52 protein-coding genes (1 of these 52 only partly in view) are annotated in these 57,671 nt (G+C 39.7%); 19 read left to right on the top strand and 33 right to left on the bottom strand.

Going from position 1 to position 57,671, the window contains the following annotated elements; all coding sequences use genetic code 11:
• Positions 1–179 precede the first annotated feature (179 nt).
• Positions 180–1,187, top strand: a complete 1,008-nt coding sequence (locus WDB87_RS12880) for an isocitrate dehydrogenase (RefSeq protein ID WP_055013662.1) — start codon at positions 180–182, stop codon at positions 1,185–1,187.
• Between the two features lie 202 nt (positions 1,188–1,389).
• Here the strand turns inward: WDB87_RS12880 and WDB87_RS12875 are convergent, their stop codons facing one another.
• On the bottom strand, positions 1,390–4,389 hold the full coding sequence (locus tag WDB87_RS12875; RefSeq protein ID WP_337850060.1) for an immune inhibitor A domain-containing protein: 3,000 nt from the start codon (positions 4,387–4,389) through the stop codon (positions 1,390–1,392).
• Between the two features lie 444 nt (positions 4,390–4,833).
• Between WDB87_RS12875 and WDB87_RS12870 the strand changes: the two genes are divergently transcribed.
• Together WDB87_RS12870 and ilvN are read left to right on the top strand one after the other, a co-directional pair.
• Positions 4,834–6,558, top strand: coding sequence for an acetolactate synthase 3 large subunit (locus WDB87_RS12870; RefSeq protein WP_286248073.1), 1,725 nt, complete (start codon positions 4,834–4,836; stop codon positions 6,556–6,558).
• Positions 6,558–7,055 (top strand): acetolactate synthase small subunit, encoded by a 498-nt coding sequence (ilvN, locus tag WDB87_RS12865; protein ID WP_004586403.1) that lies wholly within the window; start codon positions 6,558–6,560, stop codon positions 7,053–7,055. Before WDB87_RS12870 ends, ilvN begins: the two co-directional genes overlap by 1 nt.
• A gap of 206 nt (positions 7,056–7,261) precedes the next feature.
• On the opposite strand, the gene WDB87_RS12860 is transcribed toward ilvN, so the two are convergent.
• The 16 genes from WDB87_RS12860 to WDB87_RS12785 form a co-directional block, all read right to left on the bottom strand.
• Positions 7,262–7,537, bottom strand: a complete 276-nt coding sequence (locus tag WDB87_RS12860; RefSeq protein ID WP_004586404.1) for an HU family DNA-binding protein — start codon at positions 7,535–7,537, stop codon at positions 7,262–7,264.
• 206 nt (positions 7,538–7,743) lie between these two features.
• Complete coding sequence (locus tag WDB87_RS12855) at positions 7,744–8,283, bottom strand: DUF3833 domain-containing protein (RefSeq protein ID WP_337850059.1); 540 nt, start codon at positions 8,281–8,283, stop codon at positions 7,744–7,746.
• Between the two features lies 1 nt (position 8,284).
• A complete protein-coding gene (locus WDB87_RS12850) occupies positions 8,285–8,758 on the bottom strand; it encodes a chalcone isomerase family protein (protein ID WP_286249266.1) in 474 nt (157 codons plus the stop codon).
• A 50-nt stretch (positions 8,759–8,808) separates the two neighbouring features.
• On the bottom strand, positions 8,809–9,321 hold the full coding sequence (locus tag WDB87_RS12845; RefSeq protein WP_286248060.1) for a DUF2878 domain-containing protein: 513 nt from the start codon (positions 9,319–9,321) through the stop codon (positions 8,809–8,811).
• On the bottom strand, positions 9,296–10,558 hold the full coding sequence (locus tag WDB87_RS12840; RefSeq protein WP_286248058.1) for an SAM-dependent methyltransferase: 1,263 nt from the start codon (positions 10,556–10,558) through the stop codon (positions 9,296–9,298). The genes WDB87_RS12845 and WDB87_RS12840 overlap by 26 nt, the downstream gene beginning before the upstream one ends.
• A 53-nt stretch (positions 10,559–10,611) precedes the next feature.
• On the bottom strand, positions 10,612–11,349 hold the full coding sequence (locus WDB87_RS12835; RefSeq protein ID WP_286248056.1) for a DUF1365 domain-containing protein: 738 nt from the start codon (positions 11,347–11,349) through the stop codon (positions 10,612–10,614).
• Complete coding sequence (locus WDB87_RS12830) at positions 11,342–12,598, bottom strand: NAD(P)/FAD-dependent oxidoreductase (protein WP_337850058.1); 1,257 nt, start codon at positions 12,596–12,598, stop codon at positions 11,342–11,344. The genes WDB87_RS12835 and WDB87_RS12830 overlap by 8 nt, the downstream gene beginning before the upstream one ends.
• Positions 12,595–13,305 carry an SDR family NAD(P)-dependent oxidoreductase gene (locus WDB87_RS12825; protein ID WP_337850057.1) on the bottom strand — a complete coding sequence of 237 codons (711 nt, stop codon included), beginning with the start codon at positions 13,303–13,305 and terminating at the stop codon, positions 12,595–12,597. Before WDB87_RS12825 ends, WDB87_RS12830 begins: the two co-directional genes overlap by 4 nt.
• Positions 13,306–13,307: 2 nt before the next feature.
• Positions 13,308–13,736, bottom strand: coding sequence for a nuclear transport factor 2 family protein (locus tag WDB87_RS12820; RefSeq protein ID WP_337850056.1), 429 nt, complete (start codon positions 13,734–13,736; stop codon positions 13,308–13,310).
• Position 13,737: 1 nt separating this feature from the next.
• Positions 13,738–15,132, bottom strand: a complete 1,395-nt coding sequence (phrB, locus tag WDB87_RS12815; protein WP_337850055.1) for a deoxyribodipyrimidine photo-lyase — start codon at positions 15,130–15,132, stop codon at positions 13,738–13,740.
• Entirely contained in the window at positions 15,132–16,085 is a 954-nt protein-coding gene (locus tag WDB87_RS12810) for a YbgA family protein (RefSeq protein ID WP_337850054.1), read from the bottom strand. Before WDB87_RS12810 ends, phrB begins: the two co-directional genes overlap by 1 nt.
• 8 nt (positions 16,086–16,093) lie before the next feature.
• The gene (locus WDB87_RS12805) at positions 16,094–16,774 is read right to left on the bottom strand and encodes a ChrR family anti-sigma-E factor (RefSeq protein ID WP_337850053.1); all 681 of its coding nucleotides are present in this window, start codon (positions 16,772–16,774) and stop codon (positions 16,094–16,096) included.
• Positions 16,767–17,390, bottom strand: a complete 624-nt coding sequence (locus tag WDB87_RS12800) for a sigma-70 family RNA polymerase sigma factor (RefSeq protein WP_286248042.1) — start codon at positions 17,388–17,390, stop codon at positions 16,767–16,769. Before WDB87_RS12800 ends, WDB87_RS12805 begins: the two co-directional genes overlap by 8 nt.
• A 69-nt stretch (positions 17,391–17,459) precedes the next feature.
• Positions 17,460–18,041, bottom strand: a complete 582-nt coding sequence (locus tag WDB87_RS12795) for an LON peptidase substrate-binding domain-containing protein (RefSeq protein ID WP_337850052.1) — start codon at positions 18,039–18,041, stop codon at positions 17,460–17,462.
• 223 nt (positions 18,042–18,264) lie between these two features.
• Positions 18,265–18,543, bottom strand: coding sequence for a hypothetical protein (locus WDB87_RS12790; RefSeq protein ID WP_286248038.1), 279 nt, complete (start codon positions 18,541–18,543; stop codon positions 18,265–18,267).
• A gap of 225 nt (positions 18,544–18,768) precedes the next feature.
• Positions 18,769–19,128, bottom strand: coding sequence for a hypothetical protein (locus WDB87_RS12785; RefSeq protein WP_337850051.1), 360 nt, complete (start codon positions 19,126–19,128; stop codon positions 18,769–18,771).
• Between the two features lie 167 nt (positions 19,129–19,295).
• Here WDB87_RS12785 and trhA point away from each other — a divergent pair, with 167 nt between their 5' ends.
• Complete coding sequence (trhA, locus tag WDB87_RS12780; RefSeq protein ID WP_286248035.1) at positions 19,296–19,925, top strand: PAQR family membrane homeostasis protein TrhA; 630 nt, start codon at positions 19,296–19,298, stop codon at positions 19,923–19,925.
• Positions 19,926–20,420: 495 nt separating this feature from the next.
• Here the strand turns inward: trhA and WDB87_RS12775 are convergent, their stop codons facing one another.
• A complete protein-coding gene (locus tag WDB87_RS12775) occupies positions 20,421–21,368 on the bottom strand; it encodes a LysR family transcriptional regulator (protein WP_286248032.1) in 948 nt (315 codons plus the stop codon).
• 253 nt (positions 21,369–21,621) lie between these two features.
• Here WDB87_RS12775 and WDB87_RS12770 point away from each other — a divergent pair, with 253 nt between their 5' ends.
• The 5 genes from WDB87_RS12770 (at position 21,622) to WDB87_RS12750 (ending at position 26,045) form a co-directional block, all read left to right on the top strand.
• Entirely contained in the window at positions 21,622–22,281 is a 660-nt protein-coding gene (locus WDB87_RS12770) for a DsbA family oxidoreductase (protein ID WP_286248030.1), read from the top strand.
• Positions 22,282–22,332: 51 nt separating this feature from the next.
• Positions 22,333–22,887: a carboxymuconolactone decarboxylase family protein gene (locus WDB87_RS12765; protein ID WP_286248028.1), complete on the top strand. Its 555-nt coding sequence runs from the start codon at positions 22,333–22,335 to the stop codon at positions 22,885–22,887.
• A 31-nt stretch (positions 22,888–22,918) separates the two neighbouring features.
• Entirely contained in the window at positions 22,919–23,881 is a 963-nt protein-coding gene (locus WDB87_RS12760; RefSeq protein ID WP_337850050.1) for a hypothetical protein, read from the top strand.
• 78 nt (positions 23,882–23,959) lie between these two features.
• On the top strand, positions 23,960–24,976 hold the full coding sequence (locus WDB87_RS12755; protein ID WP_160178369.1) for a haloalkane dehalogenase: 1,017 nt from the start codon (positions 23,960–23,962) through the stop codon (positions 24,974–24,976).
• 88 nt (positions 24,977–25,064) lie between these two features.
• On the top strand, positions 25,065–26,045 hold the full coding sequence (locus tag WDB87_RS12750; RefSeq protein WP_337850049.1) for an alpha/beta hydrolase: 981 nt from the start codon (positions 25,065–25,067) through the stop codon (positions 26,043–26,045).
• 300 nt (positions 26,046–26,345) lie between these two features.
• Here the strand turns inward: WDB87_RS12750 and WDB87_RS12745 are convergent, their stop codons facing one another.
• The gene (locus WDB87_RS12745) at positions 26,346–26,657 is read right to left on the bottom strand and encodes an MGMT family protein (protein WP_286248019.1); all 312 of its coding nucleotides are present in this window, start codon (positions 26,655–26,657) and stop codon (positions 26,346–26,348) included.
• Positions 26,647–27,543 carry a LysR family transcriptional regulator gene (locus tag WDB87_RS12740; RefSeq protein ID WP_337850048.1) on the bottom strand — a complete coding sequence of 299 codons (897 nt, stop codon included), beginning with the start codon at positions 27,541–27,543 and terminating at the stop codon, positions 26,647–26,649. The genes WDB87_RS12745 and WDB87_RS12740 overlap by 11 nt, the downstream gene beginning before the upstream one ends.
• A 123-nt stretch (positions 27,544–27,666) precedes the next feature.
• On the opposite strand from WDB87_RS12740, the gene WDB87_RS12735 reads away from it, so the two are divergent.
• From WDB87_RS12735 to WDB87_RS12720, 4 genes are all read left to right on the top strand, one after another.
• Entirely contained in the window at positions 27,667–28,749 is a 1,083-nt protein-coding gene (locus WDB87_RS12735; RefSeq protein WP_286248014.1) for an efflux RND transporter periplasmic adaptor subunit, read from the top strand.
• Positions 28,750–28,751: 2 nt separating this feature from the next.
• Positions 28,752–31,832 carry an efflux RND transporter permease subunit gene (locus WDB87_RS12730; RefSeq protein WP_337850047.1) on the top strand — a complete coding sequence of 1,027 codons (3,081 nt, stop codon included), beginning with the start codon at positions 28,752–28,754 and terminating at the stop codon, positions 31,830–31,832.
• Between the two features lie 80 nt (positions 31,833–31,912).
• Positions 31,913–32,173 carry a MetJ regulator of methionine regulon gene (locus WDB87_RS12725; protein ID WP_286248007.1) on the top strand — a complete coding sequence of 87 codons (261 nt, stop codon included), beginning with the start codon at positions 31,913–31,915 and terminating at the stop codon, positions 32,171–32,173.
• Positions 32,174–32,181: 8 nt separating this feature from the next.
• Positions 32,182–32,766 (top strand): hypothetical protein, encoded by a 585-nt coding sequence (locus WDB87_RS12720; protein WP_337850046.1) that lies wholly within the window; start codon positions 32,182–32,184, stop codon positions 32,764–32,766.
• A gap of 9 nt (positions 32,767–32,775) precedes the next feature.
• Here the strand turns inward: WDB87_RS12720 and rluF are convergent, their stop codons facing one another.
• From rluF to WDB87_RS12670, 10 genes are all read right to left on the bottom strand, one after another.
• Positions 32,776–33,762, bottom strand: coding sequence for a 23S rRNA pseudouridine(2604) synthase RluF (gene rluF, locus WDB87_RS12715; protein ID WP_337850045.1), 987 nt, complete (start codon positions 33,760–33,762; stop codon positions 32,776–32,778).
• A 76-nt stretch (positions 33,763–33,838) separates the two neighbouring features.
• On the bottom strand, positions 33,839–34,918 hold the full coding sequence (locus WDB87_RS12710) for a DUF418 domain-containing protein (RefSeq protein ID WP_337850246.1): 1,080 nt from the start codon (positions 34,916–34,918) through the stop codon (positions 33,839–33,841).
• Positions 34,919–34,952: 34 nt separating this feature from the next.
• Entirely contained in the window at positions 34,953–36,167 is a 1,215-nt protein-coding gene (locus tag WDB87_RS12705) for an EAL and HDOD domain-containing protein (RefSeq protein WP_337850044.1), read from the bottom strand.
• Between the two features lie 91 nt (positions 36,168–36,258).
• A complete protein-coding gene (locus WDB87_RS12700; protein WP_337850043.1) occupies positions 36,259–37,794 on the bottom strand; it encodes a glycogen synthase in 1,536 nt (511 codons plus the stop codon).
• A gap of 41 nt (positions 37,795–37,835) precedes the next feature.
• A complete protein-coding gene (glgC, locus tag WDB87_RS12695; RefSeq protein WP_286247994.1) occupies positions 37,836–39,137 on the bottom strand; it encodes a glucose-1-phosphate adenylyltransferase in 1,302 nt (433 codons plus the stop codon).
• 14 nt (positions 39,138–39,151) lie between these two features.
• The gene (locus tag WDB87_RS12690; protein ID WP_337850042.1) at positions 39,152–41,689 is read right to left on the bottom strand and encodes a glycogen/starch/alpha-glucan phosphorylase; all 2,538 of its coding nucleotides are present in this window, start codon (positions 41,687–41,689) and stop codon (positions 39,152–39,154) included.
• Positions 41,682–43,745: a glycogen debranching protein GlgX gene (glgX, locus tag WDB87_RS12685; RefSeq protein ID WP_337850041.1), complete on the bottom strand. Its 2,064-nt coding sequence runs from the start codon at positions 43,743–43,745 to the stop codon at positions 41,682–41,684. Before glgX ends, WDB87_RS12690 begins: the two co-directional genes overlap by 8 nt.
• The gene (gene glgB, locus WDB87_RS12680; RefSeq protein WP_337850040.1) at positions 43,738–45,957 is read right to left on the bottom strand and encodes a 1,4-alpha-glucan branching protein GlgB; all 2,220 of its coding nucleotides are present in this window, start codon (positions 45,955–45,957) and stop codon (positions 43,738–43,740) included. Before glgB ends, glgX begins: the two co-directional genes overlap by 8 nt.
• Positions 45,950–47,947, bottom strand: a complete 1,998-nt coding sequence (gene malQ / locus WDB87_RS12675) for a 4-alpha-glucanotransferase (RefSeq protein ID WP_337850039.1) — start codon at positions 47,945–47,947, stop codon at positions 45,950–45,952. The genes glgB and malQ overlap by 8 nt, the downstream gene beginning before the upstream one ends.
• Before the next feature lie 9 nt (positions 47,948–47,956).
• Positions 47,957–48,259 (bottom strand): isoamylase early set domain-containing protein, encoded by a 303-nt coding sequence (locus WDB87_RS12670; protein ID WP_286247984.1) that lies wholly within the window; start codon positions 48,257–48,259, stop codon positions 47,957–47,959.
• 373 nt (positions 48,260–48,632) lie between these two features.
• Here WDB87_RS12670 and WDB87_RS12665 point away from each other — a divergent pair, with 373 nt between their 5' ends.
• The gene (locus WDB87_RS12665; RefSeq protein ID WP_286247983.1) at positions 48,633–49,571 is read left to right on the top strand and encodes a hypothetical protein; all 939 of its coding nucleotides are present in this window, start codon (positions 48,633–48,635) and stop codon (positions 49,569–49,571) included.
• 51 nt (positions 49,572–49,622) lie between these two features.
• Here the strand turns inward: WDB87_RS12665 and WDB87_RS12660 are convergent, their stop codons facing one another.
• The 3 genes from WDB87_RS12660 to WDB87_RS12650 all read right to left on the bottom strand — a co-directional run bounded on the left by WDB87_RS12660 (position 49,623) and on the right by WDB87_RS12650 (position 52,001).
• Positions 49,623–50,795, bottom strand: coding sequence for a cellulose-binding family II protein (locus WDB87_RS12660; protein ID WP_337850038.1), 1,173 nt, complete (start codon positions 50,793–50,795; stop codon positions 49,623–49,625).
• 84 nt (positions 50,796–50,879) lie between these two features.
• On the bottom strand, positions 50,880–51,251 hold the full coding sequence (locus WDB87_RS12655; RefSeq protein WP_337850037.1) for a hypothetical protein: 372 nt from the start codon (positions 51,249–51,251) through the stop codon (positions 50,880–50,882).
• Positions 51,252–51,572: 321 nt separating this feature from the next.
• Positions 51,573–52,001 carry an Lrp/AsnC family transcriptional regulator gene (locus WDB87_RS12650; RefSeq protein WP_058550238.1) on the bottom strand — a complete coding sequence of 143 codons (429 nt, stop codon included), beginning with the start codon at positions 51,999–52,001 and terminating at the stop codon, positions 51,573–51,575.
• 182 nt (positions 52,002–52,183) lie between these two features.
• On the opposite strand from WDB87_RS12650, the gene WDB87_RS12645 reads away from it, so the two are divergent.
• The 5 genes in view from WDB87_RS12645 to WDB87_RS12625 are tightly spaced (at most 56 nt apart) and all read left to right on the top strand, a layout consistent with a single transcriptional unit that may run on beyond the window.
• Complete coding sequence (locus tag WDB87_RS12645; protein ID WP_337850036.1) at positions 52,184–53,389, top strand: aspartate aminotransferase family protein; 1,206 nt, start codon at positions 52,184–52,186, stop codon at positions 53,387–53,389.
• A 45-nt stretch (positions 53,390–53,434) separates the two neighbouring features.
• On the top strand, positions 53,435–54,469 hold the full coding sequence (gene astA / locus WDB87_RS12640; RefSeq protein ID WP_337850035.1) for an arginine N-succinyltransferase: 1,035 nt from the start codon (positions 53,435–53,437) through the stop codon (positions 54,467–54,469).
• A 7-nt stretch (positions 54,470–54,476) separates the two neighbouring features.
• Positions 54,477–55,943 carry a succinylglutamate-semialdehyde dehydrogenase gene (astD, locus tag WDB87_RS12635; protein ID WP_286247969.1) on the top strand — a complete coding sequence of 489 codons (1,467 nt, stop codon included), beginning with the start codon at positions 54,477–54,479 and terminating at the stop codon, positions 55,941–55,943.
• A 22-nt stretch (positions 55,944–55,965) separates the two neighbouring features.
• On the top strand, positions 55,966–56,769 hold the full coding sequence (locus WDB87_RS12630) for a DUF1338 domain-containing protein (RefSeq protein WP_337850034.1): 804 nt from the start codon (positions 55,966–55,968) through the stop codon (positions 56,767–56,769).
• Between the two features lie 56 nt (positions 56,770–56,825).
• Positions 56,826–57,671: the 5' portion of a hypothetical protein gene (locus WDB87_RS12625; RefSeq protein ID WP_337850033.1), read on the top strand. 9 nt of this gene lie beyond the right edge of the window; 846 of the gene's 855 nt are visible here — the first part of the coding sequence; the start codon lies at positions 56,826–56,828; its stop codon lies off the right edge, out of view.

The following is a 57,671-nucleotide window of genomic DNA, read 5'->3' as shown; positions in this document are numbered from 1 at the left end:
CTGACTATAAACACAGGTTATACCCTGTATTTATAGTATAAACTGGCAAAATGGGCGATAAGTTGGTATAAATGCGCCCTCAAAATTTATCCACATACGTCACATAAATGACCTAACAAGCAGTTACTATTATCAGTAATAATTTATGTGCGTTTTTTATTCTTTTAAAGGAAAAGTCAATGGCCAAACAAACCATCACAGTGATCAAAGGCGACGGCATCGGTCCGAGCATTATCGACTCAGCACTTGAAATATTAAAAGCCGCAGGTTGCGATTTTGATTATGAATTTGTTGATGCAGGCCTTGCTGCACTAGAAAAAACTGGCGAGCTACTTCCTCAAGAAACAATTGATACCATCGCTAAAAACAAAATCACGCTTAAAGGTCCATTAACGACTCCAGTAGGTGAAGGTTTTACGTCTATTAACGTAACATTACGTAAGCAGTTTGGTTTATACGCAAACGTACGCCCTGTTAAATCATTTGTTGGTACTAAAGCACGTTACGATGATATCGATATCATTACTATTCGTGAAAATACCCAAGGTATGTACTCTGGTTTAGGCCAAGTAGTAAGCGAAGACGGTAACGAAGCAGAAGCTAAATCTGTAATTACTCGCGAAGGCGCTGAGAAAATCATCACGTTTGCTTACGAGTTAGCAGTACGTGAAGGCCGTAAAAAAGTAACCGCAGTACATAAAGCAAATATCTTAAAATCAACTTCTGGCTTATTTTTAAAAGTTGCACGTGAAGTTGCTGAGCGTTACCCACAAATTGAATCTACTGAAATGATTGTTGACGCAACATGTATGAAGCTAGTAATGACACCAGAAGAGTTTGACGTTGTAGTAACAACTAACTTATTTGGCGACATTTTATCTGACCTTTGTGCTGGCTTAGTTGGCGGTTTAGGAATGGCACCAGGTGCAAACATTGGTGAAGATGCAGCTATTTTTGAAGCAGTACACGGTAGTGCACCAGACATTGCTGGCAAAAACCTAGCAAACCCGACTTCTGTAATTTTAGCGTCTATCCAAATGCTTGAGCACCTAAATATGGGCGACACGGCTGAGCGTATTCGCAGCGCAGTAGCTGATGTAATTAAATCTGGCGATCGCACAACACGTGACTTAGGCGGCAGCCACGGTACAACTGATTTCACTCAATCAGTAATCGACCGTTTATAATTTAACAAGGTTAATCTTGTTTTAAGCCTAAAAAGCCAGCATCTTGCTGGCTTTTTTGTATTTTTACCTTTGCTAATTACATCACTTGGCATAACTAAATTTTTAATTATAAATGATTTTTTAATTGCGCAAGCATCACCTTTTATACCACTGGTGTTAAGTTATTAGACATTTAAATCGAATCGTTTTACTGCAAAAATAATTAAACATTTTTGCTAATACGCCTATAAAAACCACCTATCACTAATAGCGCGATTAAATAACCTATTGCCCCACCACTTGATGAAGATTCACTTTGCGCTGCTTGTACCAAGACTGTTAGATCACTATTTATAACGTCATTAGTTTGACTGTCTGTGAGTGTAAGTTTTACTGTATAACTCCCTGCACCTTGATAATGATGACTTGGGTTTTGCGTTGTACCTAGTGGGCTACTATCACCATAATCCCAGCTATACGTATAACTACCAGATCCACCCAATGGTGAACTATTAAATTGTACCGCTAAATTATTTGCCGTATAGCGCGTACTTAATTGCAGCGGTGCGTTAACACTCAAAGCTTGTTGTTGGCTAACACTTACCTCTTGCGTATCGGTTACCATCAATGCCAGGGTGTAATCGCCAGAGTAGCTAAATTGGTAATCTAGGTTTTCAGTTTGCGATACAAGCTCACCATCTATAAGCCAACTCATAGTGTAAGGTGGTTCCCCGCCACTTACGATTGCTTGAGCAGATAACGTTGCACCGTTTAACTGATACGCTAAATTTTCAATTTCTAGCGGCTTTGTAATGGTAATTTGTTTAGATTGTGTTTGCGTAGCCGTCTCACCCGTTGCCGAAAATGTAACGCTATAGGTGCCGTAATCGGCATAGGTATGAGTAGGGCTTAGCTCAGTGCTCGATTGCCCATCGCCAAAGTCCCATAAAAAAGTGTCTGTTGGGGTTAACTTTAAACCTGCTACATTAAAGCTAATAGTTGCCTCGTTTATTGTAGTGATTATTTGCTGTAGCGCATCATAGCTGAGTAAAAGCTCTGCAGTTTCACTTTCAGGATGTTGGCTAACTATCTCAAAGTTAAATCCTTGGGGTGTTAACACCACACCTGATTCAGCCTGCTGCATGAAGCTGTAATCAAAATGGTCATTAAACTTACTAATTGCCGCTAAGTCTTGATCGCCTAAACCGGCACTTTGCTGATATAAACTAAATGCAGCGTCGCGCACTTGTATAGGTGTATCTGCCAATGTGCTGCTACTTGTACCGCGATAAATTGGCTTTTGATCTGCATCAACCACTAAATTAAAACCGCTCCCAGGTTGCTCAGTCGTGTTGTTGTTATCATAAGCACTATTGCTATACCACAATAAAATACCTGGTGAATATTGCTCTGTTTGTAAGCCAGCATCCATCCCTCTATATGCGCGTAGCTGCAGATAGTAGTGGGCTGCTTTAGCATAAATATAACTACTCACGCGGCTAAAACCATTTAACGCTAAGGTAGTACTTGGCTGCTCTGCGTTATTTTTCCAAACCACAGTATTGTTGTGTGTTATTTTTAAATCATCGGCTACAAAGCCATAATAATGTGTGTTTGTATCGGTAACATACTCAATACTTAATGTAATGGTTTGTCCTGCATATTGTGTTAAATCAAACTCATGCTTTAAAAAGCCATTAGGTTGCTGCGCATCTGCATGTAAAAACGAATCACCACTTATATACGGGCCTATATCGCCATAATAGGGGTTGATCTCGGTTGTATAATTACCAACTAAAGGGGTTTGATTTACCTTTACTTGCACAAGGTCATAATCACGCTCAATACTGTAGTAAGCTAAAAAACTAAGAGTCAGTGGTGTAGCCACCTCAGGTAAAGTCACAGTTTGAGAAAGTGTCTGTGTTAGATTATTACCCGTACCAGAGTAAAATTGAAAATCACCTTCAACCGGGGTTTTAAATTTTTCGAGCTGCTGCGCAAGGCTCACTTTAATTTGGCTTTGCTGCTGAGAAAGTGAGCTAGTATAAACAAGCGACTGCAGAGGCTGGCTGTTCACTTCCTCCATGGTTAAATTAAGCTGGTTCACCCAATTGCCTTGGTATCTGTTTTGTAAATACTCAAGCGCCTGCGCACTAAACATAACCGGCTGTGAGCCCCTAGGCCCACCAGCCCAGCTACCCGTAGACATTATTGACCAAGACGATACAGGCTCACCCACCGTATTTGATTGTAAGTCGTACTCATCTGCTAATCCTAAGTCGTGACCAAATTCATGCGCAACCACACCTATGCTGGCATCGATTGGATTTATTGTATAACCCGATAACTTAACGCTACTACCGGCAATACTGACAGGTTCACTGTTTTCATCAAATACGTAGTAGCGGTGAGACCATATTGCATCAACGCCTAAATAGCCTCCACCAGATTCTTCACCAATACTTGAATGAAAAACCATAACATGATCGATAATGCCATTTGGCTCGTTGATTATGCCATCGCCGTCAATATCATCTAAATCTGTTAAATCATATTGCGTTAAATCAATATCGAATTGCGCTGTGGCTTTTTCTACCGCTTCTTTTATCAGTGCGGGGGCATTTATATCGCGTGTGTTGCCTACGCGTTCACCATAGGTTTTTGCATTATTATCTGCCCTAACCCACCCGTAAACTTGCCCATTAAAAGTTAGGCTAGCACCCGATGCGTCGTAGTAATAATCGTGTACGCTGCTAAGCGTTTCATTATTTGGGCCAACAAACCCACCCTTATTAAAAAGTAACTGTTGGTAATGCTCCTTTGTATAATTTTCGTAATACATGTCGGTATCATCATCAACTAGATGATTGTCGTCGTGTTTTAAATCAGGAAAATCAATTAAAATAGCCAGTACTTTAACCTCATTCAGCGCGTTGCTAGGGCTAGCCGTACTGGCATATTGCAGCTGCTTATTGGCTTGCTTAGCTGTGAAGCGATCTTTCATGGCCGAAACAGGTTTTAGCAGTAAAGGGCTAAGCCGCGCAGTATTCGCTAAGTAGCTTTCAACCGTTGGCTTGTTAGTGGTCTGTTGAGTATCAGCGCGTTTATTTAACCAGTACTCTATTCTTTGTTTGTTAATAATACCTGGGTCATGCGCACTGGTATTTGCTGCGTTAAGATTTAGGCTGCAAAGGAATAAGCCAAGCCCTATTATTTTTTTCACTGTATCTTCCCCAGATAAATTATTGCTCTATCATACCTAATATATGCATGGAGCACAGTGCTCAAATCACCTATTTACCCATTATGATTACTCGGTAAAATTAGCATAATTTCTTCATATTTTTTATATAACTACAAATAGCGTGCAATTTTTTAGTATTAAAATAAATTAATTTGAAATTTTAATCCAAAACAGCTCTTTCAAGGTTGACATAAGCACGTAAAACCCTTAAAAATAACCCCATATAGAATTTTTAATCTAAAGCAGCATTTTGCTTTTTATAAAGTGACAATTATGAAAAAACAACTTCACCTTTTAATCGTACTCGTAGTGGTCTTAGTGATAAGCCCAGCGGGGATGTATTAAAAAGTGAAATTGCTTTTTAAAAACCCTCGCACTACGCGGGGGTTTTTTTATGCATAAACAGCGCACAGAGGAATGAGGATGAGCAAACAAGAGTATAATGGTTCTGAACTAGTTGTTCGGGCATTAAAAGAGTTAAAGGTTAAGTATATTTTTGGCTACCCTGGTGGCTCGGTTTTAGATTTATACGATGCACTTTTTCAACAAGAAGACATTGAACATATTTTAGTACGTCACGAACAAGCCGCAACCCATATGGCTGACGGTTATGCCCGTGCCACTGGCGAAGTTGGTGTTGTACTTGCTACCTCAGGCCCTGGCGCAACTAACTGTATTACAGGTATTGCTACCGCTTATATGGACTCAATTCCAATGGTAGTATTATCGGGGCAAGTACCTACTAGCTTAATTGGTGATGATGCATTCCAAGAAACTGACATTGTTGGTTGTTCTCGCCCGGTTGTAAAGCATAGCTTTAACTGCAGAAGCGCTGAAGAAATTCCGGCTATTTTGGCAAAAGCGTTTTACATTGCCAGTACTGGCCGCCCAGGCCCCGTTGTTGTTGAGCTACCAAAAGATATGCTTAACCCAGCAATTAAGTTTGAGTACAACTTTCCTAAAACAACAGAGCTTAGAACCTACAGCCCAAATACAAAAGGCCACTCTAAACAAATTCGCAAAGCGGTTAGTGCTATTTTAGAAGCTAAAAAACTGGTTATATACTCAGGCGGCGGTATTATTTTATCTAACACCTCAGAGCAATTAACTCGCTTAGTTGAATCGCTAAATGCACCTATCACTAATACATTGATGGGCTTAGGCGGTATTTCAGGTATTCACCCAAATTACGTGGGTATGCTGGGCATGCACGGTACCCTAGAAGCTAATAAAGCTATGGCAAATGCCGATGTAATTTTAGCACTCGGAGCGCGTTTTGATGATCGTGTAACCAATAATGTTAAAAAGTTTTGTCCTAATGCAACCATCGTTCACGTAGATGTAGATCCAACCTCTATTTCTAAAACAATTAAAGCACACATTCCAGTTGTGGGCTGTTTAGCCACTGTGATGGAGCAACTGCAAGCCGGCATAGATAAAAGCAGTATTCAAATTGATCGCAGTGCACAAGAAGATTGGTGGCGACAAATTATTAGCTGGCGCGAACAAAAGTGCCTAAGCTACAACACCGATGGCGATAAAATTAAGCCTCAAGCGGTTATAGAAGCAGTGTATAAAGCGACCAATGGCGACGCGTATGTAAGCTCAGATGTAGGGCAACACCAAATGTTTGCAGCGCAGTATTATCCATTTAAAAACCCTCGTCAGTGGATTAATTCTGGCGGTTTAGGCACCATGGGCTTTGGCTTACCAGCTGCTATGGGTGTTAAGCTTGCCTTTCCTGATAAAGAGTCAGTGTGTGTAACCGGCGATGGTTCTATTCAAATGAATATTCAAGAGCTATCTACATGCTTACAGTACAACTTGGCTGTAAAAGTGGTTTCGCTAAATAACCGCTCATTAGGCATGGTACGCCAATGGCAAGATATGATTTACGGCGGTCGCCATTCATCATCTTATATGGACTCATTACCTGACTTTGTAAAACTTGTTGAAAGCTATGGCCATGTAGGCATAAAGGTAGATACGTTAGATGAGCTACAACCTGCTATAGATAAAGCCATGAGCATTAACGATCGTTTAGTATTTTTAGATATTAACGTTGATGAAAAAGAACATGTATACCCAATGCAAATTAAACTAGGTGGCATTGATGAGATGTGGTTACGTAAAGGAGTAAAAGCATAATGCGTCGTATATTATCTATTTTATTAGAAAACGAACCGGGAGCCTTATCTCGCATTGTTGGGCTTTTTTCACAGCGCGCCTATAACATAGATAGCTTAACAGTGGGCACTACTGATGATGAGTCACTGTCACGTATCACAATTACCACTATGGGTGATGATAGAATCGTTGAGCAAATTACTAAACAAGTTAATAAATTAGTTGATGTACTTAAAATTATTGATTTGACCGAAATGAGTCACATCGAACGTGAATTATTACTTGTTAAAGTATTTGCCCAAGACGAAACCACACGTGCAGCAGTTACACGCGTTGTAGATGTGTTCCAAGGTGCTATTTTAGATATGGGTCGCCAAAGCTACAGTTTACAACTGGTAAGCAGCACAGACAAAATAGAATCGTTTTTAGACACCCTACGCCATGAAACCGACATTATTGAAGTGGTGCGCTCTGGTGCTGTGGGTATTGGCCGTGGTGACAAAGCATTAAAAGCGTAATTAATTAAAGCTTAAGCGTTTTATATTAAATCCCTGCTAAGCAATTAGCAGGGATTTTTTGTGTTAAGCCCTGCTTTATATTCCTTTGCATAAATACCTAATTAGGCATGTGGAAATAAACTTAACCAAGTTAAGCTCACTACTTTAATGTAGGCAAAAAAAAAGAGCTAAATAGCTCTTTTTTAAAAAATTCTGTAAAGCGCCAATTAAGGGTTTACTTGGTCTTTAAGACCTTTACCTGCTTTAAAGCTTGGGATAGTTGCCGCTGCGATTTGGATCTCAGCACCCGTTTGTGGGTTACGGCCAGTACGTGCTGCACGTTCTTTAACTGAGAAAGTACCAAAACCTACTAATGCAACTGAATTACCTTCTTTTAAAGAAGAAGTTACAGCGCCAGTAAACGCGTCAAGTGCACGTGTAGCAGCGGCTTTAGAGATTTCTGCATCAGTAGCGATTTTTTCAACTAATTGAGCTTTATTCATTGTTAGATTCCTATTCGTTATTATTTTGCCTTCGCAAAACCTATCTTTATGCATTTTTAAAGAGTTAGCAACAGCAAATTGCATTTTTTGCTTAAATACTTCGAAAATGCGTAAAATTTTAATAATTCTCGGTAAAATACAGCGTGTTGGGTTAACTAAAACTTAATTTAAGTACACAAAAGGCACACTTTAAATAACACACTGCTCTATATTTTTTCGATAACTAAGGTCACTTCCCCAACCTCGACACCAAACTTAACAATAGACGTTCGGTTTATCAAGCGCGATTGTGTAACCAGGTACATCCAATCATCAAAATTAACCTCAAGCGTACTGCCGTCATAGGGTAAGGCCACATTGTAGTTCCAATGAAACACACTGCCTGCGCTTTTACCGGTTGCTATGCCAAGCACATCATCAGCACGTCCCACTAAGCTATTATCGGCATTAAGCGTGACATACCAAATACGCTTTTGTGTTTCACCATCATCATACACAAAGTCTTCCTCTATAACGCCCTCGTGACCTTCCCAGCGCGCATTCATAGTGACAACAAGTTTACGTGTCAGTTCGCCTTTATAATCTTGCACAACGCCGTATGCTTTCAAATCGCCGCTAAAAAACGCTTTAAAATCAAATTCTGGGTTGCTGCTATTGTAGTGTTCTACTTTTGGCGCGGAGCAGCTCACTAAAAATAATGCGACCATTAAAATACATAGCTGTTTAAATTTATTTATATTTCGCATGTTAATTCCCTAATAACTGTTTTCTAAGTGCTGGCTCTGAGGTGTTTGGGCTTAGCCAAATAGCTAAAAACTGGTTGGCAAATTGTGAGTCTGTAATTTCACCTAACTTTTTTTCATTATGATAAAAAGTAGTCTGACCGCTTGGTGACGTTTGTAAGCTTAACGACTCGCCTTTTTTAATGTCTGGCCAAAGAGCGAGCAATTTATCAGCATACTTAGCTGATAAATCACTTTTACCTAAATGTTGCCATTGCTCTTCAGTGGCTTTAACAATGTCTTTTGCTGCAAAATCTCGTAAATAGGTGAGCTTAAATTTTACTGGGTGATCCTGTTGTTTATAACTTCCTGAGCGGGTGTATAAGGTTGCATCGTAAACATCCCAAAATAAATATTCCATGCGCGCCTCGCCCACTTTTTTAAAGTCAGTCTGCTCTTCACTAAAACTCAACGGGGTAAAAAAAGTAGCCATAATCATTGTGGCCGTTACTGCACATATTTTTGCGGTAATATTCATACAAGCTCCTGTTATTGCTTGCTAAAATTTAAAAGCGCTTTAATTTTTTGGTTAATAATAAGAATTAATGTAAAGGCTGCAGCCCAAAGTGAGCCGTACAGAAGCCAAAATGCCCAGACAGGTGAATAAATACTAAGCACGCCAAATTGAGCACCTGAATAATAACTAATTGGCGCAAAGGCTAAGCACACTAAATAGGCTTGCCAAAGTTTGAGGTTAGTAATAAACGCCATTGATGTGTTTAAGCAAAGCAATAATGCAGCCCATAGCAAGGCTAACCAAAGCGGGAAAGGTGATACTTTAAACTCCAGAAGGTTTAGCTGCACAGCAAGGTATTCACATAACAGCGCAATAGGTAAAGCTTTGGCTAATAGCAGCCCATCGAGCTTATGCTGCTTTGATAAAACAAACATAAGCACAACAATAATTGATGTGTATAAAACAGATTGAGCTTCTAAAAACAGTGATAAAAACCACACTGTTTGAAAAAGCACAAAATTAATAATTAAGGGCAATTTCGTCATTTTGACTAGTAAAACGTGGTTTACGAGCCGTTAAATGAACAGTACTAGTTGCTCGCGTTCTAAAAGCACCTTCACAGTAAGCAAAGTAAAATAACCATAACCTGTAAAAACGCTCATCAAACTTGTCACTGTCTAAGGTGTGCCAGTTATCGATAAAGCGTGTGCGCCAATCGGCTAGTGTTCTAGCATAATGCGCACCTATGTCGTTTACAGTATGAATAACCATATCGGTATTGTTTTTAATTTGCTCGCTCATCTCATTAATTGAAGGCAAACAACCACCGGGGAAAATATACTGCTGAATAAAGTCAGAGTTTTTTAAATAATGTTGATAACGTTGATCGCCAATAGTAATTGCTTGAATAAGCATTGCACCGTCTTCTTTAAGCAAGCTATTACATTGCTTAAAAAAGCTTGGTAGATATTCATGCCCTACTGCTTCTATCATCTCTATTGATACGAGCTTGTCGTATTGACCTTCTAATAAACGATAATCGAGCTTGAGCAAAGTTATATTATTTTCAAGCCCTAGCTGTTTAACCTTGTTTGCAACATAGGCATATTGTTCATCAGAAATCGTTGTTGTGGTTACATGGCAGTTGTAATGTGTGGCTGCGTAAATAGCAAACGCCCCCCAGCCTGTGCCAATTTCAATAACTGAATCCCCTTCGTTTATCTCTACCTGCTCACAAATTTGTTTTAGCTTATTTTGCTGAGCGTCCTCAAGTGAGGCGTCTTTTTCAGGATAAACAGCGCAAGAATAAAGCATTTCATCACTTAAAAATGACTCGTATAAATCGTTACCTAAATCGTAGTGTGCAACAATATTCTTTTTCGAACCAGATTCTGAGTTGCTGTTTTTGAGATGGTTGAACCGGTGAGCTAAGCCACTAAAAAACGAGAATTTTTTTTCAAACGCATCTAGTTGTTTTTGGTTTATAGCAAAAATTTCGATTAGTTTGGTCAAGTTGTCACACGACCATTGCCCAAGAATGTAAGACTCACCCGCCCCCACACTGCCAGATAGCGCAAATGCTTTATACATGGCGGTGTCGTTAACGGTAATAGTGGTTTTTAAGTCTGAATGTTGTTGACCAAATACTGCTGAGCAACTGTTCTCAACTAACACTATTTGGCCTGTTTCAATACTTGCAAAGGCTTTGGTGACTAGCTTTTTATATAAGTTTGTAAACCAACCTGTTTGCTCTTGGCAATTTATACTTGAGACTTTTTCCATCTTAAACCCTTTATAATTGTATCGATACCTGCAACAAGGCTTGTTTAACTATACTAAGGTTTTCCTGAATGACCTAAAAAAGGAACCCTTTTAATAAACAGCTTAAATGCTTGCACATAAATACCTTTGAAAATGGACAAAGTCATCGCAGGAAATTTTTTTAATAATTTATTAACTTCTTGCCTAGTTAACTGACTTCGCTTTAGCCGTAAAGAAGCGTCAAATAACAACTCATCCCCACGTTTATTTTCTATATGAATTAATGTGTTATCGACAGTGTGTTGTACCTGCCAATGGTAGTCCATATCTAAATTCATAAAAGGTGATACGGAGAAAGCCTTTTTAAAGTTCACTTTTTTTTGTAAGGGCACCAAATAATAATGGCGCTCATTCCAAGGCGTATTGCTTACCTCGGCCACCATATAGTTAAAGTTATCGGTGCTATTACCGTAAAAGTAAAAATTTACAGGGCTAAAATAAATTCCCATGCACCTAAGTTGACCAAGCATATAAATATGCGTAAACGTCTCTTTAACACCTAGTTTTTCTATTTGGCACTGTGCACGTTCAAAAATGCTTAATGGCTCTGAATTTGACAGTGTATTTAAATAATCAGCTTGATTAAAACGCAGTGCTTTAAAACCAAAAGTACCTAACATAGGGTGGATATTATTAAGCAATAACGGATTTTTTAAATCTACCCACATCATATACAGTGGGTATTTAAACTGATGGTTTTTTACAGCAAAGCGCCGATGCCTTACATCGCCTAAGTATACAGCGCTATTCAAATTCAACACCTAACTGTTTAGCCACATCTACTCCACTGCGAACACCATCTTCATGAAAACCGTTATACCAATAAGCACCACAAAAATAGCTATTATTTTGGCCATCAACAGTGTGCTTTAGTTTTTGTGCGGCAATGGATGATTCGTTAAAAACAGGGTGATGATAAGTAAACTCGCGTAATATATTTGCTTTGTTAATCCCTTCTAAGTGATTAAGGGTTACACAAAATTGAGTATCTGAGTCAATACCTTGCAGTATATTCATTTGGTATGTAACAACCGCTGCTTTATCGGTATTTTCGTTTAGAAGGTAGTTCCAACTTGCCCAAGCGGCTTTTCTATCTGGCAGTAAACGGGTATCAGTATGCAGTACCACCGAATTTTCGGTATAGGGAATTGCACCTAATACAGCCTGCTCTTGCTCAGTAGCATCGCCCAGTAATGCAAGGGCTTGATCTGAGTGGCACGCAAATACCACTTTATCAAATTCAGCTTGCTCGCCATTTTCAAGGGTAATAATTACTTTATTATCTACACGAGTAACCGTCTCTATATCGGTGTTTAGTTTTATCCGATCCGCAAAACCTTTAATAAGCGGCTTAATGTATTGCTTAGACCCACCAGGAATTACATACCACTGCGGCCTATTTGTAATATCAAGTAAGCCATGGTTGTAAAAAAAGTTTACAAAAAACTCAACCCCTACATTTTGCATCTCTTTGATGCTAGTTGACCAGATAGCCGCCCCCATAGGTAAAATATAATGGTATTTAAAAAAATCATTAAAGCCGTGCGTATCTAATAACTGACCCAGCGTTTGATCTTTCGGGTAGTTTTGCTCGCTGTGCATTGCTTTACATAATTTATTAAACTTAACAATATCGCTTAACAAGCGCCAAAACTTAGGCCTAAATATATTTCTTTTTTGGGCGAATAAACTGGTGAAGGTATGTCCGTTGTACTCAAAACCGCTTGCTTGATTATGAACGCTAAAGCTCATTTGTGTTTCTTGTCTATCTACGCCAATGCGCGCGAGTAGTTTTTCAAAATACGGGTAAGTGCGATCATTAAATACTATAAAGCCCGTGTCTATTGCGCGTTTAACTCCAGCATCAGATATCTCTACTGTCGCGGTATGACCACCAATATAATCGTTTTTTTCAAATACGGTAATATCGTAATGTTTATGCAGTAAATGAGCACAGGTTAAACCCGATACGCCAGAACCTATTATTGCTATTTTTTTCAACGGGCTAGTCCTTTTGATAAACGTAACCAAAGTGGTAACGGTAAAATACGTAATGCTTTTAAAATAAGCGTAAACCGATAAGGAAAATGAACTTCTTTACGGCGTTTATTGATCCCCCTGATCATGTAATCAGCGGCCTCTGTTGCTGTAACGGCCATAGGCATTGGGAAATCGTTTTTATCAGTAAGGGGGGTTTTTACAAAACCAGGGTGTACTAACGTAACATCAACATCATTTAAGTCGATTGCTAAACTTTTCGCTAAATAGCTTACCCCAGCCTTAGATGCGCCATAAGCTTCTGAACGTGGCAGAGGTAAATATGTAACGCTTGAGCTAACAAGCACAAGTTGTCCGCCCGCATTAATTTTTGGTAATAGTGCCTCTAGGCAATAGCCCATTGCCAGCAGATTAACCGAAATAACTCGCTCAAACAAAGCGCTGTCAAAGTTACGGGCATCATCAACATACTCACAGTTACCAGCATTAAGAATAACCTTATCAAAAGCACTAAACCCAAGAGTTGCTTGCTTTATATCTTTAAGATCTGTGGCATCAAACTGACACGCTTTAATATTGGTGTGTTTTTCAAGCTCAGCTAACTTTTCTAGGTTTCTACCGCATGCAATCACTGTGTTGCCTTGCTGGGCGTACTTTATTGCAAGCTGCTCACCAATACCTGAGGTTGCACCTGTAATTAAAATATTCATCGCTACCCTGCTCGTTTATCTATGTAATTTATAATCCCACCCAAAATAGGAATATGCTTGTATAGCATTTCACCTACATTTAAATAGTCGCGGTGGTTAATAATCTTACCCTCTTTAAATACCAGCTTACTGTGCCCTTCTACCGATATAGTTTTGCCAGAAGCCAATTTTGGGTGAGCGTAATGCATAGTCCAATATAAAAACGCTTTGTCATCACGCTCATAGGTATCACTAATATCAAACTGACAATGCTTAACGTTACTATAAAGATTAGAAAAATATCGGGTAAGCTCACTTAACCCGTATATTTCATGCATTGGGTCTTTAAATTTAATTTGCTCGCTGTAAATGTCATTGAGCAAATGCAAGTTTGATTTATCGAGTTGTTGATATATTTCTACAAATTTTGCTACCGGTAATGCTGTTTCCATATCACACCTTAAATGCAGCTATTGCACGTTCGCGAGCTGCTTTATGATCTACAATTGCCGGCCAGTAACATTGCTTATCAGCGCCTATTGACGCTAAATAAGCGTGCGGAAAATGAATATGTTTATCTGGCACTTTTTCAAGCTCTGGCAAATATTTACGTATAAATTTACCATTAGGATCAAAGCGCTCACTTTGAGTGATAGGATTAAAAACGCGAAAATAAGGCTGCGCGTCACAGCCAGTACTTGCAGCCCACTGCCAACCGCCATTATTAGAGGCTAAATCGCCATCAATAAGGTGCTGCATAAAAAACTGCTCGCCTTCACGCCAGTCAATCAATAAATGTTTGGTCAAAAAGCTGGCAACCACCATTCTTAAGCGATTATGCATCCAGCCAGTTTGAACTAACTGCCTCATCGCTGCGTCAACGAGTGGGTAACCTGTTTTTCCCTCGCACCAAGCTTTAAACTCAGCCTCGTTTTTACGCCATTTAACGCTATTGTACTTCTCGTTAAAGTTATCACCACGTGAAAGCTTAGGAAATTGCGCAATTAAATGGCGATAAAATTCGCGCCAAATAAGCTCGTTTATCCAAGTAAAAGTTTTACTTTTAGATGTTGTTAAAATATCTGGGTAGCGGTTTTGAATGTTAACCACTAACTGCTTAGGGCTTATAATACCCAGCGCTAAATAAGGGCTTAAACCCGATGTGCCTTTAATGCTGGGTATATCACGCTGATCGTCATAGCTACTTAATTTGTCGCAAATAAAATTATCAACAATTGTTGCTAAGCTTTCATCATCAACCGGCCATTTTTCTGAGCTGCCATCTGTCTTTAATGCCTTGTTAGCATCAATATCTATTGGCTGTTTGTCTAATGGCCACGCTAATAGGCTAAAATGCGTATCTTGATGCTGTTTAAGCCACTGTTTTTTAAATGGCGTAAACACTTTATACATTTCGTTGTTTTGGTTTTTAACACTTCCAACAGGCGCTATTACATCTCCCTCATACAGGGCAAAAGTAATATTTTTATCATCACATTTTGCAAGTATTTGCGTATCGCGATTTACTTCATTTAACTCATACTCTTTGTTAGCAACTATATGGTTAATATGGTGTTTATCGCAAAATGATAAAAGCGCATTTTCACAATCATCAAAATAAGGGGCATCAATAATGTGCAGCTTTATTGCGTACTGCGCTAGCTCCTCACGTAAATAATTGATCCGCCTTTTTAGTAAATCTATTTGAATAGGTGCAGTATTATGCTGTTGCCACTGCTTTTCGCAGATAAAAAAAATGGCCTGTTTAGCGCCATTGTTTAACGCTTCAATAAGCGCTTCGTTAGAAAAAAGGCGCAAATCGCGCCTAAACCAAAAAAGTGTATTCATTATATGCCGTAACGTAATTTTAGTTCATTAGGGTAAGGATTAAAAAACACCTGCTTTTCTAAATATTCATTAGGGTGTACTTTAAGATGGTGTTTTAGCAAAGTAAGCGGTACATATAAGGGGACAATGCCTTGACGATACTCATCTATGGCATTTCTAAGCTCTTGCTTCTCTATCTTAGATAAGTCTTTTTTAAAGTAGCCCTGTAAATGCATTAACGTATTGCAGTTATTTCTGCGCGATGCAGGCTTTTTAAGACCATTCATTAAACCAAGAATGTACTCACCTGCTAAAGCGTTAATATCATCGCCTTTATAAGTACCAAGTAAATTACCTAAATCTCGGTATGCTTGGTAATTATGAGCCATGAGTAAATATTTATATTGAGAATGAAACTGCGTAAGCTTATGCACTGTAAGCGGCTCAGAGGCTAGCAATTGCCATTGTTTATACGCATATACACGCATTACAAAGTTTTCGCGTAAATGCATATCGTTTAAGCGGCCGTTTTCTTCGCATGGCAATAATGGATTGTGCTTCATTATTTGCTCAGCAAAAAAACCAACGCCTTCAGATGTATTGCCGGTGCCCGCCTCGTTATATATTTTTATTCTTTCCATACCACAGCTCGGGCTTTTTGCACAAAAAACAAACCCACTTAAATTTTGTGCTTGCTCTGTAGCAACTTTTTTACCGTATTCAGTTAGTTTAGGCCCAACATCACCAGTACCATCTGGGCGACACACTTTTATTGTATCGCCCACACGCACTTGGCGTATGGTTGGTCTAGGAATAGGTAAACCTACGGCTACCTCTGGGCAAAATCGGGTGTACTCTACGTATTTACCGAGTTCATCCATACAAAAATTAGACTTTTTATGGCCTGTATCAAAACGTACTTTTTCGCCTGCTAAGCAAGCGCTAATACCTATTTTTATTGTGTCTGTTTGCATAAATTCTCTTAATAAATCAAGTTACCTATAGGATTAAGTAACTTACTGAGTCCTTTATTAAAATGTAGCGCACTACTGACTACTGTAAAGCACAAGCAGCCGTTTTTTGTAAGTGGCGTATGCTGATGAGAGCCATCTTGCCAAATAAAGTCACCTGGCACGTAACTGCCCTCTTCATCACTAAATTCACCATCTAATAGCAATGTTACTTCAAAACCAGTATGAGTATGCTCTGGGATTTCGCCACCTGCACCTATGTGTAAAAGGCTCGAGCGCAATGGGCCATCATCAATAGCAACACGAGAGCGAGCAAGCTTACCCACTTGCGTAAAGCGCCCATGCGAAATACGTGTTAAGGCACGTGGTAGTTCGTAGTTATGCTCATTAACTTGTATCGTTACCGGCTCAACTTCATACACTTCATCAATACTAGGATCAGCTGTTATCAAGTTAAGTAGGTCAGTATCGAAGTCTACTTCTTCGGTATCGTGGCTGTTTTTAACCGTGCTGGAGCTCGATTGCGACTCGCTAAACACCTCTTTTGCGTTTTCTGCTTCGAGTTGTGCCACTTTTGCTTGACACACTGGGCACATATCAACATGAATAGATACCGCAACACTTAACGATGCAGGTAACTGCGCTGAACAATATTGTGCTAGTAAAGTTTCACTAGGGTGATGTTTAATCATGCTGATCTCCCATTTCATTACGTAATTTTTGCAAGGCTAAACGCAATCGTGATTTTACCGTGCCTACAGGAATATTAAGTTGTTGAGCTAGTTGCTCTTGCGACATATCTTGAAAATAAACACCTCTAACTACCTCTCGCTGTGCAGCTGGCAATTTATCTAGGTAGCGTTTAATTTGTTGGTCTTCCAAGTGGTCGCTAAATTCAAGTGTTGTATCTTGGGATTCATTAATAAGTGGCCAAATATCTTCGCTTATATTTTCTTCTTTATTACTTTTCATTTTACGAAGCATATCAAATGAGGCATTACGCATTACGGTATATACCCAAGTTGTCGCAGCCCCTTTATCGCTGTGATACAAATGCGCTTTACGCCAAACTGAGGTTAGTGTTTCTTGTACAAGCTCCATAGCTTGTGCCTCAGAGCCAAACTGCTTAATTCCAAATCGTTTAATTTTTGGCGAAAAATACTCAAATAAGTAAGCAAATGCTCTTTTGTCTCGCGAAGTGGCTACATCAAGCAGAGCTTGCATAAGCTCTGCACTTGGCGTTTCTGGCATGGCAGTATATTTACCTGTATTAGGTTCACAACGTGGTGAGGGTTGTTGACTTACCATAATAATTAATCCCGTGTGTGCTTTTGTACAAATCTATACGCCAAGCAATTAAACGCAGATCACATTATTTTAGGCAAATTCATTGTTAATCACAGTATGGAGGAAGTTTAGTAAGTTAGCAAAGTTACTTTCGAACGCAAGTTGCTGTTTTTTATCAATAGATATAGGTAAAAGCTCAAGCCAGCGCGCAACTACCCAAGCTAAATTATCAAACTTGGTTTGCCTATATAAAGTAGAAAGTTCTTTATTGTTTAAAAATATATCCTGCAAAGAATCAGACAAACGTTGGTTATCAGCCGAAATTTCACTGTGGGAGTCATTGTACCAATACGGCGTATTGCAATCGCTTAATAAGCCATGGCGCAATTGGCTTTCGTCTTGGTATACGTCATTTATTTGCACGCTTTTAGCAGCGTACACATCAATAAGTAGCATATTGCTAGGGTCTTGATCAAAGTCGATAATATCGACCAAACAACCCTGAGCGCTAATATTAAATGGCGTATCGTGCTGGTAGGTGCACAGTACAAAACCGACGTTATTTTGTAGTGCGGTTTTTACCATGTTTAAATACCTAGGTTCAAATATACGCAAACGCGTATAGCCTTCAGGTAATACAAATATTGGTAATGGGAAAATCGCACGTTTCATAAAGTCTACTTCTTTAAATTACACTGCCTTTATTTACGTGCGCTTTTACTAAGTCGATCAGCTTACTGAAATCGAATTATTTACCTATTAATTAAAAGTTGATCCAACTTCCCATACTTTTTATTACTTGAACCATATAATAAACACTAATCATGCTTACAACAGGCGCCAACATAAGTGCAAATAATCCTAATTCATTACTCATCGTCTTATCCTTTTGCACTTATTTAGCTTTAACTTGCGTATTTACCGGTGCTGTTGACTGCACAGTAACGTTTGATTGCTCTTGCGCTTGGTCTAGTAATTGCTCAAGTACTGCCTGTGCATCAAAACTAAGGCTTTGCGAAATTGATTGCTCAAGCTCAGCCGTTGCTTGATTAATATAGCTTGTTACGTTTTGCGTTATGATATCAGTTACATCTAAGTCCACTTCACTTGCATGTACTTGCGAAGAACTTAATACTAATAAACTTGCCATAGCGATTTTAATTGAATGTTTCATAATGGTATTCCTTGTTGTGTATATTGTTTAGACGCAATAACATAATCAAGGGTTGTGCCAACAGAAAAATAAAAATTAAACCATTGATATTTAAAGACTATCTTAAAAATCATAGAGCAACGCAGCATTCAGGCTTGGTTAATTTAACTAACCTTTTTAATTTTTTGACTAACTATTAGTAAATATTTTCAACTCACAATTTGCAGTTTAAAACAATTACTACCTTTACTGTTTATTTTGCGCATCGGGTTTTACTTTTTTACCTAACCTGTAGGCATCAACCATACTGAGTAACCAAATAACTACCATTAAAGGAAGGTATTTATATTCCCCAAGCTGAGCACATTCACTTGATGGATTACGAGCAGCTTGTAAAATACCTGAAGCCGTCATCGGGATTTTACCTGCTAAAATTTCATTTGCGCTACATTGTGCTATAGCCAAAATATCACCTAATGTCATAAACAAAAGTAGCGTAAAAACACCTGCAAAAATACAACCTATTAAATGCTTTTTAAGCGATAAATGTCCTGCCCCAGGATACACGATGGCCGTAAGTAAAACGGCTTTGAGCTCTTTTTTCATGATAAACATGCCTTCATTAATTGAGTCTATACGACCACACTATAACCAATTAATTCCTTTTAAAATCAATAAAAGTAAGGTGACTAACTTACAGTAACAATGATGACATTGAAACATTGAGCGTACACCTGTACACTCAAGTTTAATTAATAAGTGGTAGGACAAGTATGACGATAGATGCACCCTATTCTCGCAAAGAAGAAAAGCTCAATGTATTAAGCCATGCACTGGGTATATTTTTTGCCGTGTTTGTAATGTGGGACTTATTTAAACAAGCCACCAGCGTAAAAGCCTATATAAGCACCGCTGTATATGGGGCTAGTTTATTTGTATTGTTTTTATCATCCACACTTTATCACGCCAGTGTACAGCCAAAAATACGCGCTTTTTATAAAAAGTGTGATCACTGCGCTATTTACGTATTAATAGCCGGTACCTACACCCCATTTTTGTTGCTATCCCTTAATGGCGCTTGGTCTTGGGGGACACTGAGTTTTATTTGGGCAGTCGCGCTTGGTGGCGTTGCTTATAAAGTACTGGTTAAAAATGGTAATAAAAAAATATCGCTGGCTACCTACTTACTCATGGGCTGGTTTGCCCTTGCAATTGTTTACCCGCTTTATTTAAATATTGATGTAAACGCACTTTACTGGTTACTTGCCGGTGGTATTTTTTATAGCTTAGGTACTATATTTTATAGCGCTAAAAGCACGCAATTTAGTCATGCTATTTGGCACTTATTTGTTATTGCTGGGTGTGTGTGCCATTACATTTCAATTACTAAATATGTTTATTGATGTCAGCTTAACGGGGTTGAAATCAAAGTAAATAATAAAACCGTAGAAAGCTGAAAAAGCATTTGTGTACCCACAATTATTTACAGCAAAGTATCAACTGTTATTTATTGCTCATTCCTAGGGCCTGTTTGAACTCATAGCCCCCGTTTTAATTGTATAATAGTCCGATTGTTGAGGAAGGTGTATTAAATAGTATGTACGTAAGTGCCTTGAAACGGGTGATATAGATACACGCATAAAAAATTAGTCATCGATTTTATACTAAGCCGCTTAAACAAGTGATCAATTTTGAAGCTGGAAAAACGTGTAGATAACTAGGCAATAAATTCGCTATTTAGTAGTGCTCAGCAATTGCTCCTGCATTGCTCTACCTTCTGCATCCATGCAGTCGTAAATGAGGATTTATTAACTCAGGTAGCGACACATTGAGCCCCGCAAAATGATTCAGTATTATTACGAATTCGTATTACTATACATGAACCAAAATCTGATAACTTATTGATAGTAATTCTCATAATTATCAATATAACTATCCCAGACAGGATGTTCTCCTATTGTTTCTCTAAATGTTTCTAGAAATTTATTGACCAGTGGTGTCGGACTTCTGTGTGGGTAAACCGCATAAAGCGCACCAAATGATTCTGGCAATGCATAATTTGTTAGTAAAGGCACCAAATCAAATTTCTTAATATTGTCACCCAACATATAGAGTGCGAGTACGCCAAAACCTTGCCCAGACTTTACCGAGTCAAGAACAAGTTCTTGTTCATTGACTCTATATCTTCCTTTAAATTCCCACAGTTTGAATTCACCACTTTTAGGGTCTTTTCCGATAGGAATTTTATTGACGACAAGTCCTCCACTAGAGAAAAAAACCGCGGGTAGTTTAACCAAGTCTTCGGGTGTTTTCGGCATACCATATTGCTCTATAAACGATTTAGAAGCTAAAATGGCAACATTATTGTCGGCTAACTTTCTGGCAACTAAATTTGAATCTTGCATATCTCCAATTCGAAAAGCTATGTCATACCTGTCTTCAATGACATTCAATACTTTGTTACTGAGATCGAGTTGAACATCAGTATCTGGGTATCTTTGCATAAATATTTTTATTGCTTTTTGTACATACAACTTACCAAATAATGTCGGACAGGTTATTCGCAGTAACCCTTTCGGTTTTTCATGAAACGACTCAACAATACGGTGCGTATCAGAAATCGTTTGCCTAACGGACTCCGCTTGCTTCAATACTTCTTTTCCTGCCTCAGTGAGCGACAGCGAACGGGTGGAGCGGTTAAGCAAACGAGTACCTAGCTCGCTCTCTAGCATTTTAATTTGCTTTGATAATGAAGATCTATCCATGAGCCTTAATTCAGCGGCCTTGGTATATGACCCTTGACGGACAACATCCAAAAATAGATCTAGCCTAGTTGCAATATCCATAACCCTCCCCCCTTACTCCACCATTATTGTAGTTATTCCTGACAACACAATATTTTCTTGAATTATCTGAAGAATGATACAAGCCAAATATTATAAGCCATATGATCACTTGACGTTATCATTGAAGGTTTATCGCTGCAATGATTATGGAAAATATATCCACAATCATGGGGTGAAACACATGATTATCTTTTAACAGATATCACGCATAATTCTACCCATCAACAATAATACACAACGGAGTAATGGGTGTATGAATAAGCAAATTAAAATTGATTTCGTATCTGACGCTGTTTGCCCTTGGTGTGCAATCGGCTACACGCGACTAAAACAAGCCATCGCAGAGTTAAATTTACAAGAAGAAGTCCACATTGAATGGCAGCCATTTTTCTTGAATCCAGAAATGCCTTTGGAAGGTGAAAATATTTACGATTATGGAACGCGCAAATACGGAAGAACCAAGCAAGAAGGCGACTTTAATAGAGCCAATATTACCCAACTAGGAAATGAGGCAGGGTTTACCTTCAACTTTACTGACAATTCACGTGTCGTGAACACGCGAGATGCACATACGCTACTGGACTTTTTAAAAGGCACTAAAGAGCAAACTGAACTTAAGGAAAAGTTGTTTAACGCCTTCTTTACTGAGCAAAAGGATATCTCTGACAGAAAAGTGCTTGAGCACTTGCTTAGAGATACGGGTGTGAAAGTGCCTAATATCTCTAAAATACTGGATGACCAAGACACTCAAAATCGTATTGCTAATAAAGTATCACACTGGCATAGCCTCGGAATTACCGTCGTTCCTACAATGATTTTTAACAACGAACTTGTCGTTAACGGTTCTAGAACGATTGAAGCGTATAAGCAAATATTAACTGAACTCGTTTCATCGTACTCACTAACCGCATAAACCATTAACCATTAACCATTAACCATTAACCAAATTTTAAGAGGTATCAACATGACCGAATTTACAATACATAACGTAGAATCAGCACCGACAAAAAGTAAAGCAATACTAGAAGCTTCGCTAAAAACCAACGGTATGATCGCTAATTTACATGGAATAATGGCAGAAGCGCCAGAACTGCTTATAGCCTATCAAGAGCTGGGAAAACTTTTTACGAATACCTCATTCAACAAAGAAGAACTCACCGTTGTTTGGCAAACCATTAATGTTGAACACAATTGTACGTATTGTGTTCCTGCCCATACGGGAATTGCAAACATGATGAAAGTTGACCCTGCATTGACCGAAGCATTAAGAAATCAAGATAAAATGCCAACCCCTAAACTTCAAGCACTACAGGATATGACACTGAGCGTTGTTCGTAATCGAGGCAATGTTTCAGATGATGACGTTAGCGCTTTCTTTGCTGCGGGTTATGCTCAGCGTCAATTATTAGAGATTATTCTTGGCGTGTCTCAAAAAGTGATCAGTAATTATGTGAATCACATCGCGAAAACGCCCGTAGACAAACCTTTCCAAAAATTTTCTTGGGACAAAAAAGCGTAACACCGAGCTGATTATTAAAGAGAGATTAAACATGACTATATCGAAGACACTCTCGATTGCTGCTACGGTGATGACCGTAGCAGCAGGCATATCGGTGTCAAACTTAGCACTCGCTAAGGCAAAGCCACAAAAAACCGATGAATCAGCAACCATTGAAGTGCTAACAACATATCCGCATGGTAATTTTCTTGAAAACTTAGAAGTTCAACAAGATGGTAGGTTACTTTTTACCAACTACCCTACAAAGTCAATTGAAGTGATGGAACAAGGTGGGCAGACGAAAACATTTTCGACACTGTCTGCTTACCCATTGAGCCTTATTTCAATTGATGGAGGCTACCTAGTTGCGGCCTCTGGTAAATCTCTCTTACTTGGAGAGAACGTAGTAGGCTCCCAACAATTTATCCTGCTTGATAAAAATGGCAAGCAAATTGGGCAATTTGATGCGCCTCAAGTCATGTATTTGAACGGTATGGTCAGGCTTGGTAATAACGTAATCCTCGCGGTTGATTCACTATCGGGCAATATTTGGCAAGTTAACCCAAAAACGCAAGAAATTAGTTCATGGATACAAGACGAATCGCTTTCTCCACTTGCTGATCAGAAGATGTTTATTCCAGGTGCTAACGGCGTAAAACTTAGATCTGATGGACTCATTGTATCTAATACGTCCAAAGGCACGCTGTCCCTTATTAGAATAGGGGAAGATGGCAAGCCACAAGGCAAACCAGAGCTGTTGGCGAAAGTTGGAATGATTGACGATTTCTGGGTGAGAGAAGATGGATCGATACTCTTTACAACACATGGTGAAACCGTCAAATCGCTGTCAATTAGTGGCGAAATAACCACCATAGTTGCAGATGGCGCTGGTGGTGCAACTGCCATTGCACCCTACCCCCTAAATCAAGACAGCCGTTTTGTCATGATCAACGACGGAAATATCTACTTTGGTAAAAAAGATTTGGTCGAAGTGCTTCTGGTTACAATTAAGTAAATCAAATCAGAAGTCGTTGTACTAGACAATCTCAGAAGCAGATAACTCCTGTTTAAAAATACAAAAGAGAAAATGAATATGAAAAGTCTATTATCCAGCATATTGGCCGCTACTGCCTTTATAGCCACAATAGGAGCATTTGCGAATGCTCAAGAAATAAAGTCTCAAGAACAGAATTATTACAAAGGATACAAGGTTGCGCCAATGGACATCCCCTCGACAACAAAATATACCCATGAATACGTCGATATTCTTGGTTCAAAAATGGCTTACATTGACGTTGGTGAAGGCGATCCGATTTTATTTTTACATGGAGAGCCAACGTCATCGTATTTGTGGCGTAATGTCATGCCTCACTTAGAAGGGCAAGGCCGATTAATTGCGCCGGATAATATTGGCTTCGGAAAATCAGATCAACCTGAGATGGATTACACGTTTGGCGATCAATACCCTTATTTCGAAGCATTCGTTAAAAAGCTTGATCTAAAAAATATAACGCTTGTCGTTCACGATTGGGGCTCTGGTCTTGGCTTACATTACGCGCGGCAGCATCCCGACAATATTAAAGGCATTGTTACAATGGAAGCGTTAATGGCGCCGTTGCTACCAGCAAAAACGTGGGAAGATTACCCAAAACACAAAGCAAAATTTTCGAAAATGATTCGTAGCGAAGATGTGGGTCGCAAGATGGTTATTGAAGACAATTGGTTCCTAAAAGTTGCGGTACCTGCAGCCATTGTTCGTCCGCTAGATAAAGCAGCACATGAAGAATACTTGAAACCTTTTCCCACTGAAAAATCACGCATTCAGGTTTATCAATGGCCCAAAGAGTTGCCAATTAATGGTGAGCCAGCAGCTACGGAAAAAGTGATCAGCGCTTATAACAAATGGCTGGAAGAAACTGAAATCCCTTGGTTGTATCTTTACGCCACACCGGGCTCTCAGAATCCGCCAGAAGCGGCTGATTATTGGGAGAAACGCGCTAAAAACATCCAAATTACATACATTGGTAATGGTATTCACTATGTGCAAGAAGACCAGCCTTATGCCATCGGGCGTGCAATACATGACTGGTATCGTCGTATCAATAAGTAGGTTTTCATACCGTCATTAGTACTAAAACTCGGTTAATTTTTATCACTGTTTTAGCGCACAAGTTTTAGTGCGCTATTGGGAAACTATTATGAAAAACATGAAACATTTAGCGAATGAAGAGTTAAAATCACTTTACACGCCCTTTAAAATACTACCTTATATCGCAAGTAAAAACTGGGGCATCAAGCTGATGAATTTTATGGCTAAATTCTCTAATGGTAAGCTTATAGACGGTATGTACAATGAGCAAAGGTATATTCCAAGTAAAAGTGGTGGGCCAGACATTAGAGTGAGAATTTTCAAGCCACTTAATGTGAAAGGGAAATTGCCTTGCCTAGAATACATTCACGGTGGCGGCTATATACTAGGCAGCCCTGAAATGGGTCCTAACCTTAATATTATTAAGCAATTTATAGAAAAAAGACCTTGTGTAGTGATAGCTCCGGCATACAGAAAATCTTTAGATGCACCATATCCTGCTGCATTTAATGACTGTTATGAAACCTTGTTATGGGCAAAGGAACATGCTGATGAGTTGGGGATTTATCAGGATAAGTTTATGGTTGCAGGTCATAGCGGCGGTGGTGGCCTAACGGCAGCAATAACCTTAAAAGCAAAAGATACTAAGGACATAGATATTGCTTTTCAAATGCCTTTTTATCCAATGATAGACGACTCACAAAGCACCTCTTCAGCACAAGAAATGGTATCTGTACCTGTTTGGAATGCAGAATCTAACAAAAAAGGATGGGATGCTTACCTTGCGGATATTAAGCAGCAAGGTTTAGACACTCCAAAATACGCTGCTGCATTTAGAAATAAGGACTATAAGGATTTTCCTCCAACCATCACCTTTGTCGGCGATTTAGAACCTTTTAAAGATGAAACTATTGCTTACGTAGAAGCGCTTGAAAAAGAAGGTATTGATGTAACATTTAAATTATATGAAGGCTGTTACCATGGCTTTGATGCGTATGTTCCAAAGGCTAAAATTTCACAAGACGCCGTTAAATTTACCTATGATTCGTATGCTGAATATTATGATAAGTATGTAACAAAGGCACTTTAAGGTGCGTCCTCAGGACGCATATTACATATATAAATGTTTGGCTAACTATTGTTTTTTAATAGGGTGTAATGAAAAATATAAAAAAGTTTCTATTTCGAACTTCGACTATTTACGTGAGACAGATACATGCCTATATAGTATGAATAGTAAAGCAGACTTGAATAGCCTATTGTGGCTTATTTTTTCACTCGGTTAAGGTGAATCGACTTTGCTAAACACTGCTAACAGTTAATTTACTATGTCGGATGGCACTTCGCTTATCCGAACTACTCTGGCATTAATCTGCCCGTAATGGTCATATCACTCCCACCTACACTCGCGCATATTCACTTTTTTATTCTTAAAACTAACACCTTCTAATAGCAGTTTTTGGCGTTGTTCTTGGTATTTATCACTGCCTTCGGGAAACGATATTTTTCCTTGGCTATTTACCACACGGTGCCAGGGTATAACAGAATCATCAGGCATTTGCTTTAGCAGGCGCCCTACTAGGCGTGAATTTTGCGGATAACCTGCAAGCGTTGCTACTTGCCCATAACTTGCTACAAAACCTGCTGGTATATTTGCAATGATAGTGTAGATGAGGGTTTCTTTATCGATATCAGCGCTCATTCACGTACGCCTCACTGAGTACTTTAAATTGCTCCCAAATAGAGCGCGCAACAGGGCCATGATGGATTGCATCACGCCTAAATGCACGCACTTCTATACCAAACTCATCTTCTCTGTCGTTTATCTGTATTTGCTGCAGCAGCCCGGCTTCTATTTCAGGGGCGCAATAGTCTATATTCATCAGTGCCCAGCCAGCACCTTGTAGCAAAAACGACTTTAAATTGCTTACATCGTCAATCTTCATTAAGGCAGAACCTTTAGAATACGAAAGTTTGTCACTGTCTATGCTTAAGTCACTTTCAAACATGGCTAAACACGGGTAATTTTGTAGCTCGTTAAAGGTCATGTGCTTAGGATATGTATTGGTTGATGCAATAATACCAATGTTTAGTTTACCAATAGGTAAGCTCTCTAAGTGCCCTGTTGCATGAAATAAATCAAACCAGGGCCCTATGCCTAGCTCTACTTGGCCGCTATTTACTTGCTCTAAAGAAACAAAGCGTTTGCCGCTGGTTAAATTAAACTCTGTACGCTTAAATAGTCTAAAAGTATTACTTATGATCTCGTTATAACTGTCTTTTTGACAAATTTGCTCGTAGCAAATTCTATATTGAGGCTCGTTACCCAGTGCAAGCTCTTTAGCAAGCTGCGCTAGCTCATCATTTGCATGTAATAATTGTTGTGCTTCGCGGTGAAAAACACGCCCTTTTTCAGTTAACTGTAATCGGTACTTACTTCTATCGAGTAATTCAAAGCCAATTTTTGCTTCAAGATTTTTTATAGCAAGTGTAAGTGCAGGCTGAGTTTTATGTAATTTAAGCGCCGCGCCACTTAAACTTGCACTTTGTACAATGGCATCTAAAATTTGTAATTGATTCAGCTTCATACTGCGCTCAATATAATCATAAATAAAACTTATACTGTTTCTAAAATTTAATGAATTTTATTTTATATGGTTGCAGCGTATCCTGCACTTAATTATTTTGCCCATCATTGCCACGGAGAAGACATGAAACTCTTTCGTCTATGTATACTTACTACGACTTTACTTACATTAATGGCCTGTTCAGAGCCTGAAAAGCAAGTAAAAGAAGAGCCCATTAGGCCTGTTAAGTTATTTAATATAGGACATGATTCGCAAACAAATGTACGCAGTTTTCCTGCTGAGGTAGTTGCAAACCAAGGCTCGTACTTAGCTTTTAGAGTTAATGGTGAATTGGTAGAGTTTCCGGTTTTAGCAGGTGAAGAAGTTAAAAAAGGGCAGCTTTTAGCAAAGCTCGACCCTGAAGACTTTCAATTACAGTACGATGATAGAAAAGCTCGCTATGAGCTTGCTAAATCACAACTCGGTCGTATTGAACAACTCCTTGAGAAAAGAATCGCCAGTCAATCAGAATACGATGAAGCATTGGCTAATATGCAAGTGGCAGAGTCTGCCTTTAAAATTGCCGAAACCAACTTAGAATACAGCGAATTACGCGCCCCATTTGCTGGGACTGTAGCCAAAGTATTTGTTAAAAACTTTGAAAACATTCAAGCTAAACAAAACATTTTACGCCTAGAAACCCGCGATTTAATGGATGTAGAAATCCAAGTGCCTGAAAAAATAATAGCGCGCATTAAAAAAGGCAGCGACTACCACCCTACCGTTGTATTTGACGGTTATGACAATAAAGAGTACACCCTTGATTTAAAAGAGTGGGATACGCAGGCGGATCCGACAACACTTACCTACAAAGTTGTTTTTTCGTTGCCAGTACCTAAAGACTTTAACTTACTTGCAGGTATGACGGGCCGTGTATTTATCGATTTATCAAAAGTAACCAGCTCACAAGTGGCTTACACTATTTTACCGGTCGAGTCGGTTTTTTCTGAAGCGAAAGAAAGCGTGTCGGATAACGCCTATGTGTGGATATATAACCCAGAGACCGGCGTTGTTAACAAGCAAGCTGTTAAAGTCGGTCAAGTACACCGCGATGGCATTGAAGTATTGAGCGGTGTTAAAGAAGGGCAAATTGTCGTTTCTGCTGGTGTGCATTCATTAGATGAAGGCATGAAAGTACGCCCATGGAATAAAGAGCGAGGCTTATAATTATGAGCTTTGCACAACTCTCCATAGAGAAAAAAGTAATTAGCTGGATGTTTGCACTACTGCTGTTAATTGGCGGGAGTGTGTCGTACTTTGATTTAGGCCAATTAGAAGATCCAGAGTTTACGCTTAAAACCGCCATGGTTATTACTATGTATCCGGGTGCATCACCACAACAAGTAGAGGAAGAGGTCACCTTTCCTATCGAAAATGCGATTCAGCAACTTCCCTACGTTGATTATGTAACCTCTATTTCATCAAATGGTAAGTCGCAAATATCGGTAGAAATGAAAAGCACCTACCGTAAAGATCAGCTGCGCCAAATTTGGGATGAAATGCGCCGTAAAATTAACGACTTAGCACCTTCACTCCCAAGTGGCGTTTACCCAAGCACCATTTTAGATGACTTTGGTGATGTATACGGCGTTATGTATGCGGTTACCGGCGATGGCTACTCCTATGATGAACTTAAAGATTACACCGATTACTTAAAGCGTGAACTTGTACTCGTTAAAGGCGTGAGTAAAGTAACCATTGCAGGTGAACAACAACCGCAAGTTATGGTTGAAGTGTCTACCCGCAAATTAGCGCAGCTTGGTATTGCCCCAAGCCATATTTTTGGTTTACTGCAATCTCAAAATACAGTCTCTAACGCAGGTAAAATTAGAGTGGGCGATGAGTCTATACGCTTTCACCCAACCGGCGAATTTAAAGATGTTAAAGAACTCGAAACCCTACTTATATCAAAACCCGGTGCTAGCGAGCTTATTTACTTAGGTGATGTAGCCAAAGTATTTAGGGAATACGCAGAAGTACCCAGCAATGTTATTCGCTACAACTCAGAACAAGCGCTTTTAATTGGCGTTTCGTTTATGAATAGCGTGAACGTAGTTGAGGTAGGTAAACGTATTGACGAGCACTTAGCAGAGCTTGAATACCAGCGCCCCCACGGCATACATGTAAAATCGGTATATAACCAGCCTAAAGAAGTAGAAAAATCGGTAGATGGCTTTATTGTCAGCCTAGTAGAGGCGATTGCCATTGTAATTGTGGTACTGCTTATATTTATGGGGTTAAAAAGCGGTATTTTAATTGGCGGGATTTTATTACTAACCGTTCTAGGCACCTTTATATTTATGAAGTTGTTTGCCATAGACCTACAACGTATTTCTCTGGGCGCACTTATTATTGCCCTAGGTATGCTGGTAGATAACGCCATAGTAGTAACCGAAGGCATATTAATAAATTTAAAGCGTGGCCAAACTAAGTTAAAAGCGGCGGTTAATATTGTAGAACAAACTAAATGGCCGCTACTAGGCGCTACGGTTATTGGTATTACAGCGTTTGCCCCTATTGGCTTAAGCTCTGATGCGACCGGTGAATTTGCGGGTAGCTTATTTTGGGTGTTGTTTATATCGCTTTTATTAAGCTGGGTCACCGCTATTACGCTTACGCCATTTTTTGCAAATTTAATGTTTAAACAAGATGAGTTTAAAAAAGGTAAAAATGCTGAGGGCGAAGAGGAAGATGACGACCCATACCAAGGCTTTATTTTTACCGGCTATAAAGCACTTTTAGATGTGTCTATGCATTATCGTAAAACCACGCTTGTGCTAATGGTTGTACTCCTTTGCTCGGCAGTGGTTGGTTTTGGTGCGGTTAAACAATCGTTTTTCCCTGCCTCTAACACGCCTATGTTTTATGTAGATTACTGGCAGCAACAAGGCTCCGACATAAGAGCAACGCTCGAGGAAATTAAAAAGCTTGAAAACTACCTTCAAAAAGAAGAGCTAGTTGAAGAAATAACCAGTACAACCGGCCAAGGTGCTCCGCGCTTTATGCTTACTTATGCACCACAAAAGTCGTACTCATCGTACGGGCAGCTCATTATAAGAGTAAAAAACCGCGAGGCGGTGGCTGTAGTAATGCAAAAAGTGCGTGAATACTCTCAAAGTACGCCCCTTTCAGCTGAGCTTAAAATTAAGCCCATGGAAATTGGCCCCTCAACCGATGCTAAAATTGAAGCGCGTTTTACAGGCCCTGACCCGGTAATACTGAGACAATTAGCCGCCCAAGCTGAAGAAGTTATCGCACAAGACGACGGCGCTTATAATATTCGTGATGATTGGCGCGCACGTACTAAAATGATTCGCCCACAATTTAACGAACAAAAAGCGCGCCGCTTAGGTATTAGTAAGTCAGACCTTGATGATGTACTGCTTACTAGCTTGTCGGGCAAGCAAGTGGGTGTATACCGCGATGGTACACAACTACTGCCAATTATTGCTCGCTCACCGGCAAATGAGCGCCTAAATGTAGAAAGCGTTCACGATTTACAAATATACAGCCCAGTACTGGGTGTATTTGTGCCAGTAACACAAGTGGTTGACGAATTTGTAGTTGAATGGGAAGACAGCCTAATTATGCGCCGCGACAGAAAGCGCACAATAACGGTAATGGCTGATCAAAACGTATTAGGCGATGAAACTGCCGCCAAGCTTTTTGCTCGCGTGCGTGGGCCTGTAGAGGCAATAGAATTACCACGTGGCTACACATTAGAATGGGGCGGCGAGTATGAGTCGTCATCGGATGCGCAAGCCGCTATATTTGGCTCATTACCGCTGGGTTATTTAGCGATGTTTGCGGTAACCGTACTGCTGTTCAATTCACTTAAACAGCCTTTAGTTATTTGGGCTACCGTGCCACTGGCCATTATTGGTGTGAGTGCGGGGATGTTAATAATGAATGCACCATTTAGCTTTATGGCGCTACTTGGATTACTGAGTTTAAGCGGAATGCTGATTAAAAACGGCATTGTGTTGGTTGATCAAATAAACCTTGAACTTCGCGATGGTAAATCGCCTTATCAAGCTGTGTTTGAATCGGGCGTTAGCCGTGTACGCCCTGTAGCCATGGCGGCTATTACCACCATTTTAGGTATGATCCCGCTGTTATTTGACGTGTTCTTCCAGTCAATGGCGGTAACTATTATGTTTGGTTTAGGCTTTGCCACCATACTTACGCTTATTGTTGTGCCTGTGCTTTATACTGTTGTATTTAGAATAGACTACGAGCCTAGAAAGTAATTTAAAAGCCATACAGGACGTCTAAAACGCAGCTTACCTCTCCGTAGCTGCGTTTTTTATTATTTAAACCGAGGTTAAAAATGGACATAATAAGCACGCTCATACTAATACTAGGCTGTATATGTATTCTCTTTGGCTATTTTCGTTTTATAAGCGACGAAAATGGCAATGTAGATTTAAACAACTACCGTTTCACGGGCGGTATTGCGCTGGTAATAACAGGCATGTTTGGCGGTACTTACGATTTAATTAAACGGCTGCGCTCTAAAAACAGCGTATCTGCATTAGCCGTTTATTTAGGGCTTTTTTTACTTTATATTGGCGTTGTGTTTTATAAATAACCCTTCAAATGACAGCAAAACAACTTTTTAGAATAATCATTACCGCGAGCTTACTACTCCCTCCCCTATTTTTTATTGCTTGGGATGAAAATCTCGATCCCCCCTTTATTGCCAATACTGCTTATGATTTTTTAACACATAAGCTGCTTCCTGCTTTGTCAGTAGTAATTAGTATTGCAGCAGGTATGTACGGATATAAAAAGTACAACGCATGCATAACCTTTAAATCAAATTTTAAAGATTATTTAGAACACGATGGAAAGCTTAGGGGCTGGCTGGGTATTTTGTTTATACCGGTTTTGGTTTATTTATGGCTGTGGGCTAGTTTTTGTATTTCTGTAAAGCTTTGGACTTATTATTATAGTGATAATAGCTGGCAGCAAGAGTACCAGCTACTTGCTGTAGAGGCGTGCCCGAGTGATTACGAATACAGCTGCGCAAAACTGCTTGTGCTTGATTTACAAACTTACAGAAAGCGTTCATTTAGGTGGTATTTAGATAAACATAAATTAAAGCGGCTAAAAAATGAGAAAATAAACATAGTGGGCGTTAAAAGCCCACTCGGTTACGTTGTGCATCAAATACAGTGGTAAGTGCCCACGCTATTTTTTTAAACTTAATGTGCCAGATGAACGCGCTTTACCGTTTGCTGGCTTTTTGTTGTTTGCGCTTTTGCTATCGCTTTGAGTATTTTTAATTACGCCCCCTTTACCTACATAGGTAGTTGAACGCTTTTGAAAGGGGGTGTTACTCCTTTGAGTGCGAGTACCTCGCTCATTATTAAAGGCACGTGGGTTTTCACCCTGAAAGTCACGTTTTTTAGGCTCGCCTTTATTATTGGCATTTTGCTTATTGGTATCAACCGAATGCTCTTGTGTTTTACCCGAATCAGCAATGGAGTCATTAATTTGCGCCATTTCTACGTCGGTTAAATGTCGCCACTGGCCTACTTTCAAGCCCTTTAACGTTACATTCATAATGCGGGTACGTTTAAGGGTCACCACTTCATAACCTAGGTATTCACACATACGACGAATTTGGCGGTTTAACCCCTGCGTAAGCACAATTTTAAACTCTTGCGGCGCTGTTTGCGTCACTTTACATTTTTTTGTAATGGTATCTAAAATAGGAATACCGTTAGCCATTTTGCTAACAAACTGGCGGTTTAGTGGTTTATCAACTGTCACCACGTATTCTTTTTCGTGATTATTACCCGCTCGCAAAATTTTATTTACGATATCGCCTTCATTGGTTAAAAAGATGAGTCCTTCTGATGGTCTATCTAAACGACCGATAGGAAATATACGGGTGGGGTAGTTAACAGCTTTTACAATATTACTTTGAATTTTACTCTCGGTGGTACAGGTAATACCCACTGGCTTATTATACGCAATATAGACACGCTTTGGTTTTTCGCGCAGCGGTTTTCCATCCACTAAAACAGTATCGGTATCTGCCACTTTTACGCCCATTTCAGGCGTATTACCATTAACCGTTACACGACCTTGCTCAATATATTTATCGGCTTCACGGCGTGAACAAAAACCTGTTTCACTAATAAATTTATTTAAACGTTTTAATTCGGTCATGGCACTTAATGGTCCTAATTTTAAAGGCGACTAGTGTAAACCACACGCCATTATTTTTCGCCCCTAATTTAAACCTTTACGCATTAATTTTTGCGATTTTTGCTTGAGTTAACTTTCGCCAAACATATTCCAGCGGCCCTTGCTCATAATAGCGACAATATAAAGTTGTAAGTAATAGCTGCATGCTAACCAGGCCGGTCGCGACTAACCAATAGTCTATTCGGTTAAAACTCAATACCCACTGCGGATACAATACTTTATAAAGCAACAGCTGCATAAGTGTTTGGCATATGTATAAGGTAAACGCTAAACGTCCAGCCTGCTGAATAAGCCGCCCCACATGGGTACGGTTATTACAAAATTTAACGATGAGATGAATATAAAATACAGCCATGAACAATGCGGCAAAGGTATTTATAAACTCTTGTATGGCGTAACCTGCTCCCCCTGTAAACTTTGACGCATACAGCCTCATGCCTGAAAAAATAAAGGCACCAGCTATACAAACGATAAGTTGAGGCTTGGTTAAGCCTTTACTAAAAACCTCATTTTTATATAAATAGATGCCTATCAGCATTAGCCCTACGCACAGCCACATGATCATGATAGGAATAGCAACCAGCATTAATATATTCATACCTAGATTACTCAAAAAGTAATCGCTGTAATGCGGGCTATATAAATCGATATACTGTGCTGAATCACGATAAATTACCTCATCTGGCGCACTAAAAAGCACCAACGCCGTTGCTACACAACCAATTAATAGAAATTCCCCCGCCCTTTTTACAAGCAGTTGATTATTGCTTTGCAAATATTTTAGAACAAACCAGCCAGATACACCGTACAAAAATAAAATGTCGCCAGCCCAAAGTAAAAAACCATGTACCAAACCAAAAATGATAAGCCAATGCAATCGCGCTTTTAAAGGTGCTGTTGATTTAACTTTTTGCCATTGAATATAAAGCCCTGCCCCAAACAGTAAGCTAAACAGCGTTCTAAATCGGCCATCAACAAAAAAAACACTCACAGCATGGATAAGGGAGTCGCTAAAAGGCGGGGTAGATAAAGGAATATAGCTATAATCCATTAAGCCAAACGCATAGCCATTCATATACACTAAGCAAAGCACGGCAATGCCGCGAATAAAGTCCATATTATAATTTCGCATAATGAGCGGTTGCTGTCCTTTAACTATTATTTTTATAATTATCTGCCCAATCTACGGCTTGATTATATAACCCTGGCAGCACATCACTTTTAACATTAAGTAATATAACGGCTTTTTCTAATGTCCACCAGCTACCTGTTTCATAGGCTTTTACTACATTTAAAATATAATAAAGTGTGTTTTTTTCGTTTAATAACGCCGCTTTAATATCATCAGGAAAAGGTAACTTTTCAACTAATAAACTCATTGGTTGATCAAGTATTGCATCTAAAAGTGAGAACAAGCCAGTTAAAAATGCCTCTCCCGCAAACGGTTTAGATACCTGCTTTGCTAGTAGCTCACAAAACCGCGCTCTTACTACGCACACTTGCATTAATTCTGCTGGCTTTTTACCCGCGGTATGTGCGGTAACAATTAAACTGACAAACTTTTTTAAACGCTCATACCCTAAATACACTAAGGCTTGCTTAATAGATGATATTTTACTCTGAATTGGAAAAACACCACTGTTAATTAGCCGCATAAGCTTATAAGCCAAGGCGGCATCAGCTTCAAAGAGCGCAGTAATTTGATTTATATCTGGGCTGGGTTTCATTACTTGCGCGTAAATAGCCACAACTAAGGCATAGTTATAATCAATGTCTTGCTGTTCGTGCATTGTGGGCTTGGCAAAAAAATAGCCTTGAAAGTAATCAAACCCCATTTTATGCGCTTGGTAATAATCGGCTTGGGTTTCTATTTTTTCTGCTAATATTTTTATTTTTTTATGCTGTTTTAACTTTTCTACAATCTCGGCAATATCAGTTAAAGGCGTTTGCGCAATATCAAACTTTACTAGCTTAATAAACTTTAAAAAACGCTCCCATTGTTCGTTATAAACAAAGTCATCTAATGCGAGTTTATAATTTTTATGAAAAAGCTCTCTGCAAAGCTGGTAATTATCGTCAGTGGGTTCAATGGTTTCTAACAGCTCAATGACCACATCTTTACAGGGTAAAAAGTCACATAAATTGTGTTTTAAAGAGTCAGGCCCTATATTTATTAATGCCGTTTTACCTGAGGTTATATGGCGGGTGCCTAAATTAAGCTGGTTTTCCATTATTAGGCGAGCAGTAGCTTGACCTTCTTCTATTTCGGGAAAAAAGTTTTCAGCACTATTACGAAATAAAAGCTCGTAAGCAACTACATTTTGCTTACGATTGAATATTGCTTGCCTTGCAACAAATACAGACACATTACCTACTTCTTATTTTTATACTCAAACTAAGTAATTAATAGCCTAAATAGGTATAAATGTCACTTCGACTGCGTTTAATTTTAATGATTTAGCAATACATGCTTGAAATATAATCAGCAGCGACCGTTTCCCACGAAAAACGTGCACCTTTAGCATTAGCTTTAATTTTACTCCATTGCTTAGGGTTTTGCTGTTTTAAGCTAAGGGTTTCAATTAAGCATGTCATTAATCCATCAACTTGTTCATTTAACGAGCAGCCAGAAAATACAAAGCCATTGTCGTTGTGGCTTACGGTGTCTTTTAAACCACCAACACTGTGTACTAAACAAGGTTGCCCTGCGCGCATAGCAAGCATTTGACTAATTCCGCAAGGCTCAAACGAGCTTGGCATTAAAAATAAATCCCCAAGCTCATATAAGCTATCGCCAATACCTTGCCCATACCCTTTTAAAAACAACAAGTTTGCATTACGTGCCATGGCCTTGGTGAAAATACTCTCAAGGGCTTTGTCACCTGAGCCTAAAATAATTATACGACCATTAAAACGGTTAATTATTTCACATACTGTATCAAGCGCTAATTCGCCCCCATACTGCTGGCAAAGTAATAACACCTTTTGTTCAGTCAACCTGCCAACACTTGTGACTAGGGGCCCATCTATTGGCGTGTTTTTAAACTGCAGCATGCGCTGATGCGCAACATAGTAGCTCGTTTCAAGCTGCTCATGTTTTGTCATCCAATTAAATAAGGTATGTTCAATACGCTCATACAAAAGCGATAAAGTAACCTGCTCAGGGATTTGCTCAGGGTATTCACAGCCATTTAATATTCCCACCACCTTGCCTTGAGCCGATTGATTTTGTAAATCAAGCTCTAAACCTTCACCACCAAAAAAACCTTGCTGATAATTACTCGGCTTAAGTACCTCAGTACTGTAAGTAGGTGAGACTAAATGCACTTTATCTGCCAAATTTATAGCACTGCGCATAGGGTTAAAGCAGTGTGGGTAACGAGGGTCACACAAATGTTGCCCGTTATAACCTAACGAAGGAAACCAGGCTTCTAAACTCGAGTCGTCGTGTTTAAAAGGCCTGATCCCTTGCAGTGCTAAATTATGAACGGTGTAGGCAATATGTAAATTAGCAAGCGTATCGTAGCGTTTATCAAATTTTAATAACACGGCAACACACGCGCTGTGCCAATCGTGAAGATGCAGTGCTTGAGGGCGCTTTAATAATCCCTGTAGTAACACTTCACATATTGCGGCACTAAATAATGCATATTTGGTTGCATCTGTTGCAAAAGGTCGCCCGGGTTCGTCATTACAATACACCGAACCCGATTGGCTAAACAGTGGGTGCGAAATAACAAATTGATTAATGTGTGTGTTGTCATCACTTATTTTAAATAAAGATAATACCTGCGGCTGCGCTCTAAATATAACAGTGACATCACCTATATATTCACGTTGCAGTTGCTCAAACCCATAATCAGGAATAACAACATCTACGCTCACGCCTTGTGCGGCTAGTGCTTTTGGGGCATCTCTGACTACATCTGCTACCCCGCCCACTTTAGCGTTTGGTAAAGCATCGTTTTCTGCGGCAACCATTAATACATGCATTTATTTACTACTTCCTTAACCTTTGTTATTCGCATCCGATTTTAAGCGAACTTTTTATTTTCGTGTGCTTGACGCTCAAGCTTTTTAGCAAGTTCAGTGAGCATATCACGGGTCACAAGCACTATGCCTTTTTTAGACACCCTAAAGCCATTTTCTTCATCGGCTTTTCTATCGTAGCCAATTTCAAGTCCGGCGGGTATTTCACAGCTTCTATCAATTATGGCTCGCCTAATTTTACAATGACGATTAATAACAGCCCCAGGTAAAATAACCGATTGCTCAATTTCACAAAATGAGCGCACATGCACGTTAGAAAACAGCAATGATTTTCTAACCACCGAGCCTGATACAATGCACCCTCCCGATACCGTAGAATCTACCGCCATACCACGCCTATCTTCATCATCAAAAATAAACTTAGCCGGTGGCAGCTGTTCTTGGTAGGTCCAAATAGGCCATGTTGGATCGTATAAATCTAGCTGTGGCTCGGGCATTACCAATTCCATATTGGCTTCCCAAAATGAGTCTAACGTTCCTACATCGCGCCAATAAGGTTGCCCTTCTTGCATGGGATCTCTAAACGGAAACGCATACACACTGTGCTCTTCTATAATTGCCGGAATAATATCGTGCCCAAAATCGCGGCCAGAACCTTCATTGTCTGCATCTTTTTTTAGCTGCTCAAATAAAAACTCGGTATTAAACACATAGTTACCCATAGAAGCTAAGCAGGTTCCAGGCTTACCAGGGACAGAGCTGGGGATGGCGGGTTTTTCATCAAAGCGACACACCCGATTTTTTTCATCAACAGTCATTACCCCAAATGTATCTGCGGCCTCTTCAACAGGTACTTCGAGGCAACATACGGTCATGTCGGCGCCTTTTTGCACATGCTCGGCTAATAGAGCGCCGTAATCCATTCTATAAACGTGATCGCCTGACAAAATCATCACATATTTTGGCAGTTCGTGGCGAATAATATCCATGTTTTGAAAAACCGCATCGGCAGTCCCACAATACCACTCATCACCATTACGCTGAGAAGCGGGTAAAATTTCAACCGACTCCCCTAATTCCTTTTTAAAATGGCCCCATGCGCGATTAACATGGCGAATCAAAGAGTGCGATTTATATTGTGTGGCTATGCCTACACGCCTCACACCGGAATTAATACAATTTGATAATGGAAAATCGATAATACGGTGCTTACCTCCAAAATAAACAGCGGGCTTTGCGCGCCAATCTGTCAATTCGTGTAAGCGTGAGCCGCGTCCTCCAGCCAGTATTAACGCGTACGTATCTCGGGTTAAGCTACTTATGTAACGATTTGCATAACTAGGCATAATACTCTCTCCGTTTAGTCTGTGCTCTTAGTGGCATGGCTCGTAGTTGCGTGTAAGTCTGTTTCACTAATAGTTAGGGGGGTTAAGTGCCAAATATCTTCACTATATTGGCTTATGGTTCTATCACTTGAAAATATGCCACTTGCGGCCGTATTTAAAATACTCATTTGCGTCCAATGCGTTTGGTCTTGATACGCGGCCTCTACCTGCTTTTGTGCTGCTACATAGCTTTCAAAGTCATGTGCAACCAACCAAGGATCGTGAGGGCTTTTAATAGCGTTAATAATGTCGTCAAATAAATTAGGCTCAAACAGGTTAAACTGCCCGCTTTCGAGTAACTGCATTACATGGCTTAGGTCGCTGTTTTGCTCTATTAAATGAGAAGGGTTATAACGCGATTTAATATCATCAATTTGATGAGCCTGCGCACCAAACAAAAAGAAGTTATCAGCGCCAACAGCGTCTCTAATTTCAATATTAGCCCCATCTAACGTACCAATAGTAAGCGCGCCATTCATCATAAACTTCATGTTGCCAGTGCCTGAAGCTTCTTTACCTGCGGTCGAAACTTGCTCTGATAAATCGGTTGCAGGGCAAATAGTTTCCATTGCGGTCACATTATAATTTGGCAAAAACGCAACTCGTAAATAAGGTGCTGCAAGTGGGTCTTTATTAATAACTTCAGCGACATTATTAATGAGCTTAATTATTTTTTTAGCCATGTAGTAACCAGGGGCAGCTTTACCTCCTAGCAGCACACAACGAGGTACTAAGTTTGTGGTATCGCCTCGGCGTATACGGTCATATAAATGAATAACATGAAGCACATTTAATAGCTGGCGCTTGTATTCGTGAATACGTTTTACTTGTACGTCAAACATCATATCCACGTCAAAATCAACACCACAGCGCTCCTTCACTAAATCGACAAGACGTTGTTTGTTTTCGCGTTTAACATTTTGCCATTGCTGATGAAACGTCCTGTCGTCAAAGTAGCGGCGTAATTGGCTAATATCTGCAAAGTCGCTAACCCATTTTGAGCCAATTTTTTCTGTAATTAACTTACTCAAGGCTGGGTTGCAGTGTGCTAACCAACGCCTTGGCGTAACCCCATTGGTTTTATTATTAAATTTATTAGGCCAAAGCTCATAAAAGGTTTTAAATAGCCCTTCTTTTAAAAGTTGAGTATGTAGTGCGGCCACACCATTTACCGAATAGCTACCCACAATCGCTAAATAAGCCATGCGTATTTGCGGCACGTCGCCTTCTTCAATTAACGACAGCGCACGCTGTTTGCTTACATCACCAGGCCAATGCTGGGCCACTTGCGCTAAAAAGCGGGCATTTATTTCATAAATAATTTCTAAAATTCGTGGCAGTAGTTTTGCAAAAAGTGGCACCGACCATTTTTCTAATGCCTCTGGCAATAATGTGTGGTTAGTGTAAGCCATTGTACTGGTTGTAATTTCCCACGCTTTATCCCAATCAAGCCCGTAGTCATCAACCAAAATGCGCATCAACTCTGCCACGGCAATACTAGGGTGCGTATCATTTAATTGAAATACATGATGTGCAGCAAAATCACTAAAGTCTTCGCCGTACTGTTCAACCCATTGCGATACGATATCTTGAATACTCGCAGATGATAAAAAGTACTGTTGGCGCAATCTAAGCTCTTTACCATTTTCACTGCTGTCATTTGGGTAAAGCACCATTGTGATTTGTTCTGCTAAGTTTTTTTGTGCTACGGCTTCTGAATAACTCCCCGCATTAAACTCGGTTAAATTAAATTCGTCGGTCGCTTCTGATTTCCATAGCCTTAGCGTATTAACAATATCGTTTTTATAACCAGGAATAGGCACATCATATGGCACGGCCAATACGTCGTGACAACCAACCCATTGACGGTGCTCTCGCCCATGTTTGTCGGTATAACTTTGTACATGACCAAAAAACTTCACACGTTGCGATTGCTCAGGTGCGGCAAGCTCCCACGGGTGCCCCTCACGAAGCCAGTTATCAGGTTGCTCAACTTGGTGACCATTTTTTAATGATTGGTTAAACATGCCGTATTCGTAGCGAATACCGTAACCAACCACGGGGAGCGCAAGGCTTGCACAGCTATCTAAAAAGCAAGCAGCTAAACGCCCAAGACCACCATTGCCTAAGCCCGCATCGTGCTCTGCTTGGGCTACGGTTTCAATTGTGGTGCAATATTCTTGTAGGGCACTGGAGACTTGCTCGTCTAAATCGAGGTTTAAAATTGCATTACCAAGTGCTCTACCCATTAAAAATTCTAGCGATAGGTAGGCTGTTTTACGGCGTTTTTCTTGCTTGATCTGTTGTTTGGTTTCTCTGCAGCGTGCAACAAGCCGATCTCTGATTGTCAGTGCTAACGCGTGGTATAAGTACAGTTGCGACTCACCCACTTTGTCACGCCCTAAACTGTAGTAAAAATGCCGAGTTAAATCATCTTTTAAAGTGCTTTCATCAATTACAGGGGCCTCTTGCCACCCTTTTACCACACACACATTTTCGTCTTGCTTAGACATGACCTTCGTCCTCTAAATTTGCACTAAAAACCCAGCTACTCTGTGCTGAAATTTCGACTATTGCATCCTCTTTATTGCTGAGCGATGCGTTATGTACACTAGATAAAACCATGTCCCATTGCGCCGCTATAGGCGATGGGGGTAACTTACAAAAAACTGTTTTTTTACTCGCATTTAAAATGATCAATAAGGCATATTTATTTTGCTTATCTAACAAGCTGTACATCAAAAACTGCCGTTGCGGCTCGTGCCAATGCTCGTTTGTCATTTTTACGCCTTGCTCGGTAAACCATTTAACCGTAAAGCGCTCGTCAATATCTTCTGAAAACACACTGTGTTTAAAGGCACTATGGCCGCGTCTTATTTTTAATGCATCATCAATAAATCGGATTAGTGAATGATTTAGCTGCGAGTCTTTCCATGCTAACCAACTGGTGCGGTTATTTTGACAATATGCATTATTATTCCCCCCTTGCGAGTGCCCCATTTCACTGCCTGAGGCAATCATAGGGACCCCTTTTGAGAGTATCAGTGTAAGTAAAAAGTTCTTTTGTTGTTGCAGTCTTAGAGCAATAACTTTGGCATCATTTGTAAACCCTTCAACACCACAATTGGTTGAATGATTAGCACTATGACCATCACGATTTTGCTCGCCATTCGCTTCATTATGTTTGTGCTCGTAACTGACTAAATCAGCAAGCGTAAAACCATCGTGGCTGGTAATAAAGTTAATGCTATTGAGTGGCCCGCGCTGGCTGTGCTCAAAAATATCAAATGAGCCATGAATCCGTTTTGCCACATTTGCAATAACACCTTCCTCGCTTTGCCAAAAACGGCGTGTTACATCGCGGTATTGGTCATTCCACTCTCGCCAGGGAGCTGGAAATGCGCCCAGTTGGTAGCCTCCTGGCCCTATATCCCAAGGCTCACTGATAAGCTTTACACAGCTTAAAACAGGATCTTGTTCAATGGCTTGAAAAAACGCATGAGCGGTATTAAAACCATGAGTATTTCGACCTAAAATAGTAGCTAAATCAAATCTAAAGCCGTCAACTCCCATTACTTGTACCCAGTAACGTAAGCTGTCTAGTACCAGCTTTAAAGTTTTAGGATGGTCAATATTAATGGTGTTACCACAGCCTGTATCGTTTATGTACACCTGAGGCTTGTCAGCAACCGTACGGTAGTAAGCGAGGTTATCTAACCCTCTGAGCGATAAAATAGGCCCATCAGTCCCTGCTTCTGCGGTGTGGTTATAAACCACATCTAAAATAACCTCTATATCCGCTTTATGAAGCTCGCTAACCATTTGTTTAAATTCGTTAATGTCGTCATTAACCAAATAATCTTTATGCGGAGTAAAAAAGTTGAGCGTGTTGTAGCCCCAATAATTTTGTAGCCCTTTTGCTGTTAAAAATTGCTCACTTATAAAAGCATGTACAGGGAGTAACTCTAGTGTGGTAACCCCTAAATTATGCAAATGCTCAATAAAATTAGGATGGCTTAAACCTAAAAACTTGCCTTGCAAATTTTTAGGTATATTAGGATGTCGACACGTGGATCCTTTTACATGGCACTCATAAATAACGGTATTACACCAGCTATGGTTTGGCTTTTTATGTTTATAAGGCTGGCTGTTAATGACCCGCGATTTAGGTATATCAATGGCATTGTTAACCGTGCTTTTAGTACCAATTGGCATTTGCCCATAATGACGCTCACTCCATGTAAATTCGCCAAATAAATCTTTTGCATATGGGTCAAGGAGTAATTTGTGTTCGTTAAATAGCAGGCCTTTTTCGGGATTGTACTCTCCCTCTATGCGATAACCATACAATGCGCCTTCATCTAATGGCGCAACATAAGCTGTCCATATACCGCCTTCGTTGATATGCATGGTTACTTTTAATATTTCAGAGTGCCCGCTTTTATCAAATAAGCACACATAAGCTTGTGTTGCTTTAGGTGCGTACAAACTAAAGTTAACGCCGCCACTGCAAATAGTTGCGCCAAGTGGCTGTGGTTGCCCATGTGAAACCTCAAATCGATTACTCATCTTCAACCTTTTGTAAATAAATAGTCGTCAGGCCGCCAATAGCAATTTTAATGCTATGCGAAAAGCCATGAGCGCTTGCCTCTACACTACTAACCGTGGCGTTTTTGTTTGCTGTTACTTTAATGCCTGAGCCAAAAAAAGCGTCATCATCGGTGTTTAAAATAACCTTGTATTTACCCGCTACGGGTACTCCAATTTCATACTCTTGATAAGAAACAGGCGTAAAGTTTGCCACTACTACAATAAAGTCGTGGGCATTTTTAGCATAACGTACAAAACTAAATATACTTTGCTCGTTATTGTTGTTATCTATCCATTCAAAACCCGCAGGGCTTGAGTCGAGTTCATACAGTGCAGGTGACTGCTTATAAACAGTATTGAGCGCTTGTACAGTGTTTTGTATACCGCGGTGGCTTTTATGCTCTAGCAAATGCCAATCAATAGAATGGTTGTGATCCCACTCTTTTCGCTGTGCTATTTCGCCGCCCATAAACAGCAGCTTTTTACCTGGGTGCGCCCACATAAATGCGTAATACGCCCGTAAATTGGCAAATTTTTGCCAATCATCACCGGGCATTTTTTCAATTAATGAGCCTTTACCATGTACAACTTCATCATGGCTTAGCGGTAAAATGTAATTTTCGCTAAATGCGTACACCATAGAAAATGTCATTTCGTGATGGTGGTGCTGCCTATAAAGCGGATCGTGCTGCATGTAATGAAGGCTGTCGTTCATCCACCCCATATTCCATTTGTAACCAAAACCTAAGCCATTATGTTCAACACTTTGCGTAACGCCAGGCCACGCGGTCGACTCTTCAGCTACCATCATAATGCCTGTATTATTTTTATAACTACGCAAATTTACCTGCTTTAAGCACTCAATAGCGCCTAGATTTTCCCGTCCGCCGTAACAATTAGCAACCCACTGCCCTTCTTTACGGCTGTAATCTAAATAAAGCATTGAAGCCACCGCATCTACGCGCAGACCATCAAGACCAAATTGCTCTAGCCAATACATCGCATTAGAGATTAAAAAGCTTTTAACCTCCGGGCGGTCGTAATTATAAATATAGGTGTTCCAATCAGGGTGAAAGCCTTGTCGAATATCGGCATGTTCAAATAAATGCGTGCCGTCAAAGTGGTGTAAACCATGCGGATCACTAGGAAAATGCCCAGGCACCCAATCAAGTAGCACACCTAAGTTTGCTTTATGGCACTGCTGAACAAAGTATTTAAAACTGCTGTAATCACCAAAGCGACTAGTTGGTGCAAATAACCCCACCGGCTGATAACCCCACGAGCCATCAAACGGGTATTCACTTATTGGCATTAATTGAATATGGGTAAAGCCCATTTCAAGGGTGTAATTAACCAATTTGTCGGCAAGTTCGCTATAGCTTAAATAGCGATTTTCTTCAGCCCGTTGCCATGAACCTAAGTGCACTTCATAAATACTGATTGGCGCGTCTATGTGGTTACGCTTTTGACGATTTTTAAGCTCGCTATCACTAAGGGTAATAGCCGCTGCTTGTTGTTGTAACACACTAGCTGTACCTGGGGCTTGCTGCATTTTAAAGGCGAATGGATCTGCTTTTTCAAGTACATCGCCTTGCTGTGTCACAATAGAAAATTTATAACAGGTATCGGGCTGAAGCCCAGCGATAAAAAGCTCCCACACACCACAAGCAGGATGAAAGCGCATGTAATGGCGGTTAGCTTGCCAAAGGTTAAATTCGCCTATAACAGACACACTGGCTGCATTAGGCGCCCACACACAAAAACGCACGCCATTAATCCCTTGTTGGTTAATAAAGTGTGCGCCTAAATGTTTATATGCATGCTCTAAACTGCCTTCGTTAAATAAATACATTGCATCCGTATCTAGGCTACTTGAAAAACTATATTCATCGTAAAAGCATAATGCTGACTCTGCATAGTCAACCTCACATTTATAAGGTTGCGCGGGCATTTCGTTGCTTGCTGCAATAAATAAATCGCTGTTGTTATAACGCTTAGCAATTACTTTTTTATCATTGATAATAATATTTACATTTTTAGCTGCGGGTAAATACACGCGTATTTCGTAGCCATTTTTATAGGCATGCGCCCCTAAAAAACTAAAAGGGTCTTTAAATCTGCCGCCTTGCAGTGCAGTTACCTGTGCGTCGTAATGGGTCTGTAATGAAACCTTTGGTGCGGTACTACTCATATCCTTTCCTTATTGAATTAACTGCAGCCAAGGTACTGGCATTATTTTTAAAAATATCGTTACATGAGTGCGTTAAAACACGGCGCCAATTTGGGTATTCGGTATTAGTACCGGGTATATTCACCGGATACGTTTGTTTATCTAAATCATCAAGCTGAAGTGCAAATAAACGGCTATCACTCTGTGCAAGTGCTTTGGCAAGTTCACCGTAAACACACATAGCATCACTCGTTTCGCTAAGTTGCTCTGCGCTATGTAATCGTATAAAACGCAGTAATCGTTGTTTTTCTTGTTGTCGTTCGAGCAGTTGCTGTTGGTACTGCTGATCATCAATAAGCTGATACTGGCGTTTAATATCTAAATCATCTGTTTGCCACCAGCCGCAAAATGGCGGTACGTCATGATTGGCTATCATAATTAAACAATGCTTAGGTAATTGTTGTAACGGAAGAAACTCGCCATCATGTTGTTTTTCAAAATAAAATAAACTATTTGAATAAATGCCACTTACAGCAAGTGCGTGTTTAACCTCGGGCGGGACTATGCCTAAGTCTTCTCCTATTACTATGCACTGATTAAGGTGAGACTCTATTTTTAAAATAGCCAATAAGTGCTCGAAAGGGTAATAAACATAACAGCCATCTTGTGTATGATTATTTTCAAAGCACCACCATAAGCGCCTTAGTGCCATAACGTGATCAATGCGCAACCCCCCAACGCCTTGCATGTTTGCGCGAATAAGTGAGCGATAAAAGGCAAAATGATCATTTTTTAATTGTTGCGGGTCAAGCGCAGGCAATCCCCAATTTTGCCCTGCTTGCGCCCATGGGTCTGGCGGCGCGCCAACATTGGCATTATTACTAAAAAGTGATTGCTGAGATTGATACTCAACGCCATCTCCTGCACAACCAACAGCAAGGTCATTAATTAAACCTATTGCCATGCCTTTATCTAAACAATGCTGCTGGCAGTGGCTTAATTGTAATTTAGCTTGCCATTGTAAATAGTAATCAAAAGTAGGATTGGCTGAATTTAGCGTAGTTAGGGTCTGGGCGTTTTGTTTGCAAAACTGTGCAAACTCATCGCGCCGTGAAGCGCTGGCATGTGCTTCAAAATGACTAAATAGCGCTTTAAATAATGCATATTTAACTGCACTTACTTTTTCATAATTTATAAACTGTTCATTGCTGTTTAAAAGCGCTTTTACCTCATCACTGTGTAACAAAGCATTTAACTGCGGGTTATTTTTACCATCAGCTGAAAGCTCAACAGAAATGTACAAAGGATTTAATAACGCACGGCTATTAGGGCTATAGGGGCTAGCTCGATCACTTTGCTGAGCAAACAGCAAATGTAATGGATTAAGTAATATGTAGTCCAAGTGCTGCTGTGCACATAAATCACATAGCTCTAGTAAATCATTAAAATCCCCTATACCTAGGCCTGCTTTATTTTTAACCGTGTACAACTGCAGCGAAAGCCCTGTGCGCTTAGTATCATCTACTTGAAAAACTTTTTCTGGGATGGCCCACAATTGAATCTCTTTGCTTTGCTCCCCTACACTAACCCGCGCCTGATGATAACCTACCGGAATAACTCCTAAAGGCACTGCCACTTCAATATAACGCACGCCATGTACATAGTAATCGCCTGTAATGGCCAAATTATGTAAGTTAGCACGTTCAAAAGTGACATTTAACTTTGGCAACCTTATTGCAACAGGTAAATCAAGCTGACGCTCATCTATACGAATATAAAAAAGGTTATCAGTTAAATTCACTAAGCTGGTATTGGGCGATAATTCTAACCAAGGCGCAACATCTAATTGATAATTAAGCTGTGCGATTTGGTGCCCATCATCAGTATTTACGCCACAACATTGTAAGGCACGTTTGCGCGTGTCTTCGCTAAATATAACCTGCTCGCCCGTGTATTTAGTAAACTCATAACCAATACCGTGCAAATAAAACAACTGCGAAAGTGCGTCCATTTACTCGCCTTAATTTATGCGTTGAGTATTCACTATGCTATTTTCTGTGCCAAATGTATTAGGTAGGTAATCATCCGCTTGGTGGTCGTTATCCCAAATATCACCATTAATTAAGTAACGAAAATGATACTGCTGATCAACAGGCAATCTCTGCTTGCATTTAAATACCCCTTCTTTTTTATTAAGCTTCATGGGTACCGGTTGCCAATCGGTAAATTCGCCAACTAAACTTACTTGCTCTGCATCAGGGTGAGTAAACTCAAAGGTAACTTCAGCTTCATTTTTTGTTTTAAAAAAACGTTTATTCAACATAGTAGGCTCCAACTAAACCAAAATGGGTACTTAATCTTTGCCACAGGGCCGATACAACACTTCAAAGGGCGATGTGGGGTGCATTTAAACATCATTAAACGCGGGTAATTTAAACAAATTTTTATTTACGCATTATTACAGTGCAAAAAAGTTTTAAGCTGCACATATAAGGTGCGATTTCGATAAAAATTATCGCTTATTAATGACAAACTAATGAACAGCAAGTATTAAACCAACTTAATCATTTTTCATTATTAATATATTGAGTAAAAAATCGTATATAAGTTCACACCAACCTATAAAATTCTTTCGTTATCAGTGTGCTTAAGTAATAATACACAGCATCTTACGTCTCTGAAATACCAAAAATTTCATGTTGAAAAAAAGCATTTTATTCACTACGGTGATTTTATTTATTGCACTTGCCTCCTTTGTAAGCCTTTCTATATATACCCTTTATAGTAAAAAGCAATTATCAGTAGATCCGAAGTTAAAAGAAATTTCAGGTATTGAGTTTGATAAAAACAAACGTTTGTGGGCGATTAATGATGGCGGTGACGATCCAAAGCTATATCGCTTAGGTCAAGATGGCGCGATTGAAAAAGAAATCCTCGTTACTAATGCTAAAAATATAGACTGGGAAGATATGACACAAAATAAATTTGGTCATTTTTTCTTAGGTGATTTTGGCAATAATAAAAACGATAGAAAGTGGTTAACTATTTATAAAATAGAAAACCCTATTGATATAAAAACAGAGACCACCGAAGCCGAAATTATTAAATTTACCTATCCTGAAATGGACGGCACCCCCATAAAGCCTAACAAACGCAACTTTGATTTAGAGGCTTTTGTTGAGTACAAACGCCATTTATATTTATTTACCAAAAATAGAACCGAACCTTTCGATGGCATAACCAATGTTTATAAAGTGGGCGATCATGCAGCTAATTTTGATGCACAGCTAATTGATTCATTTAAAACATGCACAACCCTTGAAAAACTATGTTGGATCACATCCGCTGCGCTTAGCCCAGACAGAACTAAACTTGTGCTTCTGGATTCTACCAGTATTTGGCTGTTCGAAAATTTTAAAGGGGATAAGTTTTTTTCTGGTGATGTTTCTCGAATCGATTTAGGTATTGTTACGCAAAAAGAAGCAATCACCTTTTATGACGATAATACACTTATTTTTACCGATGAAGAATTTAAAGGGCTGGTAGGAGGAAATGCGTACATTATTAAATTAAATGAAGCAAAAAAAACCATTATCAAACACGCTCTAAAACCAACAACTGCTGTAAGTAAATAGCAATATATAAAAGCTATACATACGGGGTTTTAATAAGGTATTGAGCTCGCTTTAATTTAATACGATATTGTTAAATGAATGCAGCGCTTTTTCTACATCAACCCCTAAAGTAATAACGCCAATATGTTCGCCTTGGGGATCTTTTATAGGTAAACTTAGATGTACCTGAAAATGATGTGTTGACGCATCATATTCAACGCTGCTAAAGCGATGTGCTATAGATTGCTTGTATACAAGACTAAATTTACTCTCATCACCTTGCCAATAATCACTGGTTATTTTACTTATAGCCGCATTTTTGCCTTGTTTATCTATCAGTATAGTTTCTGTAACTATGCCGTTGAACTGAGTTTGCCATTGTTTTAAATATAATGAGGCATCAATAAGTAACATCTTTTTAGCTAAACCATGTTGATGTGCTTTTACTTCTTTAACCCAAAGCTCATCTGCTAGTTTAAGCTCTTTTTTGCTCAGCTGAATATGGTTACTCTGAGTTACTGTATCGGTGATTATTGGCTGTGAAATTAACCCCTCCAGTGGCGTTAACAACTTATCAAGTATTTGTACTTGTTCACCTTGGGATAAGTAAAACGGTGCAGGAGCACATTGTGGGATCGTTTCGTCAAATTTGTCTAAAAAAGATGGGTGCGAATTAATAAGCTTATTGGCAGCAAAAACACCTAAAGGCACATAGCGATAAAACGAGCGTTGGTATGGCGAAGCGTCAATACCTAAGTTGTCAGCAGTATTATTAAAATCATCTAAATCGAGTAATACTTTATCTACCCTATGATGGTGAAGCACGTTCACTATTTCTTCCAGCGAGTTTACCTCAACAAGCGAGGTAATATTTTGTGTTTTAAACCAATTAGCTTGATAACTGCCACGGACTACACCATAACGCAATTTTTTGGGATCTACATTAATACTATCGGGGTGAGTAAACCAGTACCAATTTTCTAGATAAATAGGTGACGACAACTTACCATGCTGGCTCATCTCATAGGTTAAATGCGTTGTAAAATACCCATCTAATCTATCTAGCTTTACTTCGCGACGAGCCCTAAGCCAAGACAGCGATTTCAACTCAAATGGCATGTTCATATTGTGTAATATACATTGCACTTGGTTAACCGCATTATCTGGCGTTGTAAGCGATACATTGGTACCAAATTTTAAAGGCTCAGTTAAAGTTAACAGCACAAAAAATAGCGTTGTGGGCATAATCCATTGCTAAATAATTATTAATTAAAATAAGTATAGTCAACTAGCGTAAAATTGCATGGTAGATACCAAAACTCAACTATGCTAACTTACACAGTTAATAAATCGCTCTGTAAGTAAGGAAACCTTTTCTTTGCTTTTATAGTACTGGTTAGATGTTTTTATTAAATACTTGGCACATTTATTTTTTGCAGATAGAAATTGGTCATTACAACCTTCAGTAGACCTCCCCAAAGCTTCTTGATAAACTTTATCAGCGCACATAGTTAACGAAAACTCCGAGGCTCCAGCAATAATTTCATTTATGCTAACTTCAGCTGTTTCAAGCTTATAAAATAAATCACTATACGTTTTTACTTCTATATGCTTATTAAATGTGTACTGACTGGCTTTAGCCGTTAAGTAGTAACCAACAAATACAATTGAAAAGATCAGCAATATAGTTTTTTTCATCATTTATCCCTAATGACGCGGTTAAGCGGCTTCCATTAAATACAAGATATCCATCTTGTTACAGCAGGTAGTTTATGGGTAGTACTTAAAAATTTACAAAGGTAGGAGTCTTATAATCTATTCCATAGCTTGTTAAATCCTTGTTATAAAAGTATATAAAAACACTCTCAAACAGTGAGTATCTTACCACATATATTAGCCAATGCAATTCTATTTAGCATGTTTAGATAATATTTATTAATACGAATATTTCTAAACATTTGTCATCCTAACAAAGCGTACCTTTTACATAGTTCAAACACAAAAACATTATAATAAATTTTGCTAACGCTTAAATTTTGTTTCTAAAATAACCGACGACGTTGTGCGCTCTACGCCATCTAAATTACCTATATCATCAAGTAAATGGCTTAGTTTTTCTAAATTTTGCGCTTGCACTACAGCAATTAAATCAAACTCACCGCTTATTGCATAAAGCTGGGAAATAGCATCAATTTGTTTTAGCTCTAAATTGGTTTTGGTGGTGAGTTTTTGCATCACTTTTATAGACACATGAGCCGACACCATACTGCTTAAATAGTCTTCACCGTAATCTACGCTATACCCTTTTATAACACCGGTTTCTTCAAGCTTTAACATACGGCTTTGCACGGTAGAGCGCGATAAATTAAGCATGCGCGCTAGGTCAGAAATACTTGCACGTGCATTTGTTTTTAAAATTGAAAGTAGCTTTTCATCTTGTGGAGTTATCATATTGCTTATTAATTTCGTTATTTTGACTTTTATTGTAATCATTTTTCACAAAATAGCACTGCAAATTTAACCTATAACCTTCGATAATAACCAGCAATAACAAAAATTATCTAGCTGAGAAAACGCTAACGTTTTTATTTTGCTAATTTTTATTCAATATTCACAATTTTTAGGTGTACATAATGCAAGTAACAAGAGACTTATTTAACGATGTAATGGTGCCAAACTACAACCCGTCGGCTGTTATTCCAGTGCGAGGTGAAGGCTCACGTGTATGGGATCAAAATAACAACGAGTTTATTGATTTTGCTGGTGGTATTGCCGTTAATTGTTTAGGCCACTGCCACCCTGCACTTGTATCTGCTTTAAAAGAGCAAGGCGAGAAAATTTGGCACTTATCAAATGTAATGACTAACGAACCTGCCCTGCGTTTAGCACAAAAAATGGTTGAAGCCACATTTGCTGATAAAGTTTACTTTGCAAACTCAGGCGCAGAAGCTAACGAAGCAGCACTCAAGCTAGCGCGTCGTTTTGCTTTAGATGTATACGGCGAAGAAAAATCGCAAATTATTGCCTTTAATAAAGGTTTTCACGGCCGCACATTTTTTACAGTAACCGTGGGCGGCCAAGCAGCTTACTCTGATGGGTTTGGTCCTAAGCCTGGCGACATTATGCATTGTGATTACAACGACATTGCAGCATTTGAAGCACTTATTAGTGATAAAACGTGTGCAGTAATGATGGAGCCACTGCAAGGTGAAGGCGGTATTATTTCACCAACAGATGAATTTGCTAAAAAAGTACGCGAGTTATGTACTAAGCATAATGCACTGCTTATTTTTGATGAAGTACAAACCGGTGTTGGCCGTACTGGCGATTTATACGCATACGAAGGCTTAGGCGTAGTGCCTGATATTTTAACGACCGCTAAAGCACTTGGTGGTGGTTTTCCTATTGGTGCGATGATCACCCGCACAGCTATTGCTGAGCATTTAAAAATAGGTACGCACGGCTCTACTTACGGTGGTAACCCACTGGCATGTGCCGTAGCAGAAGCAGCCTTTGATACAGTAAATACGCCTGATGTATTAAATGGCGTAAAAGAGCGCGAGCAGTTATTCCGCGATGGCTTAAACGCTATTAACGAAAAGTACAACGTATTTAGTGAAGTACGTGGTAAAGGTTTACTTATTGGCGCTGTATTAAACGAAAAATTTGAAGGCCGCGCACGCGACTTTTTAGTTGCAAGTGCTAACAATGGCTTAATGAACTTAGTGGCGGGCATGAACGTGATTCGTTTTACTCCTTCTTTAGTAATTCCATTTGAAGACATTAAAGAAGGCCTAGCACGCTTTGAAAAAGCAGTAAGCGACGTAGTAAACGGCTAATTTAATTAAGCGCGCTCTAGGGCGCGCTGTTGGAGCAAGTAATAAATGCAAGTATTACGTCCTATTACCACTGCAGATTTTGCTGCACTTAAGCAAATTGCAATCGAGTCAGGCCATGGCTTTACCTCACTGCCTGTAGATGATGAGCAATTAAAAGAAAAAATAGATCGCGCCGAAAAAAGCTTTGCTAAAAATATCAATCAGCCACTCGATGAAAGCTACCTATTTGTTTTAGAAGATAGCGAAACAGGTGAAGTAGTTGGTACTACCGCCATAGAAGCCGCTGTTGGTTTATCTGTGCCTTTGTACCATTACCATTTAGGTAAAACAGTACACCACTCGCCTACACTGAATGTTTATAACACCGTTGATATTTTAAGTATGTGTAACGATTACACCGGATGCTCTGAAATATGCACTTTGTTTTTGCGCGAAAACAGCCGCAAAGGTTTAACCGGTCGCTTTTTATCACGCTCACGCTTTTTATTTATGGCCCAACACAGCGAACGTTTTGCCGATACCGTCATAGCTGAAATGCGCGGCGTAAGCGACGAAGATGGTCATTCACCGTTTTGGCAGTGGTTGCAAGAGCACTTTTTTAGTATTGAGTTTCCTCAGGCTGATCACTTAGTGGGGCTTGGCGATAAAGTGTTTATTAGTGAGTTAATGCCTAAATACCCTATTTACGTAAACTTACTAAGTAAAAAAGCCCAAGCAGTTATTGGCCACGTGCATGACAAAACAAAACCGGCGCTCAAATTACTTGAAAAAGAAGGTTTTGAGCATCGTGGCTACGTTGATTTGTTTGATGCAGGCCCAACGGTAGAAGCAAAGCTTGGTAATATTCGCAGTATTCGTGAGTCTCAAGTATGCCCTATTACCATTGGCGAGCTGGAACATATTAGCCAGCACAGCTCAGATACACTTGCCGTTTGCAACCAAGGTGTAAGTGGGTTTAGAGCAACCTTTACCCAGCACGCCCATTATAACCACGCTAAGCACACATTAGTAATAAGCCAAGAAGTGGCTGATGCCCTTAATTTATCCCAAGGAGATGCAGCGCGTTTTTTCCGCCTGTAAAACAAATATGAACACACACCTTATAAATAACCAATGGCATTCAGGCCAAGGCCCCGCTTTTAGCTCTGTTAATCCGAGTAACGGCGAAGTTGTATGGCAAGGCAATGGCGCAAATGCAGAGCAAGTAGATTCTGCAATTAATGCAGCTAGAGCCGCACAAGTACAATGGGCAGATACGCCAATTGAGTCGCGTATTACTATACTTGAAAACTTCGTAGCACAATTAAAAGAGCACAGCGAAGAATTTGCAGCCATTATAGCGCGCGAAACCGGCAAGCCACTTTGGGAAACACGCACAGAAGTAGGCGCTATGACAGGTAAAGTAGCCATTTCTATCAAAGCCTATAATGAACGCACCGGCACCACAGAAAACCCAATGCCAGGTGCTAAAGCCTTCATACGCCATAAACCACACGGCGTTGTGGCTATATTTGGCCCTTACAACTTCCCTGGGCATTTACCAAACGGCCATATTGTACCTGCCATTTTAGCGGGTAACACCGTGGTATTTAAACCATCTGAACTAACCCCTCACGTTGCTGAATTTACTTTAGCACTTTGGTTAAAAGCGGGCTTACCAGCGGGTGTTATTAACCTAGTACAAGGTGAAGTAGAAACCGGTAAAGCACTTGCTTCACATAAAGACATAGACGGCTTATTTTTTACCGGCAGTTCAAACACTGGCCATTTACTACATAAGCAGTTTGCCGGCCACCCAGGTAAGATTTTAGCGCTTGAAATGGGCGGTAATAACCCATTAATAGTTAAAGATGTTGCCGATGTAAACGCTGCAGTACACGATATTATTCAATCTGGCTTTATTACTTCTGGCCAGCGCTGTACTTGTGCACGCCGCGTGTTTATTGAGAATTCAACCAATGGCGATGCCATTTTAGAAAAACTTATTAGCGCAACCAAAAATATTGTTGTTGATGACAGTTTTGCCACTAACCAGCCATTTATGGGTGCGATGATAAGCGAAAAAGCCGCCCTGGGTATGATTGCAGCGCAAAATGAATTAGTTGAGAGCGGCGGCGAAATACTCGTTGAGCTTAAGCAGTTAAAAGCAGGCACAGGGTTTGTAAGCCCAGGTATTATTGATGTAACTAACATCACCAACATGGCCGATGAAGAACACTTTGGCCCGCTTATAAAAATTTACCGCTACAACGACTTTGACAGCGCAATAGCAGAGGCTAACAACACCAGCTTTGGTTTATCAGCAGGCTTACTTGGCGATAACGAAGATGATTACAGCCACTTTTTAAAGCGTATTCGTGCTGGCATAGTAAATTGGAACCGCCCTATTACAGGTGCCTCTAGTGCTGCGCCGTTTGGTGGCATAGGCGCAAGTGGTAACCACAGAGCAAGTGCATATTATGCTGCAGATTACTGCGCTTACCCTGTTGCTTCAGTTGAATCAGACAAAGTAAATTTACCGCAAACTTTAGCACCCGGCTTAGTAATAGAATAATACCCATTTTTAAGGATTTAACATGCATACCAACGTAAATACATTATTTGAAAACCTATGGGATAACTATTTAGCAGTTACGCCATCGGCAGATAAAATTCATGACCTTCTGGGTTCAACGCAAAAAGATGACATTATTAACGACCATATTGCGCTGCGTACCTTTAATATTGAAAAAGTAGGCCTTGAAAAACTAGCCGCACACTTTTTAGCGCTAGGTTATACAGAGTGTGGCGAATACCACTTTGAAGCTAAAAAGCTATACGCTAAGCACTTCGAGCACAGCGACCCTAAGCAACCTAAAGTATTTATTTCTGAGTTATTAGTAGAAAAGTGCTCACCAGAGCTGCAAGCTATTGTTATCGATATGGTAAATCAAATAGATGAAAACGCAGTAACTGCCGATAACTTTTTATACTCAGGCACCCATTGGCAGGTAAGTAGCGACACTTACAAGCAATTACTCGCTGAAAGTGAGTACGCAGCATGGATGTCGGCATGGGGCTACCGTGCCAACCACTTTACTGTAAATATTAATATGCTTGCCAAGTTTGATAACATTCACGATGTTAACCAAGCGCTTAAAGACGCAGGTTTTGCGCTTAATACATCTGGCGGCGAAGTAAAAGGCTCACCAGAGGTGTTATTAGAGCAATCATCTACCCTTGCAGATGATTACGCCGTTACCTTTAGCGACGGTGAACTACGCATCCCTAGCTGTTTTTATGAGTTTGCGATTAGATACCCTAAAGCCGATGGCGAGCTTTACACGGGATTTGTTGCTGCCTCTGCTGATAAAATATTTGAAAGCACTAACGCTCGTTAAAAATAAAGCAGGCGCTATTATTTCAACCTAAAAAAAGCCCGTTTGGGCTTTTTTTTATGACAATAATATTTAGAACATTTACACTAAGTTGTATGTCTGTATTTACTAAACTTTTAATTATCTTGCATGTGCTGCTTATATCACCTTTGATCCATGCAAATGAACCACTTACATTACTCTCCAGAGCGAATGCGTCTACTGATAGCTTTTTAAATTCAGATAAAACATTCGAAAGCCTGCTCAATCATACTATTGACACTAAATTGCAGTGGACCAATCAAGCACGGTTAATAAAGCGGCTTATGGGTAATGAAGCAGTATGCAGCTACGATATAATAAAAACGCCAGCGCGTGAAAAGCATATTTTGTTCTCAAATATACCAACCACTATTTACGAGCAACGAAAAATTTATTCTTTTAAACGCATCTTGCAAAACTTTCCTGAACGAGTCTCTGTTGCCCAATTACTTGGAAAAGATTTTACCCTTGCCGTAGATTCAGGAACAAGTTATCAAAAACTTGAGCCTGTTTTAACAAAGTATAGAGATCAAATTGCCGCGATCAGTTCTGAAGACACCAGCTCTCAACTACCTCAACTTCTTATTCATAATAGAATAGACATGATTGTCGATTATGAGGTTAACGTACTCGGTGCACTCACCAGTGAGCAATTAAAACAAATAGACAGCCGTGAAATAGCTGAGTTCCCTGAGTTTGTTAACGGCTACTTTGCATGTAGTAAGTCAACACTCGGTGAAAAAGTAATAAAAACCATTAATATTTTAATGGAAACCCCCGAAATTTACGATCGCCTACAAAAAAGCTTACAGCAAGCCTATAGTGCAGATACATCTAGCGAAATGTTACTGGCTTACGCTAAAGAACACGTATATTTGACCTCT

It is taken from the genome of Pseudoalteromonas sp. C12FD-1 (assembly GCF_037414265.1).
Taxonomy (GTDB): domain Bacteria; phylum Pseudomonadota; class Gammaproteobacteria; order Enterobacterales; family Alteromonadaceae; genus Pseudoalteromonas.
The sequence above is the reverse complement of the archived record's forward strand: the minus strand, read 5'-3'. Positions and strand labels throughout refer to the sequence as shown.

Excerpts from the sequence above, each read along its gene's own strand:
- WDB87_RS12880 (WP_055013662.1), top strand. The coding sequence starts at position 180 with ATGGCCAAACAAACCATCACAGTGATCAAAGGCGACGGCATCGGTCCG.
- WDB87_RS12870 (WP_286248073.1), top strand. The coding sequence starts at position 4,834 with ATGAGCAAACAAGAGTATAATGGTTCTGAACTAGTTGTTCGGGCATTA.
- ilvN (WP_004586403.1), top strand. The coding sequence starts at position 6,558 with ATGCGTCGTATATTATCTATTTTATTAGAAAACGAACCGGGAGCCTTA.
- WDB87_RS12860 (WP_004586404.1), bottom strand. The coding sequence starts at position 7,537 with ATGAATAAAGCTCAATTAGTTGAAAAAATCGCTACTGATGCAGAAATC.
- WDB87_RS12855 (WP_337850059.1), bottom strand. The coding sequence starts at position 8,283 with ATGCGAAATATAAATAAATTTAAACAGCTATGTATTTTAATGGTCGCA.
- WDB87_RS12850 (WP_286249266.1), bottom strand. The coding sequence starts at position 8,758 with ATGATTATGGCTACTTTTTTTACCCCGTTGAGTTTTAGTGAAGAGCAG.
- WDB87_RS12845 (WP_286248060.1), bottom strand. The coding sequence starts at position 9,321 with ATGACGAAATTGCCCTTAATTATTAATTTTGTGCTTTTTCAAACAGTG.
- WDB87_RS12840 (WP_286248058.1), bottom strand. The coding sequence starts at position 10,558 with ATGGAAAAAGTCTCAAGTATAAATTGCCAAGAGCAAACAGGTTGGTTT.
- WDB87_RS12825 (WP_337850057.1), bottom strand. The coding sequence starts at position 13,305 with ATGAATATTTTAATTACAGGTGCAACCTCAGGTATTGGTGAGCAGCTT.
- WDB87_RS12820 (WP_337850056.1), bottom strand. The coding sequence starts at position 13,736 with ATGGAAACAGCATTACCGGTAGCAAAATTTGTAGAAATATATCAACAA.
- phrB (WP_337850055.1), bottom strand. The coding sequence starts at position 15,132 with ATGAATACACTTTTTTGGTTTAGGCGCGATTTGCGCCTTTTTTCTAAC.
- WDB87_RS12810 (WP_337850054.1), bottom strand. The coding sequence starts at position 16,085 with ATGCAAACAGACACAATAAAAATAGGTATTAGCGCTTGCTTAGCAGGC.
- WDB87_RS12805 (WP_337850053.1), bottom strand. The coding sequence starts at position 16,774 with ATGATTAAACATCACCCTAGTGAAACTTTACTAGCACAATATTGTTCA.
- WDB87_RS12800 (WP_286248042.1), bottom strand. The coding sequence starts at position 17,390 with ATGGTAAGTCAACAACCCTCACCACGTTGTGAACCTAATACAGGTAAA.
- WDB87_RS12795 (WP_337850052.1), bottom strand. The coding sequence starts at position 18,041 with ATGAAACGTGCGATTTTCCCATTACCAATATTTGTATTACCTGAAGGC.
- WDB87_RS12790 (WP_286248038.1), bottom strand. The coding sequence starts at position 18,543 with ATGAAACATTCAATTAAAATCGCTATGGCAAGTTTATTAGTATTAAGT.
- WDB87_RS12785 (WP_337850051.1), bottom strand. The coding sequence starts at position 19,128 with ATGAAAAAAGAGCTCAAAGCCGTTTTACTTACGGCCATCGTGTATCCT.
- trhA (WP_286248035.1), top strand. The coding sequence starts at position 19,296 with ATGACGATAGATGCACCCTATTCTCGCAAAGAAGAAAAGCTCAATGTA.
- WDB87_RS12775 (WP_286248032.1), bottom strand. The coding sequence starts at position 21,368 with ATGGATATTGCAACTAGGCTAGATCTATTTTTGGATGTTGTCCGTCAA.
- WDB87_RS12770 (WP_286248030.1), top strand. The coding sequence starts at position 21,622 with ATGAATAAGCAAATTAAAATTGATTTCGTATCTGACGCTGTTTGCCCT.
- WDB87_RS12765 (WP_286248028.1), top strand. The coding sequence starts at position 22,333 with ATGACCGAATTTACAATACATAACGTAGAATCAGCACCGACAAAAAGT.
- WDB87_RS12760 (WP_337850050.1), top strand. The coding sequence starts at position 22,919 with ATGACTATATCGAAGACACTCTCGATTGCTGCTACGGTGATGACCGTA.
- WDB87_RS12755 (WP_160178369.1), top strand. The coding sequence starts at position 23,960 with ATGAAAAGTCTATTATCCAGCATATTGGCCGCTACTGCCTTTATAGCC.
- WDB87_RS12750 (WP_337850049.1), top strand. The coding sequence starts at position 25,065 with ATGAAAAACATGAAACATTTAGCGAATGAAGAGTTAAAATCACTTTAC.
- WDB87_RS12745 (WP_286248019.1), bottom strand. The coding sequence starts at position 26,657 with ATGAGCGCTGATATCGATAAAGAAACCCTCATCTACACTATCATTGCA.
- WDB87_RS12740 (WP_337850048.1), bottom strand. The coding sequence starts at position 27,543 with ATGAAGCTGAATCAATTACAAATTTTAGATGCCATTGTACAAAGTGCA.
- WDB87_RS12735 (WP_286248014.1), top strand. The coding sequence starts at position 27,667 with ATGAAACTCTTTCGTCTATGTATACTTACTACGACTTTACTTACATTA.
- WDB87_RS12730 (WP_337850047.1), top strand. The coding sequence starts at position 28,752 with ATGAGCTTTGCACAACTCTCCATAGAGAAAAAAGTAATTAGCTGGATG.
- WDB87_RS12725 (WP_286248007.1), top strand. The coding sequence starts at position 31,913 with ATGGACATAATAAGCACGCTCATACTAATACTAGGCTGTATATGTATT.
- WDB87_RS12720 (WP_337850046.1), top strand. The coding sequence starts at position 32,182 with ATGACAGCAAAACAACTTTTTAGAATAATCATTACCGCGAGCTTACTA.
- rluF (WP_337850045.1), bottom strand. The coding sequence starts at position 33,762 with ATGACCGAATTAAAACGTTTAAATAAATTTATTAGTGAAACAGGTTTT.
- WDB87_RS12710 (WP_337850246.1), bottom strand. The coding sequence starts at position 34,918 with ATGGACTTTATTCGCGGCATTGCCGTGCTTTGCTTAGTGTATATGAAT.
- WDB87_RS12700 (WP_337850043.1), bottom strand. The coding sequence starts at position 37,794 with ATGCATGTATTAATGGTTGCCGCAGAAAACGATGCTTTACCAAACGCT.
- glgC (WP_286247994.1), bottom strand. The coding sequence starts at position 39,137 with ATGCCTAGTTATGCAAATCGTTACATAAGTAGCTTAACCCGAGATACG.
- WDB87_RS12690 (WP_337850042.1), bottom strand. The coding sequence starts at position 41,689 with ATGTCTAAGCAAGACGAAAATGTGTGTGTGGTAAAAGGGTGGCAAGAG.
- glgX (WP_337850041.1), bottom strand. The coding sequence starts at position 43,745 with ATGAGTAATCGATTTGAGGTTTCACATGGGCAACCACAGCCACTTGGC.
- glgB (WP_337850040.1), bottom strand. The coding sequence starts at position 45,957 with ATGAGTAGTACCGCACCAAAGGTTTCATTACAGACCCATTACGACGCA.
- malQ (WP_337850039.1), bottom strand. The coding sequence starts at position 47,947 with ATGGACGCACTTTCGCAGTTGTTTTATTTGCACGGTATTGGTTATGAG.
- WDB87_RS12670 (WP_286247984.1), bottom strand. The coding sequence starts at position 48,259 with ATGTTGAATAAACGTTTTTTTAAAACAAAAAATGAAGCTGAAGTTACC.
- WDB87_RS12665 (WP_286247983.1), top strand. The coding sequence starts at position 48,633 with ATGTTGAAAAAAAGCATTTTATTCACTACGGTGATTTTATTTATTGCA.
- WDB87_RS12660 (WP_337850038.1), bottom strand. The coding sequence starts at position 50,795 with ATGCCCACAACGCTATTTTTTGTGCTGTTAACTTTAACTGAGCCTTTA.
- WDB87_RS12655 (WP_337850037.1), bottom strand. The coding sequence starts at position 51,251 with ATGATGAAAAAAACTATATTGCTGATCTTTTCAATTGTATTTGTTGGT.
- WDB87_RS12650 (WP_058550238.1), bottom strand. The coding sequence starts at position 52,001 with ATGATAACTCCACAAGATGAAAAGCTACTTTCAATTTTAAAAACAAAT.
- WDB87_RS12645 (WP_337850036.1), top strand. The coding sequence starts at position 52,184 with ATGCAAGTAACAAGAGACTTATTTAACGATGTAATGGTGCCAAACTAC.
- astA (WP_337850035.1), top strand. The coding sequence starts at position 53,435 with ATGCAAGTATTACGTCCTATTACCACTGCAGATTTTGCTGCACTTAAG.
- astD (WP_286247969.1), top strand. The coding sequence starts at position 54,477 with ATGAACACACACCTTATAAATAACCAATGGCATTCAGGCCAAGGCCCC.
- WDB87_RS12630 (WP_337850034.1), top strand. The coding sequence starts at position 55,966 with ATGCATACCAACGTAAATACATTATTTGAAAACCTATGGGATAACTAT.